The sequence below is a fragment of the Bacillus sp. UMB0893 genome, from assembly GCF_002858905.1.
GTDB lineage: Bacteria > Bacillota > Bacilli > Bacillales > Bacillaceae > Bacillus_P.
The window spans coordinates 57,276-114,250 of the sequence record NZ_PKLB01000006.1 but is presented as its reverse complement, the minus strand read 5'-3'; the positions used below and the strand labels follow the sequence as shown (position 1 = coordinate 114,250).

Here is a 56,975-nt window from a genome sequence, read left to right as displayed (position 1 = left end):
AGCACATGCCCATGTGTATATTTCTGGTGATAGCAGTCACATATTTGATTGTTTTTATTCACCCATAAGGCTATTACAACTGATGAAATTGGGGGCAATCGATGTAAAAGGTTCTTTTCGCAATATTTTAAGACTAGAATCAATCTTGCAGCTATGCAAATAAAAATCTAAAAATTCTAACTATTTATTGACTGGCAGATTTCTTAGGTGGTACAATTCTAGTAGATTCAGGATAATAGTTTTACCTTATCAAGAGCGGCGGAGGGATTTGGCCCAATGAAGCCCGGCAACCGGTTGTAACGACACGGTGCTAATTCCAGCAGAGTTAAATGATGACTCTGGCAGATAAGAAGAGTAATGGTGACGGCCTCTTCTTTGAAGGGGTTTTTTTATGCTTAAAATAAGGGGGATGTGCAAAATGGAACAACAAAAATACCGGTTGGAAACGATTAATGTTCATGGAGGTCTGCAAAAAGATCCATCAACAGGTGCAAGAGCTGTACCGATTTATCAATCAAATGCTTATGTTTTTAATGACACGGATCATGCTTCTAATTTATTCGCTCTAAAGGAACAGGGTTATATTTATACCAGGATACATAATCCAACAGCAACGGTGTTTGAGGAGAGGGTTGCGCAGTTAGAAGGTGGAATCGGCAGTTTGGCGGTTGCAAGCGGGATGGCTGCAATTACACTGGCTGTTTTAAATATTGCAGGAGCAGGGGATGAAATTGTCTCTGCATCAAGTCTGTATGGAGGTACTTATAACCTTTTCGAAACAACACTCCCTAGATATGGAATTCAAACGAAATTTGTTAATGCGGAAGATCCGGAGAATTTCCGTAATGCCATCACTCCTAAAACAAAAGCAATATTTGCAGAAACGATCGGAAATCCAAGTTTGCAGGTTCTTGATATAGAGGCTGTTGCGAAAATTGCCCATGAAGCAGGGATTCCATTGATTATTGATAATACATTTGCAACCCCTTATTTATGCAGGCCAATTGAACATGGAGCTGATATTGTCATCCATTCAGCAACGAAATGGCTGCTTGGAAATGGAACAACACTTGGCGGCATTATTGTAGATGGAGGGAAATTTGATTGGAATAGTAAGAAGTTTCCCGGCTTCATTTCACCAGATCCAAGCTACCACAATCTCGTTTATGCAGAGGCATTGCCAGAGGCTGCGTTTATCGTAAAGGCACGTGTTCAATTACTTCGTGATTTAGGTCCGGCAATCAGCCCTTTTAATGCTTTTCAATTTAATCTTGGCCTTGAAACCCTTCATGTAAGAATGAAGGAGCATATTTTTAATACAAGAAAGATCGTTCAATATTTAAAAGAACATCCTGCAGTTAAATGGGTTCTTTATCCTGAAGATGAGCAGCATCCTGATAAAGCACGTGCAGTTAAATACTTAGCTAAAGGAGCAGGGGCAGTTGTAGTTTTTGGGATTGAGGGTGGCCGTGCAGCGGGAGCTAAAGTCATTAATTCGGTCAACCTTTGGTCTCATGTGGCAAATGTTGGTGATGCGAAAAGCTTAATCATTCACCCGGCAAGTACGACTCATCAGCAGCTAAGCGAAGAAGGGCTGCAAAAATCGGGAGTTTCAGAGGATTTGATTCGTTTATCTGTTGGAATTGAGCATATCGATGACCTCAAAGAAGATCTTGATCAGGCAATTTTCAAGGCAACGGGAATGAAATCATTTAATAAATCATCCGTCTACTCTCAATGATAAAACAGCTTATTGATGTTAGGAATGACTTAAGAAAAGATAATAAGGTTATCCACATCCAGCTACAGTGTCCGGCTCATTGTGAAAAAGCCGCATTCCTTTGAATTTTCTATTTTTTCAGCAGGCTGATCAAGTCGCCTGCGCTTTTGTTCTTGACACTGGCTTTTGACACATGATAAAATCACTCTCGTACTACAAACTCACTAAATTTAATGAATATTAACTAAATATATTGTTTGACTCTTATCCAGAGAGGTGGAGGGAAGTGCCCTGCGAAGCCCGGCAACCGTCAATTTTATTGAAAAGGTGCCAATTCACTCAAAGCTTATAACAGCTTTGAAAGATGAGAGAAAGGTTCTTCTATAGATATGCCTTTCTGCTCATTTTTGCAGAAAGGCTTTTTTAGTTTAATAACATGAACCTCTTAAGTTTCGTACAAAATGATAGTGAGTGCAATTTGGGAAGAGGTGAAGGAATGATTACATTAAAGGATGTCCGGAAGGTATTTCAATCAAAAAATGGAAATGTAACAGCTGTTGATTCGGTTGCCTTAGATATAAAACAAGGTGAAATTTTTGGAATTATCGGTTATAGCGGAGCAGGAAAAAGCTCCCTTATCCGACTGCTGAACGGTCTTGAAAAACCTTCTGCTGGATCCATTCAGGTGGCAGGGCGGCAGATCGATAAAATCAGCGGTGCCGAGCTGAGAAAAGCAAGACATGAAATAAGCATGATATTTCAGCATTTTAATCTGTTATGGTCTAGAACGGTGCGGGAAAACATTTCGTTTCCATTGGAGATTGCAGGTGTCAAAAAAGAACAGAGACAAAAACGCGTAGATGAACTTATTAAGCTTGTCGGGCTCGAGGGAAGAGAAGATGCTTATCCATCTCAGCTGAGTGGAGGACAAAAGCAGCGTGTTGGGATTGCGAGGGCACTTGCAAATAACCCTAAAGTGCTGCTTTGCGATGAGGCGACATCTGCATTAGATCCTCAAACAACAGATTCAATTCTTGACCTGCTTGTTGATATTAATGAAAGACTTGGTTTAACAATCGTTTTAATTACACATGAAATGCATGTTATCCGTAAAATCTGCCATCGTGTTGCCGTCATGGAAAACGGCAAAATCGTGGAACAGGGTGAAGTGCTGGATGTATTCAGAAGACCGCAGCAGCCGATTACGAAACGCTTCGTTAAGCAAATAACAGAACCTGATGATACACAAGAAACGATGGAGCTCATTCTTGAAAAATATACAAAAGGTCCAGTCATTCAATTAACGTTTGTAGGTGATTCAACAGAGAGCCCGCTGATTACGAATCTCATTCGTCAGCACAGCATTGAAGTCAATATTCTGCAGGGTAAAATCTCGCAAACTCAAAGCGGATCATATGGAACATTGTTAATTCATATGGATGGCGAAATTGAAGAATTAAATAAAGCAATGGCTTTTATTCGCAGTCAGGAAGTTGAAGTGGAGGTGATTGCGAATGTTTGAAAATGTTAGATGGGAAAATGTATGGGAAGCTACAAGTGAAACGTTATTCATGACTGGCTTTTCAGTAGCAGCTACCTTTATCTTGGGAATATTACTTGGACTCTTATTATTCTTAACATCAAAAGGCGGAATTTGGGAAAACAAAGCAATAAATGTTGTGATCGCCGCTTTTGTAAATATTTTTCGCTCGATTCCATTTATCTTGCTGATTATCCTGCTTATTCCGTTTACAAAAGCAATTCTTGATACATTCCTTGGAGCGAAGGCTGCTTTGCCGGCATTAATAATAGGCGCTGCGCCATTTTACGGCCGGATGGTCGAAATTGCACTCCGTGAAATCGATAAAGGTGTCATTGAGGCTGCAAGATCAATGGGAGCAAAAACTTCGACGATTATCTGGAAAGTTCTTATACCTGAATCCTTGCCGGCTCTCATTTCCGGAATTACAGTTACTGCCATTGCACTCGTTGGATATACAGCCATGGCAGGGGTAGTAGGAGCAGGCGGCCTAGGCAACCTTGCATTTCTCGAAGGATTCCAAAGAAATAATAATGCAGTTACCATGATTGCAACAATCTTAATCTTAGTCATCGTATTTATCATCCAATTTATTGGAGATTTTATAACATCAAAAATGGATAAACGATAGGGAGGATTTATTATGAAAAAGTTATTATTAAGTGCTGTATTTGCAACATCTGCTTTCGCTCTTGCCGCTTGCGGTTCAGGAGGAGGAAATGGAGAAGGTGAAGAAACAAAAACGCTGAAAATTGGTGCTTCAAACGTTCCTCACGCAGAAATTTTAGAAGAAGCACAGCCATTGCTTGAAGAAAAAGGCATCGAATTGGATATCGTACCTTTCCAAGACTACATCTTACCTAATAAATCATTGGCAAGCAAAGAAATTGATGCAAACTATTTTCAGCATATTCCTTATTTAGAGTCTCAAATGGCTGAAAACAAAGACTATGATTTTGTTAATGCCGGCGGAATTCATATCGAACCAATCGGTGTTTACTCTAAAAAACATAAGTCACTGGATGATATTCCTGAAGGCGGCACAATTATCATGAGTAATTCTGTAGCTGACCATGGCCGTATGCTTTCATTGCTTGAAAGCGAAGGTTTAATCACAATTAAAGAAGGCGTAGATAAAACAACTGCAACTGTAGATGATATTGATGAAAACAAAAAAAATCTTAAGTTTAAAGCTGATGTAGAAGCGAGTATCCTTCCTCAGGCATATAACAACGATGAAGGCGATGCTGTCTTAATCAATACAAACTATGCAATCGGTGCCGGATTAAATCCGCAAAAGGATGCAATTGCACTTGAAGGATCAGAATCACCTTATGTAAACATCATAACCGTCCGCAAAGGTGACGAAAACAAAGAAGAAATCAAAGCGTTAGTAGAGGTTCTTCATTCAAAAGAAATTCAATCATTTATTGAAGAGAAATATGAAGGGGCAGTCGTGCCTGTTGATGGAGAATAAGAACCAAGAGAGCATCCTTTAAAGGATGCTCTTGTTTTATATGAAAAACTCTTCTATATAATATAGAAGAAATTAGGAATAAACTGCGATTCGAAGGATCTTTTACGCATACATCTCCATTCTTTTTTGCATACTAACGATGATTAATATTAGGAATGGAGCTGAAAAGATGCAGCAATTTGAAGCCGGAAATTCTAGTGAAGCAGCATTGCATAATTACAAAGAGGGTCTCGGTATATTTACGGAAAAAATGCCTGAGCTTGCAAGTCTCTATAATGATTTTACTCAAGAATGCTTTAAAGAAGGAACGCTCTCGCAAAAAGAAAAACAATTAATTGCTCTTGGCATCAGCATTTATTCGCAAGATGAATATTGCATCATTTACCATACAAAAGGATGTCTGGATCAAGGAGCAAGTGAACAAGAAATTCTGGAAACAGTTGGAGTGACAGCTGCATTCGGCGGGGGAGCGGCTATGAGCCAATCCGTCACATTAGTTCAAGAGTGCATAACAGAACTCAATCAGCTTAAGCAATAGCATTTTTGAGCATGCTTGAGCATTTAAATATAAATCCATTCTTAAATGCATAGGTGAAGGCTCAGGATACGTGATCCCTGTATATCAATTCATTTGAAGTTTGAGGCATAATTGCCCAGGTGGTAAAATTAATTTATATTGATTGAAGGGATTGATTCATTATCTACGCAAGTCAGCAAAAGCTTGATTTGAATTACACAGCAGAAATGGAAAAAGCGTTAATGCAATCTCATGGAATGGGATATGCGGTTTACAGCAGAAACCATGAAAAGCGTATGGAAGTAGAAAAGAATCGTGAAAAAGATTATCAAAAGAGCAAAATGATCTTTGCAGTTTTAGAACGCAAAATGAATTAAGATACAATTTGAAAGGAATCAGTCTTAGACTGATTCCTTTCTTTATTTATTATGAATGCCTCCGAAAAAGTTGTGTTCACATTTCATTTGTTATAAAATTAGAATGAGAATAAAATGAGAATGATTAAATTGAGATTATATAGATTATTGGAGGTATAGTTATTTATGGCAGGTTCTACTTTAGTTATTAAAGATTTACACGTTGCAATTGACGGGAAAGAAATTTTAAAAGGTGTAAACCTTGAAATAAAAGGCGGCGAGTTCCATGCGATCATGGGACCAAACGGTACTGGTAAATCTACATTATCATCTGCTATCATGGGGCATCCTAAGTATGAAGTCACACAAGGAAGCATTACTCTTGATGGTGAAGATGTTCTTGAAATGGAAGTAGATGAGCGCGCTCGTGCAGGTCTGTTTTTAGCTATGCAATACCCAAGTGAAATCAGCGGTGTTACAAATGCCGATTTCCTTCGTTCTTCTATTAATGCACGAAAAGAAGAAGGTGAAGAAATCTCATTAATGAAATTCATCCGCAAAATGGATGCTAATATGGAATTCCTTGAGATGGATCCTGATATGGCACAGCGCTATCTAAATGAAGGATTTTCAGGCGGAGAGAAAAAACGCAATGAAATTCTTCAATTAATGATGATCGAGCCTAAGATTGCCATTCTTGATGAAATCGATTCAGGTCTTGATATTGATGCACTGAAAGTCGTTTCAAAAGGCATAAATCAAATGCGCAATGAAGATTTCGGCTGCTTAATCATCACTCACTATCAGCGTCTATTGAATTACATCACACCTGATCATGTACACGTTATGATGCAAGGCCGCATCGTGAAATCAGGCGGTCCAGAGCTTTCTCAGCGTTTAGAATCAGAAGGCTATGATTGGATTAAACAAGAGCTTGGCATCGAAGACGAAACTGTTGGTCAAGAAGCGTAAGCGTTAGGGGGATTAAGATGACAGTAGAGACGAAATTCAATCACGACTATGTCACGAGTTTCTCAAGCGAACTCGGTGAACCGGAATGGCTTAAAGAACTGCGCTTACAAGCTCTTGCAAAAGCAGAAGACCTTTCAATGCCAAGACCGGATAAAACGAAAATTGATAAATGGAATTTCACACAATTCCAAACACATTCTGTTGATGGTAAAGCTTTAACATCGCTAAATGAATTAAGCGGCGAGGTCAAAGCCCTGATTAATTTAGAAGATGAGAACAAAAATTTATATATACAGATTGATACAACACCGGCTTATACTTCTTTATCGAAAGAATTAAAAGATCAAGGCGTTATTTTCACAGATATTCACACTGCTGCACGTGAACATTCTGAGCTGGTTCAGAAGTATTTTATGACAAATGGCGTGAAAGTTGACGAGCATCGTTTAACAGCTCTTCATGCAGCCTTTATGAACGGCGGAGTCTTTGTATACGTACCGAAAAACGTAGAGGTTAAAGTACCTTTACAAGCTGTTTACGTACATGAAAACCCTGAGACGACTCTTTTCAACCATGTAATCGTTGTAGCAGATGACAACAGTTCAGTCACATATGTTGAAAATTACATTTCAACAACTGAAACGGAAGAATCTATTTTCAACATTGTAACGGAAGTGTTTGCAAATTCAAACGCTAAAGTTACATACGGTGCTGTTGATCATTTGAATAAAGGTGTTACAACATATGTAAACCGCCGTGGTACAGCAGGACGAGATGCTCGCATTGAATGGGCGCTTGGTTTAATGAATGATGGAAATACGATTTCAGAAAATACAACAAACCTGATGGGTGACGGATCTTATGGAGACACTAAATCTGTTGTTGTAGGACGCGGAAATCAAATCCAAAACTTCACTACAAAAGTGATTCATTTCGGCAAGAATTCTGAAGGCTACATTTTAAAACATGGTGTTATGAAAGACAGTGCATCATCTGTTTTTAACGGCATTGGAAAAATCGAACATGGTGCGACTAAATCAAATGCTGAACAAGAATCACGTGTCCTTATGCTAAGTGAAAAAGCTCGCGGTGATGCAAATCCGATTCTTTTAATTGATGAGGACGATGTAACAGCTGGCCACGCTGCTTCAGTAGGACGCGTTGATCCGCTTCAATTGTATTACTTGATGAGCCGCGGTATTCCTAAAGTGGAAGCAGAACGCCTTGTCATTCATGGTTTCCTGGCACCAGTTGTTAGAGTTCTTCCTATTGAAGGCGTAAAAAAGCAGCTTGTTGAGGTTATTGAAAGGAAAGTTAAATAATGAATATCCAAGATATCCGTTCACTCTTCCCGATTTTGGATCAGCAAGTAAATGGACAGAATCTTGTTTACCTTGACAGCGCAGCGACTTCTCAAAAACCGCTGCCTGTCATTGAAGCATTAGACCGCTATTATAGAGAATATAATTCTAACGTGCATCGCGGAGTTCACACACTGGGCACGAAAGCTACAGATGGCTATGAAGGAGCCCGCGCAAAAGTTAGAAAATTCATAAATGCCAATACGACAGAAGAAATTATTTTCACACGCGGTGCTACAACTGCATTGAATACAGTAGCGGCAAGCTATGGACGTGCAAATCTTCAAGCTGGCGATGAAATTGTCATCACTCACATGGAGCATCATGCAAATGTGATACCATGGCAGCAGCTTGCAAAAGCAACTGGTGCCGTTCTAAAGTACATTCCGCTGCAGGAAGATGGAACAATCTCACTTGAGGATGCAAGAGAAACGATTACAGATTCTGCTAAAATTGTTTCTGTCATGCAAGTTTCGAACGTTTTGGGCACAATAAACCCGATTAAAGAAATTGCGGAAATTGCTCACAGCAAAGGCGCAATTATGGTTGTCGACGGTGCACAAAGTGCTCCTCATATGAGAATAGATGTGCAAGATTTAGATTGTGATTTCTTTGCATTTTCAGGCCACAAAATGTGCGGACCAACCGGCATTGGAGTGCTTTACGGCAAAAAAGCTTTGCTTGAAAACATGGAACCTGTTGAGTTCGGCGGAGAAATGATTGATTTTGTAGGACTCTATGAGTCAACATGGAAAGAGCTTCCCTGGAAGTTTGAAGCTGGAACTCCAATAATTGCTGGTGCAATTGGACTTGGTGCAGCTATTGATTTTCTTGAAGAAATCGGTCTTGAAAACATTGAGGCATACGAGCATAAGCTGGCTGACTACGCTCTTGAAAGGTTATCAAAAGTAGAAGGCATCACCATTTACGGTCCTAAAAAACGTGCTGGTCTTGTCACATTCAATATTGAAGATGTGCATCCGCATGATGTAGCAACAGTATTAGACGCTGAGGGCATTGCTGTCCGCGCCGGTCATCACTGTGCACAGCCTTTAATGAAATGGCTGAATGTTTCCTCGACAGCTCGTGCAAGTTTTTACCTGTACAACACGGAAGAAGAAGTTGATAAGCTTGTTACAGGAATCATAAAAACAAAGGAGTACTTCACGAATGTCTTTTAATAATCTGGATACCCTGTACCGCCAGGTCATTATGGATCACTATAAAAACCCGCGGAACAAAGGTGTTCTCGAAGATAGTTTAACAATTGATATGAATAATCCAACGTGCGGCGATCGTATTCGCTTAACGCTGAAAATAGAAGACGGCAATATTACCGATGCAAAGTTTGATGGTGAAGGCTGTTCGATTTCAATGTCATCAGCATCAATGATGACTCAAGCGATTAAAGGTCAATCGGTCGAAACAGCTTTAAAGCTTTCTAAAATCTTTTCCGACATGATGCTGGGAAAAGAATACGATGATGATGTTGAGCTTGAGGATATTGAAGCATTGCAAGGTGTTGCAAAATTCCCTGCACGAATCAAATGTGCAACACTGGCATGGAAGGCGATGGAAAAAGGGGTCCAAAACTAAAAGCGAAGCGCCTTGTTTAGCTCAGGCATGGCAGATCTGTACTGATCGAGGAGTTAGGCGCTGTAGCTGGATACAGATGCGGAAACTTTAACCTTCGTAGCTTTTTAAGATTAAGAATGAGGGCAGACCTCATTCTACTATGATTGGAGTGAAAACGGATGGCAAAAAAAATGCCAGAAATCGGCGATTATAAGTATGGATTTGCTGATAAAGACGTGTCGATTTTCCGTTCAAAGCGCGGATTAACTAAGGAAATTGTTGAAGAAATATCTCGTATGAAAAGCGAGCCACAGTGGATGCTTGATTTCCGTTTGAAATCATTGGAACATTTCTACAACATGCCAATGCCTCAATGGGGCGGCGATATGGCGGCACTTAACTTTGATGAGATTACGTACTACGTAAAACCATCTGAGAAATCAGAGCGCTCATGGGATGAAGTACCTGAGGAAATTAAACGCACGTTTGATAAATTAGGAATCCCTGAAGCAGAGCAAAAGTATTTGGCTGGTGTATCTGCACAGTATGAATCTGAGGTTGTATACCACAATATGAAAGAAGATCTTGAAGAACTGGGTATCGTTTTTAAAGATACAGATACAGCTCTTAAAGAAAATGAAGATATATTCCGTGAGCATTTTGGGAAAATTATCCCTCCTACGGATAATAAGTTCTCAGCTCTAAACTCAGCTGTCTGGTCTGGCGGATCATTTATTTATGTTCCAAAAGGCATAAAAGTGGATACGCCGCTTCAAGCGTACTTCCGTATTAACTCTGAAAACATGGGTCAGTTTGAACGGACACTGATTATTGTTGATGAGGGTGCACATGTACACTATGTAGAAGGCTGTACAGCACCAGTTTATACAACAAACTCTCTTCACAGTGCTGTTGTAGAAATTATCGTAAAAGATGGCGGCTACTGCCGCTATACAACAATCCAAAACTGGGCGAATAACGTATTTAATCTTGTTACGAAACGTGCAGTTTGTGAAAAAAATGCGACAATGGAATGGATTGATGGCAACATTGGTTCTAAATTAACAATGAAATACCCTGCTGTTATCCTTAAAGGAGAAGGCGCACGCGGTATGACATTATCTATTGCATTAGCAGGCAAAGGCCAGCATCAGGATGCTGGTGCGAAAATGATACATTTAGCACCTAATACGTCTTCAACAATTGTGTCCAAATCGATCTCTAAGCAAGGCGGTAAAGTAACATACCGAGGAATCGTTCACTTCGGCCGCAAAGCTGAAGGTGCACGTTCCAACATTGAGTGTGATACGTTAATCATGGATAATCAGTCTACATCTGATACGATTCCATATAACGAAATCTTCAATGATAACATCTCTTTAGAACACGAAGCGAAAGTTTCAAAAGTGTCTGAAGAACAATTATTCTACCTCATGAGCCGCGGAATTTCAGAAGAAGAAGCAACTGAAATGATCGTTATGGGATTCATTGAGCCATTTACAAAAGAACTTCCAATGGAATATGCGGTTGAAATGAACCGTTTAATCAAGTTCGAAATGGAAGGTAGTATTGGTTAAACCTTTACAAACCTTGACATGACAATGTTTGATAACCATTAAACAACCTAAGAAAAAGTTGTTGTGCCGATTTTGTGCCGATTCAGATTTTGCGTTTAGTATAGGAGGCGAACTTTTTAAGTTCGTCTTTTTCTATTTTCTCTGTAATATCCAGGTAGTAAGTGTCGGCTGTAGTTTTGATTGTTTTATGGCCCAATCGTTGTGAAACAAACTTAATACTGGCTCCTGATTCGAGCAGCAGGACTGCATGGGTATATTTTTGCTAATTATCTGTTTATAGAAAAAAACACCCTGGGACCACAAAGGGAATTATTCAAAAAAACATAAAAGCTTGTCAATTAGCGTTTTTTTAAGTCGAATTTCTTCCTATTATAAATAACGCGGAATGGGCGGCATGATGTAACTTGCTCCTCCAACCCTTGATATATAAGGGTTTATGAGTAAGGCGAGAATGGAATGCTCACATTTTGCTGAAATTTTAGGATAATTAACGAAGGCTTCTCATAAGTTGACCAAACTTGTGGGAAGCCTCTTTTTTCATTTCTTTGGTTACATGGAGGCTATGGCAAGCAAACGTGCCATCCTGTTTTGAACGGTTTTAATGACGATGGGATAACCGTATTGCCGTTCCATTTTTGCAAAAATAAAGTCATCGTTATATTAAGCATCCCTTAACCGCTCTATAACTAGATCTTGAACTTTTTTATGTTCTCTTAAAGCGTATATTCTTCTTATCCACAATGATTTTCGGCTTAATTTTCTCGTCTTTGGTGTGACTAGTCTATTTTAGAGGCTCTAAAATAGGATGAATGTTTGAAAATAACGGCTCCTATGATCCAGTCTTTTTCATAAATAGAATCTTGTGTTTGTAGAAGGTTTGTATTATTCTTCATCTTCCTCTTCAGTATTAATTGTGATTTTTTTACATCCAACATAAACACAAGAGAATACATCTATTCCGGGTTTTGCTTTAGATAAACCTTTAATATAAGGAGTTACTAAATCTTTAAAATCAGCTCCAACCCCTTCTTCTTCTAAGATTCCATAAACATACATCTTTTTTTCATCAAATAAAAAAGCTATATTCCCTACTGCTTTATCCTTAGCATCCACCACATTTAATATTTGAAAATATGGGGTTAAAACCTCTGGAGAAAAATAGATTGGCAAATTAATCTCTCCTTACGTAAATTGTAATTTATCAAATAGTGTATCCTTTTTCTTATTCTTTTCTTTAGAAGGTTCTTTCTTACCAACGTGAATAAAAACCAAACACAGTAGTCCAACTAACAGTGTTAAACCTGCCGTACTTAAAAACATACCTGTTCTGGACCAGTCCATTAATGTACTATATACGGGTGGTCCAATAGCAACCCCTAAAAATCTTACAGATCCGTATAAAGAAGTAACAAATCCTCTCTTATCTGTTGAGACGGAACCTGTTATAAAGCTGTTAATACATGGTAGTGCAAGCCCAGTTCCAATACTACTTATAACAAGTACAGCGAAAAATGGGATTAAGTTCGTAAAAAACACGAGACTTGCAAAAGAAATTGTCATAAGTAACATTCCAAATACAATTAAAGATTTCATTCGCTTCATTTTTTTTCCAATTTTACTACCTGTTAAATAAGAAGTTATTGTCATAAATAAGAGGGGGATGGCTAAAATAGCACCTTTTAGCACACCATCAATTCCATGATCCTTCTCAAGAATGTCAGAAATATAAAATAAAATCCCAAATAAGGTGAATAGACAAGTTGCACCTGCTAAATAAGCAACAAGAATCCAACGTCCTTCTGTTTTAAAAACCGAGACGAGTCCTTTTACATACTTTCCTATAGGAGTTGGTTCTTTGTTTGCTTTTTTTTCCTTAATAAAAAACATCGTTAATAGAATTGAAACTAAACAAAAAATAGGAAAGGCAAAAAAAACAGCATACCAGACAACAAGAGCAAGTAATGAACCGATAATAGGACTAACGACTTTTCCGAATCCATTTGAAGCTTCAACTAATCCTAAAACCTTACTTTGTTCTCCACCTTTAAATAAATCTCCCGTCAAAGCCATCGCCATGGATGTTGTTCCAGCTGCCCCAATTCCTTGTATAATACGTCCCGCAAGAATCCAAGTGTAGGCATTGGAAAACCATGCGGCTGCAGCTCCGGCTAATATACCTCCACAGCCATAGAGAATGAGAGCAGGAATGACGATTGCCTTTCGTGAAAAGCGATCAGAGAGATAACCTAATATCGGAATCATGATAGCGGCACTTATGGAAAAAACTGATATCAGTAAACTTGTTTGAAATTGTGAGATGTCTAATTCACTTTTCATTTTTGGCAAGATAGGTATTAACATTGAATTCCCTAGCACGAGAATAAGCGGAATAGATCCTATTGCAGTAATTGTCATGCCTTTATGTTTTTTCTTTGGCACTGATTCCACCTCTGATCCTTTAGAATCTAAAAACACAAACCACGTATTGGGGAGAATTCCCCATCGATGGAAGTATCATTTTATTGTTTGGAGTTGTAGGACCGTTTATTCATTGTTACCTTCAGTTCTTTTTATGGGTAAAAGCCCAAAATCTACACATTCACCCATTTTTTGAATAATCTATTCTGTGGTAAATAGAGGAGGCGCATGAGGATGGATTTTTTAGAATTGCCTAATAGAGCAGTTGGAAAAAGAAAATTTGGTCTTACATCGATTATTGATTTAGGAATTTCGATTGGAGAGTTAAAGAGTATATTACATGATTATCACTCTTTTATAGATATAGCAAAAATTGGCATTGGTTCTGCATATGTGACTCCAAACTTAAAGGGAAAAATTCAATTATACAGAGAATATGGTATTAAGACGTATTGTGGTGGGACGTTATTTGAAAAATCATACATGCAAAATAAAGTGGATGAATATTTGAAGAGTTTGAAGACTTTAGGAATACAATTGGTGGAAATTTCAAATGGGACTTTTCATATTTCATTACAAGAGCGATGTGAAATGATCTCAAAAATTAAAAATGATTTTCACGTTTTGGCTGAAGTTGGTTCAAAGGATACGGAATCAGATATGTCGATCTTAGAATGGAAGAATGAAATCAGACATTTATTAGAAGCCGGTAGTGATTATGTGATCACAGAAGGAAGGGATTCTGGAACATCTGGGATTTATCAAAAAAATGGAAATATTAAAACCAATCTAATATGTGAATTAGTCAAAGGGATTGATGTAAATCGAGTCATTTTTGAAGCACCAACAGCCAAACAACAAATGTATTTCATCAATGAAATTGGAACAAATGTTAACTTAGGGAATGTAAAAATTCATGATGTGCTGCAATTAGAAGCTCAGCGTTGTGGCTTAAGATGTGAAACCTTTTTCTTGGGGGAAGATAGATGCAAATTACCCTTATAAGACATCTCCCAACAGAATGGAATGTAAAAACCTGGCTACAAGGGAGACAAGATATTGATATATTGCCTATTACGGAGGATATTCAACATAAAATTGAAACCAATCAACAACATTTAAAAAAGCTTTCTCCTTTTGAATTCGTTTTAGCAAGTACGTTGAAAAGAACACATCAAACAGCTCAATTATATGGAATGGATGCTAAGACAGATGTCTTATTGGACGAATTGAATTTTGGACGGTTTGAAGGTCGTCCAAAAGGAAATATGATTAGTGAGCTTGGAGTGAGTTGGCTAGAAAATCCAAGAGAGTTAGTATTAGGTGAAAGAATAGTTAAATTGGAAGAACGGATCATAAATTTTTTAAAAAAGTATAAAGAAAGTAATAATATTCTTATATTTGGCCATGGTTCATGGATTAGAGCCTTTATTTCATTAGTACAATATGGACATATAAATCAAATGAATCAAATATCTGTCCATAATAATGAATGCAATACACTAACTTTTGATGAAAATAATATAATAGAACGATTTTCATAAAAAAGAAGATCCTTTTTGTTAGGATCTTCAATTATTTATTATTATAGATAAGCAAAAGAGTCTCAATTTAACATCTTCATTATCTATCAGGATCTTTAGGATTTAATATTCGAGGTCGCCTGTTTTTTAATGGGATTGGTGTGCGTACGAGTACATCACGGAAGGCCCGATAATTAAACGGAATAAACGGCCATAAATATGGAACACCTAAAGATTCCATTCTTGCTAGAAAAATTATAAATAAAGCAGTACCAACCATATAACCAGGGGTATGGAATATAGCAGTTAGTATTAAAAGTACAATTCTTACAAGTCGATTGGCAAGGCCGAGCTCATAACTTGGTGTGGCGAAAGTACCTATGGCAACAATAGAAAAGTACAAAATTACTTCATTGGTAAATAAACCCACTTCAACAGCGATTTGTCCAATCATTAATGCTGCAACGAGACCAAGTGCTGTTGCGAGTGATGTAGGGGTGTGAATGGCCGCCATACGCAGCATATCGAGACCTATTTCAATTAACATGAACTGCATTATCAAGGGGATATTTCCTTGTTTATTAGGACCAATAAAATCCAATCCTTCTGGTAAGAGATTCGGATCAATCGTGAATAAATACCACAAAGGTAATAGAAAAATGGATACAAAAACTGCTAAATAACGTACAAATCTTAGGTAAGCCCCTGAGATTGGATTATTTCTGTATTCTTCAGCATGCTGAAGGTGATGCCAATAGGTAACTGGTGTGATCATGGCAGAAGGTGAGCCATCAACAAAAATAATGACATGACCTTCAAAAAGATGAGTTGCTGCTGTATCAGGCCTTTCGGTAAAACGTACCACAGGAAAAGGATTCCAAAAACTACCGGAGATGTATTCTTCAATGGTTTTGTCAGCCATTGGAAGACCGTCCGTGTCAATTTGGGATATTGTATTTTTCAATTTTTTGACCATGTCAGTGTCAGCAATATCTTCTATATAACAAAGTACTACGTCCGTTTTGGAACGCCGGCCAACTTGCATAAATTCCATACGGAGTGAAGGATCCCTTACTCTTCTTCTCGTTAGGGCTGTGTTAAAAACAATAGTTTCAACATAACCATCCCTTGAACCTCGAACAACTCTCTCCGTATCAGGTTCTTCAGGTCCTCGAACAGGGTAGGTCCTTGCATCAATTAAAATAACTTCATCAATGCCGTCCACTACTAGAGCGGTCGGGCCTGATAAAACCCCACTAATGACTTCGTTTAAATCGTCAGTTGTATTTATCTCAATATAAGGAATATAAGTTCTTAAAAGTTTTTTGAGTACATCCTTTTCGAGATCTTCTTTTGTTACTTTTGCTAAAAATTTCATTAATAGATGTAGAAGATCGTCTTTAACCAAACCATCTACTAAAAACATAGCCATTTTGTGTTCCGCATACTCAACATCTAAATGGATAACATCAAAACTTTTGTCTACTCCCAGTTCATTACGCAAATAGGCTACATTTTCTTCAATATTTGTATTTACTAGCACTTTCTTATCTTTTTGCTGTTCCATAATTCACCCTTCATCATATATCAAATATTTCCTAATAGGCTATCCACATAATAGACATAAGGAGAAAAAATCATACCTTATTCATAAACGTTTTGATCTTTAATGAATTATAGAAAAAATAAAGGAAGTGAAAATATGGAGGAATTGAAAATGAGCTTGCAGAAAATAGATATGAAATAAGGAAAAGGCTGTCTGAGGTTTTATCCGATGCCTCCTAACAAGTAGGAGAATGAGAAAAAAACGTAACTGACAACCTTATCTATTTCGCCAACTTGGGGATAAAAAGTTAATTTTATGAAATCTAAATTTGTATATGAAATCAATGACATTCGTCGAAATCAACTGACAGATGATTGCGTAGGCTACAATTTTATAATCAATGACAATGGATGTAAGTAGGAATATTAATAGGTTGATCCCCATCATTACTTTACCAGGGCTCCATTTTCGAGAGGTGGAAATCATTAAGGCTGGAATAACCATCCCTCCGCTAGAAGAACCCTTTCGAATGAGTATACCGACACCTATTCCAAATATAAGTCCTCCGACTAAAATATCAAAGAGGATATGAACATGAAAATGAGGAATCTGAGTTGTTATCGTGCTGACAGTTGTTGAAGTAACTGCGACAGAAAACAATGTTCGTAAAGTCCATGTAAACCCAAAAAAGTTCAGAGCAAATATTAAAAAGGCGGCATTTGCTAACCATAGGGCGAAACCAAGTGGTAAGTGGAAGAAATGATTCATCAGGATAGCCAACCCAGCTCCTCCACCAGAAGGGATGGAGTGTGGGAATAAAAATAAAGACATTGACATTCCTTGTAAAAAAGCTCCACAAATTAAATAAAAATATGTTTCGAGTGTTTTCATATATATTTAGGATCCTTTTTGTTCCATAATATTATGTCCCATTTGCCATTTCCCCCTTAAAGGATTCCTACCCCTTGTCCATTGTATGAGGAATTGAAAAATATTATGATTGAGCTAAAAGCTTGACTTAGATTTCTTTGTTCCGATGATATTGAATAGGAAAAGGATTGTTGTATGAAAGGTATGGGAAATACTGAAGTAAATACATATGCAGGATTTGGAGTAATCCTCTTTAAAGGAATAAGATTTTAGGTATGTTAAGATAAATGAAGGCATGCCAAATATCCTACCTTTAAATATATGATTATGGAAGTATTTGGTATTTTGTAATTTGTTAATATAATTCATCACTTCCCTTAATAGATTTGCCAGTAGCCCCTATTCCTAACTTGTAGTTTCATAGCTTCGCTTGTTATACGAGATCTATGTCCCAACCAGCCTCAAACAAGTTTCTGCAAGTAGGGGGTGAACAGTATTGCGGACGGGATCGAGCCCCTAAAGGGCCTGATTGTTGAATAACGCCTATGAGGAAAAATTTGATATTCATGTTAAAATTAGAATGATTTTTTTAATATATACATAGGAAATTGAGGAATATAAAAATGGGGCTTAAAGAGAATATTTCTGAAAAACGAACTTATACAATAGGTGTAATTGCGCTATTGTTATCAGCTTTATTAACTGCAACTAGTCAAGTATTTTACGCAAGCCGTGTACAAAATTTGCATCCATTTGTATTTACGGGCATCAGTTTCTTTTTGACTGCTTGCTTTTTTTCCTTTTTTGCGAGAAATCAAAAAGTAGAATATAAATGGAAATCAACATGGCAATCGCTGCTTAAGTTAAATTTGGCCTCTGTAATAGCCTTTATGGGATTTTACTTCGCATTGAAATTCATTGAACCAGCAATCGTTAGTTCGCTTGAAATGGGGTTAGGACCATTATTTGTCATTTTCCTTGCATTAACACAGCGACAGATTGTCGCTAAAGAGCAGTGGGGAATTGCACTGGGTACTTTGTTAGCATGCTTCTTATTAATCATTTCTATCTTTAATGGTAATTCTGGTGTTCAAATGAATCAAAATATAAATACTATTTTAGGTGTAATAGCTAGTGTTTTTTGTGGTCTAGGAGCTGTACTCTGTACGAACTATTCAAAGCTATTAAGTTCGGCCGGGTGGACAAGTTCTATGATTTTAACACACCGTTTTTATGGTATCGTACTTTTATCTTTTATTTTCACCTACGATATTTTGGTTGACTATATTTTTACTAACGTACAGTGGATTTTGCTTGTAACAATTGCAGGTGTCTTAATCCCAATGTATTTATTACAGAAAGGTATTCAATATTGTGAGACGTTCTTAGTGATGATGTCGCTCTGCTTCATACCTGTGTTTACATTTTTCTTTCAACTTTTCGATCCAAGATTATCTTGGTCTACAACAACTTTACTCGGTGTTATTTTATTATTTGTCTTAGGTGTCTTTAGTATCTATGTAGAGAAAAAATAAGATCAATTATAGATCCTTTTAAAACAGAATTATATGTGCACTGAGTGATTTTAATAAGAAGACGCGTTTATTAATCCTTTATTAGTTGTTCAGCAATCGGGCGCAATTCACAAATAGTGGATCGTGTCCTTTATTTCACAATCGGGGGCTTTTCTGGAATATCCATGCAGCGTGGATGCTCTAGGAGGATCTTCAACAATCGGGTGCTTTAATTGAATAAGGTTCACAGAAATGATCAATCTTTTTTTCAAAACACGCTTTTTCTAATTTGTTCTTTTATCAAGGTTTATAGAGTTTTTTAATCAAACTTAATTTCAAGGCTACAAATACTGTTTTAATTTAAATTTTAACCCATACTCTATTGAGTGTTTTTTTGCAAACCATTTTGCAAACAGAATGGTCACTCGTTGACGGAAATAATAGAATGACCATTCAATAGAGGTAAGTTAAATATATAAATTTATGGAAAGGCAAATCTTGAACGGAGAGGGTAAAATGAGATTAATAGGTTTCCGGTACCTCGTCTGCTTGGGGTTGTGAATCCCATAGAGTTTCATAAAATCAGAAAAGATAAGGATTTGGGCAGGTTTGCCGTCCTTGTCTTTTTTAGTTGAGAAATCAAATTTCTAATCTTGTTAATGGACAAACTTATTTCTCCTCATATCCTCCCAAATTATCGACACGCATATTTAATATACGGGCAAGTATAAAAGAATGTTTCAAAATAAAAGACGTCTGGTTTGATGAAGCTGATAAAGATATAATTATCATGTTAGGAACGATTCTTTTTCTTGCGATTATGTTATTATAAGTAGAAACTGACCTCTTTAAAGATGATCAACGTGCCGATTTTGTGCCGACTTATACTAAAAAAGTTTGAAGAGGTTTGGATATACAAAATATAAAAATGTTGGTTTAATGCGATTTTTTTACTTGCAAAAAACAGTTAGAAAACTCTCGTTCGGTTAATAGAATGAAAAAAAGCTCGTCTTTTTAAGGCGAGCTTTTTTAGTGGTTTAAAAAGGGTATTTTTGTAAAAATGAAAATAAAACGTACAAATTCGATAATAAAAGCCTCATTTTTGCAAAAAAGAGATGCTTTATCGAAAATGAAAGCCCTATTTTTGAAAATAAGCAGCCGCCATCCTGGAATTCAAGCATCATCTCAAAGGCGTTTCAACTTAAATTTAGGTTCTTTTCATAAAGGCGGAAATCCACGGGTACAACTAATAACCAAAAACAATAATCAATGTGAAAAAACAGCCTAAATTAAAGATGAAAAGCTTAAATACCAAGTGTAACTAGAAAAACACCGTTAATATAGGAATATAGAATAATCTTTTTTTCCCCTTACGCTTAATACAACATATATTTTCTTTTTGTAAAATCATCTATAAATGAAAATAAAAATAGCTTGTAGTATTATGTAAGGATAAAGTGAAACTTTCATCAATAGGGATTGTAATGCCCGTTAAACGGAATAAAGGAGGCTGGATTGCCTTGATATACATAGGACTTACAGGCTGGGGAGATCATGATACGCTCTATCATAGGGGCATTGCTTCAGGTGATAAGCTAAAGGAGTATTCTGGACATTTTCCAATTGTTGAAGTGGATGCCAGCTTCTATGCTGTTCAGCCTGAGCGCAATGCCGAAAAATGGGTGAGGGATACTCCAGATTCCTTTAAATTTATTGTAAAAGCCTATCAGGGCATGACAGGACATCAGCGTGGAGATATCCCGTTCGATACGAAAGAAGAGATGTTCTTTGCGTTTAATCAATCAATCAAGCCATATCAAGCTGCAAATAAACTGGCAATGGTTTTATTTCAATTTCCGCCATGGTTTGACTGCAAAAAAGAAAATGTCAGTTATTTGCGATGGTGCCGTGAGAGAATGGGTACAATCCCAGTTGCTTTGGAATTCAGGCATCAATCATGGTTTGAACCAAATACATATGAGAAAACACTCTCTTTTATGGAAGAAGAGAAATGGATTCACAGCATCTGCGACGAGCCTCAGGCAGGAACCGGATCTATCCCGGCTGTACTGAGAGCAACAGATAAAGATAGAACCCTGATTCGGATGCATGGCCGGAATGTGCATGGATGGACAAAGCCTGCTAATGGGCAGGATTGGCGGGAAGTCAGATATCTCTATCGGTACAATCAGGAGGAACTGAAGGAGTGGGGAGAGCATTTAGCTGAATTAAAAAGAACCACAAAGGATATTTACCTGCTATTTAATAATAATTCTGGCGGAGATGCAGCGGATAATGCAAAACAAATGATTCAGCTTCTGAACATAGAATATAAGGGATTAGCCCCAAGGCAGCTTGATTTGTTCAGTGAGAATGAAGGGAAATGAGTTGCTTATGGAATGGGTATTTCTTGTCCTTATCGGATTTATTGCTGGAACAATAGGAAGTCTAGTTGGTTTGGGCGGAGGGATTATAGTAGTACCAGCTATGCTGTTTTCTTCAGCCTATTTTACAATATTTGAAAATGTTACCCCGCAGACAGCAGTAGGAACTTCTTTACTTGTTGTTATTTTTACGGGATTATCATCTACGTTGGCATACATGAAGGTAAAAAAAGTAGATTACAAAAGCGGATTCATCTTTTTTATTGGAAGCGGACCGGGCGGACTAATTGGAGCTTATGTGAATAAATTTTTAAATGTTGAATCTTTTTCCCTTTATTTTGGAATTTTTATGATCGCTGTTTCTATTTTATTAATGTTGAGAGACAGGTTGAAGCCAAAATACAGGGAACCAGGTGCAAATGATGTGATTCGTTCCTATCTGAATGATGATGGAGCAGAAGCCTCCTACTTCTATAGGCCTGTTCCAGCTGTTTTCATATCGTTTGCCGTCGGATTTATTTCAGGCTTATTTGGGATTGGAGGAGGATCCTTACTGGTTCCTGCTATGGTTCTGCTCTTTTTATTCCCGGCGCACATCGCCGTTGCAACATCTATGTTTATCATCTTTTTATCTGGAATATCAAGCTCAGTCATCCATATTGCTCTTGGAAACGTAAACTGGCTTTTTGCGCTTGCTTTAATACCAGGAGCGTGGGTAGGCGGCAAAGCCGGTGCTTATATTGCGACAAGGCTATCAGGCAAAACCTTAATCAATCTGCTGCGTCTTGTCTTGATTGTGGTTGGATTGAAATTGATTTATGAAGGTATTTTTAGATAAGGCTTTTCTAAAAGATTTGTTGCTTTTCAATCGTATTATCATACAAGCAATTTTAGAAATTGCTATGTAACCTGTGAAAACAGTTTTTAATAATGAGGAGAATGCAAATGGCAGAGACCATTCATCTATATCATACAAATGACTTGCACAGCTATTTTGATAACTGGCCGAAAGTAGCTCACTATATAAAAAGAATGAAAAAAAAGCATGCAGCAAATGGAGAAGATATGCTGTTAGTGGATGTAGGCGACCATCTCGATCGTGTTCATCCCATTACAGAGGCATCAGAAGGTAAAGTGAATGTGGATCTATTGAATGATCTGGAGTATGATGCAGCAACAATCGGCAACAATGAAGGGATTACACTTCCGCATGAAGCATTAAACACATTATATTCACATGCAAAGTTTCCAGTGATCCTTTCAAATTTATACACAGAATTTGGAGAACGGCCGGATTGGGTAAAGCCATTTGAAATCATAACTCTCTCTAATGGAACAAAAGCAGCATTGCTAGGAGTAAGCGTTTATTATGAAAAATTCTACAAATTACTGGGCTGGATCATTAAAGATCCTTTCCAAAGCTTGCTTGAAACGCTTGAACAGGTGAAAGAGGAGGCAGATATCATTATCCTGCTTTCACATTTAGGAATAAATGATGATGAAATTATCGCAAAAGAGTTTCCAGAAATAGATGTCATTTTAGGAGCTCACACTCATCATATTTTTGAAAAGGGAAAAATGCTTTACGGCACCTTATTAACAGGTGCAGGGAAAAATTGTGGATTAATTGGACATGTTGCTCTATCTGTGGATAATAACCACAGATTGCTGAACAAGTCAGCGGATGTTATCAACATAGAAGCTGAACAAGAATGTGGAGAAACAAAGCAATTTCTTTTGAAAGAAAAGCGTAAGAGTGATGTAATTCTTTCAGAAACTGTTGCCGTTTTAGAAGAAGATTTAGGATTGGATTGGTTTCAGCCATCAGAATTTCCGCAATTTTTGGCAACTGCAATAAAAGAGTGGTGCAACGCAGAAGTCAGTATGGTAAATGCAGGGATGCTGCTCGAGCCGCTTAAGAAAGGTCCTGTTACGAAAAAGGATCTGCATAGAATTTGTCCGCATCCCATCAATCCTTGCACCGTTTATTTAAAGGGCGATGTGTTAAAAGAAGTGATTATAGAAGCGAGAAGTAAGAGAATGGAGCAGCTCCAGCTAAAAGGCCTGGGATTTCGCGGGAAAGTCATGGGAACAATGGTTTTTGACGGGATCAAGGTCAGATCAGAACGATTAGCCGATGGCCTTCTTCATGTGAAGGAGATTACGATTCTTGGTGAACCTATTGATCCTGATCGGACCTATGCTGTTGCTACAGTAGATATGTTTACTCTTGGAGTTCTCTATCCTGAAATTGGGCACGCTGAGAAAAAGACTTATTTTATGCCAGAAATGCTTCGTGATTTGCTCGCCTGGAAGCTAAAACAGGTACAAACATACAAGAATGCCTAATTTCTACACTCCATGTCTTCATCCTTCATAAATTGTAGAAGGAAGGGAGTGTGAAAGAACGATGGTATCAATGACATCAATAATAATTGAAAATAATCAATTTACTGCTATCACGATCAAGTTGCCGAAAACAAACTTTATGGCTGTGACAAGTGAAAAAGGATATATTATGTGCGGAGCACTTGATGTTGCTTTGCTGAATGAAAAATTAAAAGACCGCGGAATTATTGCTGGGCGTGCCGTCGGCGTCCGTACCATTGAACAGCTTCTTGATGCACCTTTGGAATCCATAACATTTGAAGCGGAGAATCGCGGCATTCATGTAGGGATGAGCGGCAGAGAAGCACTTTTAAGAATGATCTGAATCTATTACGGAAGCATGACATCGGGTAAGATAGCATGTAATTCCGTCCCAATCATAAAAATAATGCGTACATCCCCCCTAGACTGCATACATATAGCATGAAGGGGGGATTTATTTTTGGCCAGATTCCGCAGTCGCCCATCCAGAAAAGGACCTCTTCCTTTTCGTTACGTATTCCTTTTAACACTCGTATTTTTCATTTTTTCAACAGCAGCTGGTCTCTGGATTATTAATAAAGGTATAGAACCGACGCTAATGACAGTTGCAGAAACGGAAACAAAGCGGATTGCAACGCTTGTTATCCAAAATGCAATCAATAAAGATGTGAAAAAAGATTTGAATGTAAATGAGCTTTTTGTAGTTGATACGAATGCAGATGGCACGGTCACGACCATTGATTTTAATGCTCAATATATCCAAACCGTTCTTGCGGAAACAACCGATAAAATACAAATGAATTTAAAGCAGGCTTCTGAAGGGAACGTAGATGCACTTGATCTTCCTGAAGGAGAAAAGATTGCTAAAAGCAAGCAAGGAGAAGGAATTGTCTATTCCATCCCCCTCGGTCAGGCAACCAATAATGCTCTAATAGGGAACTTAGGTCCAAGGGTTCCTGTTCGTTTCTATGTTGTAGGGGAAGTACAGACTGACGTAAAAGAAACCATCCAGCAATATGGCATTAACAATGCTTTAATTGAAATTGCAGTTGAAATCGTAGTAAATGTAGAAGTGGTAATCCCCTTTTCTACTAAAACGGCAACCGTCAAAAATACAATTCCAATTGCGATAAAAGCAGTACAAGGTCAGGTCCCAAGCTATTATAATGGAGGCGGGGCAGGTTCTCCGCCTGCGATCGATGTTCCAGAGGGATCATCAGGAAGATAAAATATTGAAGGTTTAAGACAGGGATCAAAATGACTCTGTCTTTTTTAATGGAAAAAAGCGATTTCAGTTCCGTTAGATTTAAGTTTGTGCTTGCTTTTTTATAAACATCTATCATACCACCTTATTAATTCACTTAATACAGGAACGCATTATCATTTTAATATAGTAAAATTTAAAAAAGTTTTTTGACATAGGAAAAATGTCGGATTATAATGAAATAAGTCATAATATATCAGAAAATAATAAAAATTTACACTCTTCAATTTTTTAAAAGCAATCAGGAGGAATGCATAATGGAGAATCGACCAGAATGGGGAACAAGGGCAGGTTTTATATTGGCAGCTGTCGGATCAGCAATTGGGTTAGGGAATATTTGGAGATTTCCTGGAGTTGCATATGAAAATGGAGGAGGATCCTTCTTCATTCCATATTTGTTCGCGTTATTAACAGCGGGTATTCCGCTTCTTGTTATGGAATTTACTCTTGGTCATAAATATCGTGGTTCTGCACCATTAACATATGCAAGACTGAGCAAAAAATTTGAATGGCTTGGCTGGTGGCAGGTCGCAATCGCATTTGTCATTTCAACTTATTATTCTGTTATTATCGCCTGGGCTATCTCTTATAGTGCATTTTCGTTTAATTTAAGCTGGGGAGACGACACTGAAGGCTTCTTATTTAAAGATTATTTGCAGGCTGCTGCTCCAGGTGAGTTAGGGGGATTTGCTCCTGGTGTGTTATTGCCTCTCTTGATTGTTTGGATTGTTACATTGGCTGTTTTATTTGCAGGTGTTAAAAAAGGAATCGAAAGAGCCAACAAAATTTTTATTCCTACTTTAGTCGTTTTATTTTTAATTATTGTCATTCGTGCGTTAACTTTAGAAGGTGCAGCACAAGGTTTAGAAGCATTTTTCAAACCGAATTGGGACACGATCTTCAGCGGTAAAGTCTGGATTGCAGCGTATGGACAGATTTTCTTCAGTTTGTCTATTGCATTTGCAATCATGGTTACGTATTCAAGCTACCTTCCGAAAAAATCAGATATTACCAATAACGCATTTATCACTGGGTTCGGGAACTCTGCATTCGAATTGCTTGCAGGTATCGGTGTATTCAGTGCATTAGGATTCATGGCCATGCAGCAAGGAGTTCCGGTGAATGAAGTGGTTACGAAAGGAATTGGACTTGCTTTCGTTGTATTCCCTCAAATTATTAATGAGTTTCCTGCATTTAATGGATTTTTTGGCTTCTTATTCTTTGCGTCCCTTACACTTGCAGGATTAACGTCACTCATTTCAATTGTTGAGACTTTTGTAGCAGGCGTTCAGGACAAGTTCAATATTTCTCGCACAAAGGCTGTTTTAGCCGGCGGAGGAGTTTCAGCTGTCATTTCCCTTTTATTTGCGACAAGAGGCGGAATTAATTTCCTGGACGTTGCAGATGAGTTCATTAACAGCTTCGGTGTAACACTTGCAGGATTTGTGGAGGTTATAGTTGTTGTGTGGGTGTTAAGACAATTAACAGATCTTCAAAAACACGCAAATCAAATTTCAGATATTCAGCTTGGTTCTTGGTGGAAAATATGCTTAGGGGTTGTTACGCCAATTGTATTGGGCTATATGATGTTTGATAAACTTAGAGCTGAGCCATATGGCGACGGAGCATACACTAGCGATTTCCTTTTATATTCAGGCTGGCTGGTTGCAGCAGGAGCGCTGCTTGCAGGAATCCTTTTCTCCTTCATCACTTGGAAAAAAGAAACGGCCCAGCTTCCAATTGACAAGGAGGTATCACGCTAATGAGCGGCGGAGCAATTACTATGATGGTTGTTGGAATGATTGTTATATGGGGCGGATTGGCCGCCAGCATAGCACATGCAGTAATACAAGCGAAAAAATCATAACAAAATGCGAGTCAGCCATTATTGAGCTGACTCTTTTTGTTATTACTTTTTTTTCCTATATTCAGCCCGTTCCCAAGCTTTTAATTGCGGATATGGGTCATAAGACCATTCTGTTCTGCCGTTATCCTTATACATTCCGTAGTGAAGGTGAGGCGGGAATTTTCCAGATGTTCCTGGCGGGCCATACCCCGAACTGCCGACAGAACCAATCAGCTGTCCCGGCTCAACAATTTGTCCAACCTGTAACCCTTCAGCAAATCCATTCAGATGGGCAAAGTAATGATAGGTATTGGAGCTGTCGCGTATTCCGAGCCGCCATCCTCCGAAACGGTTCCATCCCTTCATTTCAATGATGCCAAAACATGTAGAACGTACAGGGACACCATAGTTTGCAAAAATATCTGTTCCTTCATGAATTCTGAGGCCTCCCCAGCCTCTTGCATCTCCCCACGTATTTTTATAACTGTAGTTAAAGCGGAGTGGCACTGGGAAGGAATGCTGATCAAGGTCAAGTCTTCCGTATTTTTGAAAAAGCTTTAAATGTCCTGATATGAGTCCTATTGATTTGTCACGCTGATAATAATCCCAGAGACCAATTTTAATATTTTCAAGATCTGTTCCATAAGAAAGCAAATAGGATGCGAATGTAAATAATACATCTTCGTCATTATTCGGATCTGCTCTACCATCATCATTTCCATCGATGCCAATTCCTCCGAACAATGCAATACTCGCAGGATTTTGGTCAAGTTTATCTGGGTTTTGCATGCCTGTCCAAATCTCAGGCCTTACATATATTCCAATGACACCCTTTGCCTTAGGTATATCATTCCGGGTTCTTCTTACATTACGCTCATACTGATCAATAGATGCCAGTACGTACCAGGGAATTTGTGTTATGGTTTCAGCTTTTTTAAATAAGTTCATTCTTTCTTGATTGATTTGCTCTATACTTTTATCTGCTCCCAATACCCGATGCGGGATAGAAGTACAGAAAAGACAGAGAACTAACAGGATCCATATTTTTCTCACACTACCGGTCTCCTTTAAACCATTTTCATAATCTTAGTTTGGTGTAATAATGAAAAATCATATGTAGAAAATGTTAGAAATTGATGTAATCTCTTTCCCTTGTCCTACCTAACTTTGTTATGTTAAAGTGACTAATGTACATGCTTTATTGAAATTTTCCTTTTATGCTGTTAATTCGCAGAAAAAACAGAGGAATACTTATAAATACATACTGGAGATGATTCAGATGGCAAAAAAAGAGGAATACCTGAGAAAGCCGGATTGGCTAAAAATAAAATTGAACACAAATGAAAATTACACAGGCTTAAAAAAAATTATGCGTGAAAACAAACTTAACACTGTTTGCGAAGAAGCAAAATGTCCAAATATTCATGAATGCTGGGCTGTAAGACGTACCGCAACATTTATGATCTTGGGTGATGTTTGTACGCGTGCTTGCCGCTTTTGTGCTGTCAAAACAGGTTTGCCTAATGAACTTGATTTGAAAGAGCCGGAGCGTGTTGCAGATTCAGTAGCATTAATGAATTTAAAGCACGCTGTTATTACAGCTGTAGCAAGGGATGATTTACGTGATGGCGGTGCGAATGTATTCGCAGAAACAGTACGCGCAGTACGTCGTAAAAATCCGTTTACTTCCATTGAAGTTCTTCCATCGGATATGGGTGGAATTGAGGAAAACTTAAAAACGCTTATGGATGCAAAACCAGATATCCTGAATCATAATATTGAAACTGTAAAACGTTTGACTCCAAGAGTTCGTGCCCGTGCGAAATATGATCGATCCCTTGAATTTTTGAGACGGGCTAAAGAAATGCAGCCTGAAATTCCGACAAAATCAAGCTTAATGATCGGTCTTGGTGAAACAAAAGAAGAAATCATCGAAACAATGGATGATTTGCGTGCGAATAATGTGGATATCATGACAATTGGCCAATATCTGCAGCCTTCGAAAAAACATCTTAAAGTCATAAAGTATTATACACCTGAAGAATTCGCAGAACTTCGCGAAATCGCTATGAGCAAAGGTTTCAGCCATTGTGAAGCTGGTCCGCTTGTGCGTTCTTCATACCATGCTGATGAGCAGGTAAATGCAGCGACAAAGGCAAGACAAGCACAGGCGTAATAGGCTTAAATATTAAACAAAGTACCTGCATCCTTGATGCGGGTACTTTGTTTTAGTAAAGAGAGAATTCATTTAGCTGTTAATCAAGACCTCGTCTCCTGGCCCTCCCCCTCAAAACCGGACTTTTCGGGTGAATTCTTATCTGTCTGTCGGGTCTATTCAGTCGGTTCCGCTTTTCTTTGTCCAGCTCCACCTCCTAGCCCCTCGGCCAGAACAAATTCCCCCAAAAAGTCAAAACCGGACTTTTCGGGTGAATTCTTATCTGTCTGTCGGGTCTATTCAGTCGGTTCCGCTTTTCTGTTTATACCTAGTCTGTTCGTAATTATCCTTCATGTCCTGATCGAGGTTTTCGTTCGTTTCGCCGTACCCTTCACCATTTGCATTTTCTCCAGAATTTAATTTACGTCCCTGAGGTGATTTCAGCATTTCTTTTTTTGTTGTATTAATGATTTGATCAATGTCCCGGTTGTTTGGATCAAGACCTGAGTATCCTTCAATTTGCTTAATCATTTCAGGATTATCTGAGAGGTATACATGATAGTATCTGGGAACAACGGAAATCGCAGTTTTTTTGACCTGATCAGCTGTTTCATTTCGATTTTTAGAATCGGTCTGATACGCGATCAGCACTTCTTCATCGGTTACAAGCGTTGCAACATCCTGAATATTGGGAAGCTGAACAATTAAGCTTGAAATATCATTAGCAACTTGGTCGTGATCAACACCAGGTACTTTGTTGAAATCATCTTCTTCAGCCAGATTGTTTTTTACATGCCGGACATAACCAAAACCTGAATCATTGTTTTTTCCATTTTTCATACCGTTTTCGTTATTTACATTAACGGTATTTCCGCTATCTTCTAACAATTCATTTTCCCTTGCAGCATTTTGGCATCCTGTCATGATTAACATACATAATAACGACGCCGTGAACGCGATTTTCTTCATCGCAAACACCTCCTTACCCTTAGATTGGCCAAAACAGCCATAATCTTTCTTAGCAATTGATGGGGAAATCGATTATGATAGTAAATAAAGCATCTTTCATGTGAGGTGATAGTAGTGATAACGGTTCAAAATCATACATTTGAGCTCATTAAAGACGAAAAGAACGGGTTCAATGAAGAAGCCTTTAAAGCACGTTACTCAGAAATTTTAAATAAGTATGATTACATTGTTGGGGACTGGGGTTATAATCAGCTCAGGCTTAAAGGTTTTTTTGATGATCAAAACCAAAAAGCGTCCTATGATACGAAGATAAGCACGCTAGACGAATACATTTTTGAGTATTGTAATTTTGGCTGTGCACACTTTGTCTTAAAAAGAATAAAAAAATAAGCCGTGGAAAAATTCCGGCTTATTTTTAATTCGCTCTCATACGAAACTTCATTTTTATTTACCTGTATAGGGAGGTTCTTCATTTTTCTCAGGATCATCATGAGTGGGATGTGCCCCTGGATATTGGCGCGGCAGGTTCTGATGCAGCGATTTGAACTCATAGTTAAACGCACTGTAATAACGCTGTCCTTCTTTCCATTCAGAGCTTTTATTTTCCACAGGTTCATATTTGCCTCTTGGTGCACCGTAAGGCCCTTCCGGAAAAATTTCAGGCAGAATAAAATTTCTCATATCTTCTACATTTGAAAAATCAGTGTATTCCCGCTTTTCTTTATCATCCATTGTTTCACCTGCTTTTTTCTTAGGTTACTCTGGATGACATCACTCTATCCCTAGATCATCTCATACAAAAAATCCCTTAATTCTTCTGCATCCTCTTCATCAAGGTCAAAAGCATGCTCAATATAACCCGGCTCATTTAAATCATCTTCGCCGATTATGGCAAAACGGCTGCTTAATAAATTCAGCACGAGGTGCTTTCCGTAATAGCGATCTGATTTTACAATTGCCAAATCAAAGCGATTATTTTCTCCCATAAAGCTGACAAATCGTGTTTTTGTTTCCACGGTATCATCATATAAATAAAATCTTTCAGGCATTGTTCGTTTCCCCCTTCAAACAGTTCATTTTCCCTCTATGATAGCAAACACGGACCAATACTTAAACATGATGTGAATATTTTGTAAAGGGTAAGAAAATTTTCCAAGAAAAAAGTCGAAATAGCACAAATTGTGTTAAAATACATGTACGTAAAAGTGTAAGCCAGAAGGGTTTGAGAACATGACGATTGGTTTTTGGACAAAAACATCAAGAAGATGTAAGAAATGGAGCAAGTTATTCTTGCCAAAGAAGTTCTTGCGCTACTATCCTCCGAAATTCGTTCTTAGAAATCCGATTTTGGAAGGAGTATACTCCGCTGTTTCAAATGGCTTACAAGTATCTGCAATCGTTGCAAGCTTATCGAATATGAGAGATCTGTTAGAACAGCTTGAAACTTCACAGCGCAGCGAATTCAGATCGGATTTGAAGAAAGCGTTTCATGATGCAATTGAAGGATCTGCCTATCAAGCGGATCTCCTGGTTACGCACGACTATTACAGTGATGGCATTACGATGTTCGTGCAAATAAATGAAGACAAACAAAGTGTTGTATATATTGAAGAATTTATTCGCGGAATTATTCCGGAAGCAAAGAAGATTCTTCAGAAAAAGTATCCCTATTTTGACATCTTATTTGATATTGGCTATATGTTTATCGAGAAACAAGACGACTCTATTCAGGATGCTATTCATAAAGCTGAGCAGCAAGCTGCTGCCATGGCTGAAAAGCGAATACAGTCCCGCTACATTGAAACGTTATTGGAAGTTCGCAATGTGATACAAAAAAGAGATATCTCCCTGCTGGCACAGCCGATTATTGACCTGTCCACCAACCAAATAAAAGCATGGGAAATTTTAACGAGAGGACCTAATAACACGCCGCTTGAATCACCTCTTCACTTGTTTGCTGTAGCGAGACAGACCAATATGATTTTTGATTTGGAGCTTATCGTTCTTGAAAAGGCACTTGCCCTTGTAACGGACACGGGATGCAAAGACGAGGTATTTATCAACTTTACACCCATTACGCTTGGAAATAAACGTTTTATCCCTGCATTGGAAAGTCTGCTATTAAAATACAGTGAGATTCTTCCAGAGAAGATTATCTTTGAAATTACAGAACGTGACTCCATTGAAGGATTGAAATTTTTCCTTGAAAATATAAAGGCATTAAGGAAAAGAGGATTCAGAATAGCAGTTGATGATACAGGCGCAGGCTATGCCAGCTTACATACGATCAGTGAGATTTTACCCGATATTATAAAAATTGACCGGTCCGTTATTCAAGATATTGATACAAACAGTGTAAAGGAATCTATGTTAAAGGGACTTATTTTAATTGCGAAAGAAACGGGCTCCCTTGTTGTAGCAGAGGGGATTGAGAAAAAAGAAGAAGCTGACGTTCTATCCCGAAACCAAGTGGATCTTGCACAAGGTTATTTTTATGCGAAACCTGGTACACTTGAAAGAGAACGAGTTGTGATATAAAGTTGGGAGTGTCTTAAATGTATTTCGTAGATCGTGAAAAAATTGAAGAAACATTAATTTATTTTGAAAAAAACCTTGCTTTGTTCCTTGAGCAAGAGGGCTGGAAAACAAAAATTGAAAAAAACGCTCTTGAGCGCCTTGCCCATATGATGATAGAGTCTGTTTTGGATACCGGCAATGCTATTATTGATGGATTTATTATGAGGGACCCAGGCAGCTACGAGGATATCATCGATATTCTGCTCGATGAAAAAGTAGTGATTGAAACTGAGGCAGAAGCTTTAAAAGACGTTATTCGTTTTCGGAAAGTACTCGTGCAAGAATATCTGATCATCGATCATAAGAAACTGTCAGACAGCTTTGTTAAACAGTCAGATGCATTGAAGAATTTTCCGGATCGTGTAAGATCGTACCTCGAAAACGAACTTGGCCCAGTATCTGCTTTTAGACATTAACGAATAAAAGTAGTATCATTAGCAGACGCTTTCTCTTACAGAAGGCGTTTCATTTTTTACATAGCGGGAGTGAGATAATTGAAAAACTACAAAGGCTATTTAATTGATCTCGATGGAACGATGTATCGGGGCAAGGAACGAATTGAAGAAGCGAGCGACTTTGTTAGATTACTAATAGAAAAAGAAATTCCATACTTGTTTGTTACAAATAATTCCTCGAGAACCCCCCAGCAGGTAGCCGATAAATTAAATACATTTGATATTCCTGCAAGTGAGGACAAAGTGTTCACAACAAGCCAGGCAACCGCTAACTACATTTATGAGAAAAAAGCGGGTGCAGCAGTTTATGTCATCGGAGAAGAAGGCATACAGCAGGCACTCATTGAACGAGGTCTAAAGCTTGTTGATGAAAATCCTGATTTTGTTGTTACGGGCATTGATAGAGACATCAATTATGAAAAATTGGCGTTAGCCTGTATTGCTGTTCGAAATGGCGCAACATTCATTTCAACAAATGGAGATATTGCAATTCCGACTGAACGGGGTTTGCTTCCTGGAAATGGTTCATTAACGTCTGTAATCACTGTTTCGACTACTGTACAGCCAATCTTCATTGGCAAACCAGAAAGCATTATTATGGAACAGGCGCTAAAAGTACTTGGCACAAATCCTGAAGAAACGTTAATGGTTGGGGATAATTATGACACAGATATTAAAGCAGGCATGAATACAGGGTTAGATACACTTCTCGTTCATACCGGCGTTACCCTGCGCGAGCACCTGCTGAATTATGAGGAAAAGCCAACCTTTACCGTTGATTCATTATCAGAGTGGTTTGATAAAATATAACGTTGGATGCAAGCACACCACGATGGAAGGTGTGCTGTTTTTTTACAGTACCCGCCCTTAAATTAGGAGGGAATGGAAAAAAGAAAGTATCAGGCACAAAACGGAAAGTATTTATCTGAATTTCGCTAGTATCAGTGACAATCTGGAAAGTAAAAGTCCCAATTTGGCAAGTAACGTAAGGACGATTCCAATGAAAAGTCCAAATAGACAAATGCAAACCTCATTTCATACATAAGAAAACCGGCCAAAGCCGGTTTTCACCTTATTCCGTATTCCGGGCACGATGAGCCAAACGGCTTGATGCCGCAGCTGCAATGGCTCCTACGATATCATCCAGATAGGTGTGAACCATACCAGTCGATTTATCGTTTAAAAACTTTAATATTCCAGGCTTTTCTTTATCGATATAGCCGTAGTTTGTAAAGCCGATTGAACCATAGATGTTTACAATAGAAAAAGCAATAATCTCGTCAACTCCATAAAGGCTTTCATCAGTTTCAATAATTGTCTGAAGTGGTTCCTCGAGCAGCTTTTTCTCGGCTAAAACATCAAGCTGAATGCCGGTTAGCACGGCGTTTTGTACTTCTCTTTTGGACAAAACTCGATCTACATTTTCCAAACATTGATCGATTGTTAATGAAGGATGATATTTGACTTGCAGAAAGTAAACGAGTTCTGCGATATCTTCTACCTTTACTCCGCGATCTGAAATCCATTGTCTTGCTGTTTTTTCAACAATGTCCATCTTCTCTTTTTCTTTCATCCATTTCACCCAATCTTCTTTTTACTATTTTACGCAAGCGGCCTTTTGAATGTGTAATTAAAATATTAATTGGTTATTTGTAATGATTCATGATTTTTTTAGCTTGTCTGGAAAAGATCCATCTTTAAAAAGTGTGTAACTAAGCAACCAAAATATACATAAATCAGTAAACTTGCGATTACGATAGGATAAGGACTATGACTCATGGGGGGAAACGTGTGGAAAAATGGATAAGAGAACAATATGGGCTTAAAGTGACAGAGACATTCAGAGTTGGTAATTATGATGCTTTCTCATATCATCAATTTGTTTATTTAATTGTTCCTTTGTCTCAAATGGAAGATGAAGAGCTGTATGAGCTGTACCATATGAGCCAATTTTTGCTGGAACGGGGAGATCCGTTTGTGGCCGTGTTTTTGTTAACGAAGCAAGGGAATTTGTATTTCGAATGGGAAAAAAGAAAATATGGAATTTTAAAATGCTCATATGTAGAAGGTGAACGAGTATTACAGTTGGGAAGAGAGCTTGCCAGATTTCATCAAAAAGCGAGGAGCTTTCCATATCAAGTTTCAAAGACGAGCAGAATTGGTCAATGGAAGATGCTGTGGGAAAAGCGGACGGATCAGCTCGAAGGCTTTTGGCGGGGGAAAGTAAGCTCACAGCCGCTAGATCCATTTGAAAAAATGTTCGCAGAATCATTTCCATATTATATGGGTCTTGCTGAAAACGCCATTCAATATTTAGTCGATACTGAGCTTGACGATGAACCGCAGCCCATTGATTCAGCAACGGTCTGCCACCACAGGTTTAATTCTGATACATGGAGAACATCTGGTTTGATCAAAATTCCGACAGATTGGGTGTTTGATCATTGCAGCAGGGATATCGCCGAATACTTAAGAAACCAATTTTTCGAACAGCCTGATACACTGCGACAGGAAGGATTTTTATTTTTGGAGGATTACGACAGGACAACACCGCTGTCGCCTTTTTCATGGAGGCTTATATATAGCCGTTTGCTTTTGCCTATCCATTACTTTGAGTGCGTAGAAGATTACTATTTGTCATCTGAAAGCGATAAGCCCTATTATGAAGCAAAGCTGAGGGAAATGCTGAAGACGTCTTCTAAATATGAAGGATTTCTAAAATCATATGCTCAATTATTATCCATGCGGACGAAAAAAATCTATTTGCCGGCTATCCACTGGCTGTAATGTACATTCATTCCTCTCACTCTTGTTGTGATAAGATAAAAGAAAACGGAAAAGAGTGAGAGGATGAAAAAACCGCTTGTATTTGTTACGCGTAAATGTCCAGAAGAAAAACTGAAAGCGCTTAAGGAAGTGGCTGAGGTGGAGATGTGGAAGAAAGAGGATGTATCATGTCCCCGTAAATTGCTGCTTGAAAAAGCAAAAGAAGCAGATGCGCTTCTGACCATGCTTTCTGATCAAGTAGACGAGGAGCTGCTGGACATAGGCGAAAACTTGAGAGTGATTGCCAACCTTGCAGTTGGTTTCGACAATATCAATGTTGAATATGCAACCCGCAAAAATGTCATCATTACGAACACACCTGATGTCTTAACAGATACGACTGCTGATTTAACATTTGCTTTGATCCTTTCTTCAGCACGACGGGTCATTGAAGCGGCAGATTATGTAAAGGAAGGAAAATGGACCAGCTGGAGCCCTTTGCTGCTTGCAGGAGCGGATGTTCATCATAAAACAATCGGCATTGTCGGAATGGGAAAAATTGGGCAAGCTGTAGCAAAACGCGCAAAAGGTTTTGATATGAACATTCTTTACCATAATCGTTCAAGAGTCACAGATGCTGAAAACCAATTGCAGGCAACCTACACAAGCTTTGATGAATTGCTGAAGGAATCAGATTTTGTTGTATGCATGACACCCCTTACGAACGAAACAAAAAACATGTTTCATGCAGAAAGCTTTAATAAAATGAAGCCATCTGCTATTTTTATTAATACATCAAGAGGCGGAACGGTTGTTGAGGAGGACTTGGTCAAAGCACTAAAAGAAGGTGTTATTGCAGGAGCAGGCTTAGATGTTTTTGAAAAAGAACCGATTGATAGCAAACATCCTCTGCTGATGCTTCCAAATGCAGTAGCTCTTCCTCATATCGGCAGCGCTACGCTTGAAACAAGGCACGCTATGATTGACTGCTGTGTTCAAAACTTGATCTCAGTTTTAAGTGGAAAACCCCCGATTACCCCATTAAATAAGATTACTGCCTCATGATAGAGGGTATAGTGTCTTTAAAACGGGAGGTATAGAAATGAATAGTTTTCTAGTGCAATACACTGATAAAGAAACCTTGGAAAGGGTATTTGACGGCCCAATCTTTTCTACTGAAGAGGAAGCCTTGCTCGAAAAAGAAAAGCTTGAGCGCAAAGGCCAAATTGACGTAGTGATTGAAAGTGAGAATGATATCCAGCTTGATCGTGAATAGAGGGAAATGACGTGAGGATTCATCCGCACGTCATTTTTTTTATGTTTTCCAAAAAATATAAATCCAGCAAAACCAACAAAGAAAGCGATTACATTATAAATACAGAAAATTCGCTATTGATAAGAAATGGCACACTGTTTATAATGACAATAATAGAAAATGTCTATCATACATAAACAAATGTATTTACTGAAAAGACATCAAGGGAGTGGATCTAATCATGAAAGCAATTCAAGTCGGTTTGTTAGGGCTAGGGACAGTAGGAACCGGTGTAGTAAAAATTATTGAGGATCATCAGGATAAATTGATGCACCAGGTAGGCTGTCCAGTTAAAGTGAAAAAAGTGCTCGTACAGGATGTTGATAAAAAAAGACAAGTTGAATTTGGCAAAGAATTGCTGACGAGAAACGCTGAAGATGTTATTTACGATCCTGAAATTGATGTTGTTATAGAAGTAATGGGCGGTGTGGAACATACAAAAGAATATATTCTGCAGGCTCTGCAAGCTAAAAAGCATGTTGTTACGGCGAATAAGGATCTAATGGCTGTCTATGGCACCGAGCTATTGGACGCTGCAACAGAAAATGGATGTGATTTATTTTATGAAGCAAGCGTAGCAGGCGGGATTCCTATTTTAAGAAGTTTAGTAGATGGACTGGCCTCAGATCGCATTAACAAAATGATGGGGATTGTGAACGGAACAACAAACTTTATTTTAACAAAAATGAGCAAACAGGGGAGTCCGTATGAAGAAGTGCTGAAAGAAGCTCAGGAGCTTGGATATGCGGAATCTGACCCTACTGCAGATGTAGAAGGACTGGATGCAGCCCGGAAAATGGCAATTCTGGCACGGCTTGGCTTTTCAATGCATGTAGATTTAGAAGATGTCAGTGTAAAAGGGATCAGCGAAGTAACAGACGAAGATATTAGCTACAGCAAGAGGCTTGGCTATACGATGAAACTGATCGGCATCGCCAACCGCGATCATAATAAAGTGGAAGTCAGCGTACAGCCGACGCTGCTGCCGGATTATCACCCGCTGGCGTCTGTCAACAATGAATATAATGCCGTTTACGTATATGGAGAAGCTGTTGGCGAAACGATGTTTTATGGTCCGGGAGCGGGAAGCTTGCCGACTGCAACAGCTGTCGTTTCTGACTTAGTAGGTGTCATGAAAAATATGAGACTTGGGGTAAACGGACGAAGTGCTGTTCTGCCCCAATTTGAAAAATCATTAAAGCAAAGCGATGAAATCTATGCTCAGCATTTCCTTCGCATTCATGTGAAAGATCAAGTTGGGGCATTTTCAACCATTACTTCTTTATTTTCTGAAAGAGGAGTGAGCTTTGAAAAAATTCTGCAGCTGCCTCTGAAAAATAGCAATCTTGCAGAAATCGTGATTGTGACACACCAAGCTTCAAATAAGGACTTTGAGGAAATTCTGGCAAATCTGCTTGATCTTGAAGTCGTCCATGGAATAAAAAGCTCATATCGCGTAGAAGGGAACGGTTATTCATGATGTGGAAAGGGCTCTTAAACCAATATAAGAATTACTTGCCGATAACAGATAAAACACCTTTATTGACACTGAATGAAGGGAACACCCCTCTTGTTTTGCTGCCAACTCTGTCAGAGAAGTTAGGCATTGAATTATATGCTAAAACAGAAGGTGCCAATCCAACTGGCTCGTTTAAAGACAGAGGTATGGTGATGGCTGTTGCAAAAGCAAAAGAAGAGGGAAGCGATACTGTCATCTGCGCTTCTACCGGAAATACGTCAGCAGCAGCTGCAGCCTATGCAGCCAGAGCGAAAATGCGCTGCATCATCGTCATTCCTGACGGAAAAATAGCATTTGGAAAACTGGCACAGGCTGTAATGTACGGGGCTGAGATTATTGCAATTAATGGCAACTTCGATCAAGCGCTGACGATGGTCCGCAGCATGTCTGAGAAGCTTCCTATTACGCTAGTAAACTCTGTAAACCCTTATCGGCTGGAAGGGCAAAAAACAGCGGCATTTGAGCTCTGTGATGCACTGGGAGCAGCACCGGATATTTTAGCTATTCCAGTGGGAAATGCAGGAAATATTTCAGCTTATTGGAAAGGCTTTTTAGAATATGACAGCATTCATCAGACTGGTCTGCCCCAAATGCACGGCTTCGAAGCAGAGGGTGCAGCTGCCATCGTCCGAAATCAAGTCATTGAAAATCCGGAAACCATTGCAACAGCAATTCGAATTGGAAACCCGGCAAGCTGGGATAAAGCAGTAAACGCAGCTGAGCAATCAAATGGTTTTATTGATGAAGTAACGGATCAGGAAATAATTGAAGCATACCAGCTTCTCGCTAAGACAGAGGGTGTTTTTGCAGAGCCTGCTTCATGCGCTTCCATTGCCGGCTTAATAAAGAATGCCAAGAAAGGTGTCTATCAAAAAGGCGCCAAAGCAGTGGCCGTCTTAACAGGAAATGGATTGAAAGATCCAAACGTGGCTGTAGATGTTTCAGAAATCAAGCCAATTGTGCTTCCAAACGATGAACTTGCCGTTATGGAGCAGCTTAAGGGAGTGGGTGCATGGTGAAGGAAGGTGACATGTTAAAGATTAAAGTTCCCGGCAGTACGGCTAACCTGGGGCCTGGTTTTGACTCTGTCGGTCTTGCTGTAAATCGTTATTTGGAGCTTTCGGTTACGCCATCAAAAAAATGGACATTTGTTCCTTTGAGTCACGAAATGCGGGGTATTCCAAGAAATGAGGAAAATCTTATTTATCAAGTGGCTAAAAGAGTCGCATCTTCCTATGAATCTAGCTTGCCTGCCTGCACTGTCGAGGTCTGGAGTGACATTCCAATGGCAAGGGGCCTTGGCAGCAGTGCAGCTGCCATTGTTGCAGGTGTAGAACTTGCAAATGAACTATGCGGCTTACAGCTGAGCATGAAAGAAAAGCTGCATCTGGCAAGCATTATTGAGGGACATCCTGATAATGCAGGGGCTTCCCTTTATGGCGGATTAGTAGTTGGCCTGCATCAGGAGCAGGAAACGGAATTAGTCGCTGTTCATGAAGTGGATGTGGACCTCGTTGTCGTAGTTCCTCCATATGAACTTTATACAAAAGATGCCCGTGACGTGCTTCCCGGTTACCTGGAATACAGCGGGGCGGTGGAAGCAAGTGCAGTGAGCAATGTCCTCGTTGCAGCCGTTTTACAGAATAACTGGGCTCTTGCAGGGAAAATGATGCAAAAAGATTTATTTCATCAGCCATACCGCGGCACGCTGATCAAAGAGCTTTCGAAGGTGACGGAAGCGGCAATGGTTGCTGGCGCATATGGCGCAGCTCTCAGCGGTGCAGGACCTACTGTCATTGCATTTGCTGCCAGGGGCAAGGGAAAGACACTTGCTAAGCTTCTTAAATCACAATTTCCAAAATGTGAGGTTGAAGAGTTACTGCCAGTTTTAGAAGGCTCGAATGTTTATTATGAAGCTGGCGCGGGACAAGTTCAGGATTGGATTGGATAAGGCATTCTCTTATGAGGGTGCTTTTTTAACGTAAGGAAGAATTTCGGAATTTATTTAGCAGTCTCTTTTTCGAAATTAATTGGATTTTATTAGAATTATCAAACACCTGGGAAGGGAATTTATTTAGTCTGTCGAAATAAATAGAATGCTAGCAAAATCTAAAGAAAGCGTGGTGTTTATGAAATGGAAAGTGTACAGCAAAAAAGAGGAATGACAGCTGAGGATTTGTATAATCTGAAATCTGTCAATGATCCGCAGTTATCACCTTGCGGAAAAAAAACAGTGTACGTTCAAACGTCTATTCATGGTGAAAAGCATCAATACATAGCGAATCTATTTATTGCAGACTTAGAAAAGAATACGTCCATTCAATGGACATATGGTGAAGACAGAAATACATATCCAAGATGGTCACCTGATGGCAGCAAAATTGCTTTTCTATCAAATCGCAATGGGAAGAGTCAGCTATTTGTCATGTCAGCATCAGGCGGGGAAGCGAAAGCACTGACAAAGGACCATCTAGCTGTTTCTCGACCTGTGTGGAGTCCTGATGGAAATCAGCTGTTAGTATCTCTTTCTTTGGCACCTTCAGACACATTGGAAGAAAAAGAGAAAGATGAAAAGAAACAGCCAGAGCCTCTCGTGGTCGAGGATATGAGATATAAGTCCGATGCAGCAGGATTTGTAAAGAATTCCAAAAATCAGCTTGCGATTGTCGATGTGAAGACGGGGGATCTGGAGCTAATCGGTTCAAGGGAATTTGATTATAATGATGGCGCCTGGTCACCAGACGGGAAATCAATAGCATTTACTTCAAATATGACAGATGAACCAGATTTTACACTAATCTCCGATGTCTTTATTTTATCTTTAGAAAATCACGAACAAAAGAAGCTTACAAACAGCAATGGTTTTTTCGGAAACCTGTCCTGGTCTCCTGATGGAAAATTTCTTGCATTTCTAGGTCATGAAAAAGAATACCAGAGTGCAACCTTCTCAAAAATTTGGCTGTATAAGACTGAGGCTGAAGAGCTGGCTTGTTATTCGTCAGAATGGGATGTTCATATCAGTGATGCGGTAGTTGCCGATTTTATTTCTGGCAGTGTGTATCCTGGACTTATTTGGACTGAAGACAGCCAAGGATTTTACTTCATTCTAACGGATCAAGGAAATACAGGTGTGTATTATGGATCACTTGAGGGACAAACTCTCCCTGTAAGATTTGAAAACGAGCATGTGTATGGCTTAACCATTCATCCTGGCACCCATACAGCCATACTCGGAATCAGCCGTCCTGACCATCCGGGGGATTTATATTTCTTTGACTTCAGCACTGGAGGAAGCCGTCAGATTACAGATGTAAACAAAGAGTTTTTAAGGGAAATTGAACTTGCTGTACCAGAAACAATTGAATGGACAGCAGAAGATGGTTTAGCACTGCATGGATGGATCATGAAGCCTGTCGGATTTAAGAATGGAGAAAAATATCCGCTTGTTCTTGAGATTCATGGCGGTCCTCATGCGATGTATGCAAATACTTATTTTCATGAGTTTCAAATGCTTGCTGCAAGCGGCAAAGCCGTCCTTTATACAAACCCGCGCGGAAGCCATGGATATGGACAGCATTTTGTTGATCAGGTTCGAGGGGATTACGGAGGAAGTGACTATACGGATCTAATGAGTGCGGTTGATTATGCGCTTGAAACTTATAATTATATCGATAAAGAGAGATTAGGTGTAACAGGCGGCAGCTATGGCGGATTTATGACAAATTGGATTGTGGGGCATACAAATCGGTTTAAAGCCGCTGTGACACAGCGCTCAATCAGCAACTGGATCAGCTTTTACGGTGTGAGTGACATCGGCTATTATTTTACTGAGTGGGAAATCGGTGGCGATTTGAATAATGATTTTGACAAGCTGTGGCATCACTCCCCATTAAAATATGTCACAAACGTAGAGACACCGCTCCTCATTTTGCACGGAGAAAAAGATTACCGCTGCCCGGTAGAGCAGGCTGAGCAATTATATATTGCTTTAAAACGATTGAAAAAAGAAACAAAATTCGTCCGTTTTCCAAAAGCGAATCATGAATTATCGCGAAGCGGCCATCCAAAGCTTCGGATTGACCGTTTAAATCATATTAAAAATTGGTTTAATGAGTATCTGTAAATACAAATAAAGATGGTGAGCCTGCTCACCATCTTTTGCATTTCATTAAAATACTTGTTCTACTTCAACTACACCAGGAACTTCTTCAAGAAGGGCACGTTCAATCCCTGCTTTAAGTGTAATTGTTGAACTTGGGCAGCTTCCGCAAGCCCCTAAAAGACGCAATTTTACAATACCGTCTTCTACATCTACGAGTTCACAATCCCCGCCGTCGCGAAGCAAGAATGGGCGCAATTTATCTAATACTTCCTGTACTTGTTCTACCATTTGAGTTTCTGTTGTCAACCTGATCGACTCCTTCCTTATCCTTCTATTATATTCAAAAAACAGCCGGAAATCTATTCATATGATTGAAGTAATATCTGTTAATGCCATTATTTTAACATATTCCGCACTGAATAAAAATGGATACTTTCTACATTGAAATTTTCATGGAAAAAAAGCGTTTTCTCCCTTACAATTGAATATAAGAACAGGGGGGATACGATGATCAAACAAGTGGAAGTCCGTGTTTATGGAGCAGAGGTGCTGTGTCCAAGCTGTGTGAATCTCCCATCATCAAAAGAAACGTGTGAGTGGCTGGAAGCAGCGCTCAGAAGAAAATTCCCGCAGCAGCAGTTTAAAATAGAGTATGTGGATGTGTTTTTGCCGCAGCATGATTTGGAAAAGAAGGATTTTTCCGAAAAAGTTGTAAATGAAGAGTATTTTTATCCTTTGGTCGTAATTGAAGGAGTTGTAGTAGGCGAAGGGAATCCTAAATTAAAAACGATTTATGCGGAAATGGAGAAGCATGGCTACGTTTCTGCATCATAAAAACAGCGAGGTGCTAAGAGCTTCGCTGTTTTTTCTTGTTAATTACTAGGATAGCTTAGGGTTCCAAAAAGCTGTCAGTGAGGTACTAAAAAAATTCTTCCGGGGTGTTAAATAATATTTGGTCCACCAACCAATATTTTAAGAATCCCATCTGAATGGTACGTGCCCTGGAAATCGGAAAAAACGAAATCCAAGTCTCCAATCGAGAGGAATGGTGCCCTGGAAATCGGAAAAAGCGAAATCCATGTCCCCAATCGAGAGGAATGGTGCCCTGGAAATCGGAAAAAGCGAAATCCATGACCCCATTCAAGCGGAATGGTGCCCAAAAAACGGGGAAAAGCCACAGAGAAAACCACCCGTTATCACGGGTGGTCTTTCACCCATTATGATACTTATACATCCACAGAATCCCTGACTTAAGCAAACGAGGGACACGTCCAATTAACGGGCGGTCATTAACAAGGCCAAAGCCATGTTTCTTTCCTAAAGATCCAAGCACGCCTTTAAGCTTGAAGGCAGGGAAATCTTCAGGCAATTCTTCGCCATTCCACTTTTTGAGCAATACTTGAACGATTTGTTCAGCCTGTGCCTCTGCCAGCTGTGCACTAGGTGCATGAGGAAGACTTGCACAGTCTCCAACAACAAATGCGTCTTCATAATGAGGAAGGTGGTGCTGTTTCGTAAGTACAACACGTCCCTGAGGATCTTTATCGACAGGCAAATCTCTTACCACTTTATTTGGCTGAATTCCAGCTGTCCAAACGATTGCATCAAAAGTAACAGGCTCGTCATGGTTATAAAGAACATGCTGTTCCACTTTCGTCACATTGGCACTGTTAATAATTTTAACACCATGATCTTCAAACCAGCCTTGAACATATTTGCTTAAACGCTCAGGGAAGCTTGATAAAATGTTTTTGCCGCGATCATATAATGTGATTTTAAGGTCTTTTCGGCTTTCTCTCAGTTCACTTGCAAGCTCTACCCCGCTGAGTCCTGCGCCAACGATTGCAACAGAAGCGCCGCCGCTGAGATTATTCAAAAGCTGATACGTTTCCCTTGATTGATCAATGGTTTGAATGCTGTACGTATACTCATCTGCACCAGGAACATTATGATACTTGTCCTCGCAGCCTAATCCAATAATAAGATCATCATATGAAATCGGTTCCTGATTGCTAAGATGAACCTTTTTTTCTTCGAGATCGACGGAAGTGATTTCGCCATATGTCACGTTCAGACGCTCATGCTCTGGAAAATCAACGCGAATGTGATGGTCTGAAATCGTTCCCGCAGCCAGCGCGTAATACTCCGTTTTTAGACAATGGTAGGGATTTTTATCTATGAGTGTAATTTGCACATCTTCAGGCAGCTGACTTGGAAGAAGTCGATGAAGGACGCGCATGCCGCCGTATCCACCGCCAAGAATTACTAAGTTCTTCATTGCAGATTCCCCTTTTTTCTCCTCTTATAGTGAGTTATATTCTTATATATAGGTAAAATAATTCGTAAGAAAACCTTTGCAATATGCCATATAAAAGTATAACGAATTTGATGGTAAACCACAATATGTTATGAAAAAGTCATCCATTATTCTATTATGCTTCCCAATAGTAAATCACTTTGCGGATATTTATGAAAAAAGTATAACATAAAACGTTATTTATTGACGATAGGACATAGAAAGAGGTAGCATAGGAATGCAGGTGTGAGGTGATGAAGTTTGAAACCAATAATAGAATTTTGTATTAGCAATTTAGCAAACGGTTCACAAGCTGCTTTGGAAAAGTTAGAAAAGGATCCTAATCTGGACATTATTGAATACGGATGTCTCGGATATTGCGGAAAATGCTATGCTTCTCTTTACGCCCTTGTAAACGGTGAAATTGTAACTGGGGAATCATCTGAAGAGTTAGTTAAAAACATATATGATTATTTGGATGAGAATCCTATGTTCTAAAAAAACGCGCACAAATTTGTGCGCGTTTTTATTTAGAAAGTATAAAATTTTGAGCATTGATGGCGAGCGGAATCGCCCAACTCCGCAGGAAAAGTCAAAACAGGACTTTTCTGCCGGATTCTCATCTATCATGCCTGCGCTAAACGGCGCTTGCGCTATTCTAACGTTTTTATTTATCCGATTGAACAGCTCTGCTTCAGCTGTCTCATTTCATGCCAGCGGTCTTTAGCCATTTCACCGATGGCTTTTTCTTTCGTCTTCTGCTGCATTTCAATGACTTTGGAAAAATATCGAACGGCTTGGGATTCGAGATTTGTTCTTCTGCTAAGCTCTCCTATTAAGTAAAGAATTTTCGTTTCCGTAAGATGGGTTCCGTAAAAATCATCGTTTATATAAGAAGAGATATATTCTTCTAAAGCTAACTTAACGAAACGTTCTTCCTGCAATTCCATCTTATAAGTTCTGTAAATCCAGGCGAGTCTTAAATAAAGTCCTGCCATTGTTACATGCTTCTCTCTTTTAAGGACGCCTGAATAAATGGCGAGCTTGTATGTGTGAATGGCCTCTTTGACATTTCGTTTAGATCCGTAATGGAGGCTGCCCCAATTGGCTCTAATTTTTTCATTGATGACCTCAGCTGTCCGAGGAGGGAAAAGTGGGGAGAATTCATCTGACATGGAATAGCCGCATGATGGACATACACATACATAGTACAGAAGCGGATTATATTCGCTGTGACTATAATAAGAACAGAAGTCGCTGTCATGACTGATTGCACGGATGTAGCTGCTTTTAATTTTTTTAGTAGTATATGTATACTTGCAAATAGGACAGTTAATTTCTTTATCATATAAATAATCGATCTTAGTCATTGGAATAACTCCTTCCAAACGAACGGGTATATTGTATGATAATGATACTATAAATAGGTATAAAGTATTATATATTTCTGCTTGTATAACAGAAACTTATGCGAAGCAACCTAAGGGCATACAACTAGATCCACGAATAAAAGCTCCCTGCACAAAATCAGGGAGCTTTTATTATCTATAACAAACGGGGGATATTTCTATTGTGCTCCTGTTTCCAGCATTTTATACTTATAAAAAGAAAAAAAGAGGGAGACCATGATGAAACAATTTCAATTTACAAAAATGCATGCATTGGGAAACAATTATATATATGTAAATATGTTTAAAGAACAGATTGAAGAAGAGGAGCTTCCACAGCTTGCAAGAGAAGTATCCAATGTTTATACAGGTATCGGTTCTGATGGCCTTATTTTAATCTGTCCCTCTGATAACGCTCCTGTTAAAATGAGAATTTTCAACAGTGATGGCTCGGAAGGCAAAAACTGCGGAAATGGACTTCGTTGTGTGGCAAAATATGCATTTGAGAATAAACTGACAGATGAGAAAGAATTTGCAATTGAAACACTTTCCGGTCTTGTTCATGCAAAACTGACAGTTGCAGATGATAAAGTGAAAAGTGTGACCATTGATATGGGACAGCCAAAGCTTCATCGCAGTGAAATCCCAATGCAAGGCACTTCTGACGCAAAAGTAATAAATGAACAGCTAGAATTTGATGGCCAGGCTTATCGTGCAACAGCTGTCTCAATGGGAAATCCACATCTCATTTTCTACGTGGACAGCATTGAAGAAGCGCCAGTGCTAACGTTAGGTCCAAGAGTAGAGAAAGATCCTCTTTTTCCAGAAAGTATAAATGTTGAGTTTGTGGAAGTTACAGCCGAAAACGATATTCAATTTAGAGTATGGGAGAGAGGTTCAGGCGTCACACAAGCTTGCGGTACAGGAGCATGTGCAGCTGTAGTCTCATCTGTTCTGAATGGACATACGAAACGCGGAGTGGATACAACTGTCCATTTAGCAGGGGGCGACCTTCTCATTAATTGGACAGAACAGGGAAATGTCATGATGACAGGTCCGGCAGAAGTCATTTGTACAGGCACTTATTTTTATGATAAAGAGTAAGTGTGTTTATTTGAGTGTTCCTTTTAGAAAAGGTATACTTATTATATAGCCTTTGGACATTGGCAAAGGAGGAATCAGAAAATGAATGATTTTGTAATAATCACAGAAGCGGCAGCTTATCAGATAAAAGATATGATGAAGGAAAACGGTGAAGAGCAGTCTTTTTTACGTGTTGGCGTAAAGGGCGGCGGCTGCAGCGGCTTATCTTACGGAATGGGTTTTGAACAAGAACCAAATGATGATGACACTCAGTTTGAAGTTCACGGAATCAATGTGCTTGTTGATAAAGAAAGCTCTCTCATTCTAAAAGGAACAAAGATTGATTTTAAAGAATCCTTAATGGGCGGCGGATTTACCATTGATAACCCGAATGCAATTGCTTCGTGCGGCTGCGGTTCATCTTTTAGAACGGCAACGAATACAGGTACTCCTGAAGAGTGCTGATAAATAATTGTTAAGGGTTAGGCTAGCGGTTATGAATTACATGGTAATTTTGAGTGAACACAAGCCTCAAATGATGTAATAACAACTCTAAAAGCCTAAAATCAAGGTTGTGAATTACATGCCTTCTCGATAGTTAATGTTCTAAAACATAACTATTTGAGGAGGTTTTTTTATGTCATTAAACAAGAGAGTTAAATGGAAACCAGTAGGAAAAATGACTAATCAAAAGGACTATCCGAAATTAACAATGGAACAAGCGATTGACCTAGTTATTGCGGGGAAAAGTGCAGAGGGATTGAGAGAGAGGACATTAAAAGATTATCGGAAGGATTGGAAGTATTTTGTTACTTGGCTTCAAAAGACCTATGAAATTGAAACGGTAGATGAACTTTCGCCACTGATTTTTCGGGACTACATTAACTATTTGAAATATGATACACCAAAGTATGATGGTCATAAATTCATCAAGAGTGAACAAGGTATAGGCTTATCTGAAACAACCATAAATATTCGACTCAGGGTGTATCGTGCTATGTTTAATTTTCTGGAGCGGGAAGATTTAATTGAAGTTAATCCAATGTCAGGTGTGAGGTTATTAAAACAGGATATAGACCTAACAAACTGTTTCCCAGATGATGAGGTTAAAGAGGTACTGAGACAACCAAATCAAAGGGATTATGTGGGATATAGGGATTATGTAGCCATGATATTGTTATTAGACAGCGGAATTAGAGCCAATGAACTTTTAAGCTTACGCACAGGGGATGTTGATTTACAAACAAGGTTTATTACCCTTGGAGGGGAGAAAAATAAGAACCGAAAACCACGTATTGTCCCGATTTCAGCACATACAGTGAAATTACTGTTGCAACTGATTAATGAAAATAAAAAGCATTTTCAACAGATAGGATTTATCTTTCATCTTATGGAGAGCCGCTCAGACAGAATCACTTCAATAAACGTTTAAAATATTATGCAGAAAACGCTGGTATCAAGGATAAAAAAGTCACTGCTCATGTCTACAGACATACTTGGGCAAAGAATATGACTCTTAATGGTTGTGATGCGTTCACTTTTCAGAAAATGGGTGGATGGTCAGATATTAGGACAATGCGACGCTATATTCAGATGGATACGGATGACCTTAGAAGAAGCCATGATATGTTTTCACCTGTGATGAAGATGGTAACTAGGAAAAGGTAAAGTCAATGTTTAATAGCTTAAAGGAGCGGTCATTGTGGCTGCTCTTTTTGGTGTAGTTTAAACCAAGCATGCCAAAAGCATTAGTCGATAAAAATTACGATCGATATGATATTTCTTAATTACAATATCGGGCGTTCCATAAAATCACTGAGTTTGAATATGACCTATTGTGTTCTAGGCAAAGTATTATTGAATATGAAAAACATATTAACATGGTAATTGAGCATGGCATCATTGAAGAAGGTCAAACTAAGTTATTAGATGAGTTCACAGCACATTGCATAGAGATATATGGACAATTAGCTAAAACCTTAGAGCATATGAAAAAATGTGGTATCATTTTATTCTATGAGAACTGGAAGGGATATACCAAAGAGGGAAAGGTTAATATCAATCCTCAAATAATGAAAGAAATTCAAAGAATTATACGGGATTTGATGAACAAACATGATGTAGTTGAATTCAATCTAACAGCACATCGTAATGCTAAAAAGGTAAAAAACTTTAAGCGTGAATGGAAACAGGCATTAGCAGAAGTTAAGGACGAAAATGGTAATATCCTAGGCAACAAGTATTACTGGAAAGAATACGCTGTGATATTGAAGGCTACAAGTAAAGCAGTACAGCGATATCTTGAAACGTATTGTATTGGTGCATTAGAAATCTATCTGAATGATAAAGACCTATTTATTAGTAAAAATGAAGTTGACTATTTTCTTAAGCGTAAGCTAATATCATGAAAAAGGCAGAAAAACGCCACAAGCAAAAGCTTAAGGAATACAAGGAGCAGAAGATTGAATTTGGTACTAAGGAAGAGGAAGAACTGATTAGACTCTTCTACACACAGCAAGAACTTGAGGATATATTTGCATGTTATGACCTAGATGTTAAGAGGTTACATTTGCAGAATCTGTATATTGAGCGGATGAGTCAATTGCTAGATTTGTATAACATGAAAGGATATAACAAACACTTTGGAGTCTCTTGATTGAGGCTCTCTTTTTTATAATTGGTGAGGATAAATGAACATAGTTGTAATCTAAAACTTGGCTGCACAAAAACTAATAAAACTGTGATTTTATTAAGAATAAATATATAATCCCTTTCGCTCTTCCGATAATACAAAGTTAAATTGAAAATAGATATTAGTGCTAACAAGAAGGTAAGCAACTGGACAATGGCTTACCTTCTTTGTTCATCTGCAATTTATTCAAAAAAGTTTCTCTATTATTTATCTTTAGTTTCTTTTTTATCAGGATTTGTATTGTTTTCTTGTCTGTATCTTTCAAGGTTTTTAATCATTTGTCGATGCTTTTGATTCAATTGTAATTGCTTTAAATCAGTAATAATTCGTTTCCCACCGCCACAACCGCATCCCATGAACTTCATCCTCTTCATCAATTTTATCCATCTTTCTTGATAACATATGCCCCGTAATTTTAGTAGGGTATATATTAAACGCAAGATGGGAGAACAAAATTGCCAACCACAGAGAGTTGGGAATTTCCACAAGGTGACCCTGATTCAATGATTGCTGTAAAAACTACACCAATTGTATTGCAGAAGTCAGGACAAGGGTTTTCATTACATGTAAAACAGATAACATTGTTTACACAAAATGTTTCTTCATTATTTGCAACTCCGAATCCGCCACCGCAAGATGGTATGAATATAGGACTAAGGAAACCTCTGATACACCCAACAGCACGTACACGATTTACAGCAACCTCACATCCAGTGATTGGTGGCTCACCTAGACATGGATTTTCAACAATAGCATTTGGAAGTAAACAAGGTTCAATAACACATTGAACGCAGCTGGAATCGAATGCAAAAAAGAAACCACCAGCAGTAAGTCCACCTGGCAGATTCGGCCTGCTCGCTGTGATACAAAACGGAACAAGAGGATTACATATTTCAGGACCACATGAAGGGATAGTAACTTGTTCTGCTATAACGTCTCCATCAGTTGCTTCTTCAGCATTGAGATTTTTTAACGCTTCTAAAATTTGTGGACGCCTCTCTTCATCCACATTTATAAAATATGCATCGCCCTCTTTTAAATTTTGTATATCTTCGATTTTGATTAAATCCATTTATTTCACTCCTTTGTTAAAGTATTAAAGTTCAATGTAATGTATGAAAAAAGTAGAACTTAGCTTGGACTTCTTTACCAATTCGTTAAAAATAGGATAATAAATGGTGAAAAAATCTAATAACTCAACGACTTAGTTCTTTACAACATACTTTTTAGTGAATTTTAAATAACCTACTATAATTTTATAAAAATAGGGGAAAGTCCAAGATATTGTTGGATTTCTGACATATGTTTTAGTAATAAAATGGAAAGGTGATAACTATCATGGGGAATAAATCAGATTTTAGTTTTATCCGAGGTATTGTTATACAACAAAAAGAGCAAACGATAATCACAAAAAACCAAGTCAACCGATATAAGGAAGCATTAAAAAAAGCAAAAGAGAAATCAATGGAAACTGAGATAAATGGAATAAAAGAAGATAGTAAAACGATAGAAGAGCAATTTACTCAAGAATCTTATGTCAAACCAACATCGAATAATTTAGATAATAAGCATCAAAATCTACCAACACAAACTAAACCTTCAAATGAAAATCATCATAATACTGAATCACTTATAGACATTCTAAAGAGAAAATTTCGCGATTTTTTTTCCCATACAAATTGACCCTTTAGGATTGTATTTTCATTCTCTGTGGTGAGGTTCTAAATTTTGCGATTCATGGATAGCTAACAGGTGCGGTTCTGTAATATGAAGGAACGCTTTTTTGTATTATGGTCACGAACCAGGTTAGTGGAAGAATTGTAAATCCAATTAATAATGAGTTTAGTATTCTGCACACACCCATAGATGCTCAGAATGCCTCGTAGTGTCTTTTAAGAAGTCCCTTAGTTCCATTCTTCCCTCATTTTCATTTATATTAAATTATGCTTAAGATTGAATCTGACTTGGTATGATACAGAAACCACTTTCATCCACACACTCTCATTCGGTAATAGTTCGACACGATTAAAATAAAAGAAATGATTTAGTGCGGTAAAGTTAAACATCAATCAGATATATACTAATACAGTTCGAAAAGAATAATCGATAAAATGGTGTAACCTTTTAGTGTTATCTAAGAGAAGATATCGCTGCTTTTAAAAGGGTACACTTTTTGGAAAGCATATCATGATACTGTTGATAAGGATTTGGGTAGTCTCATATGGTATATAACTCATTTTTGAAACGTATCATATTTACCGTTGACCTTTTGAAACATATCCAATAAGATAAGAGTATCAAATAACAAGGTGGATTTAACCATGGATAACAAAGAATTCGGATACGTAGTAAGTAGTAAAGACCAAAACGAAGCACGACAACTGGATAGTATGTTTGCTCTTGGTATTGATGAGCGTGATATTCATATCGATAAGCAAAGCGGTAAAGACTTCAATAGACCACAATACCAAGCTTTGAAATTGCGTTTGCGTAAAGGAGATACATTATACATACATTCATTAGATCGACTTGGTCGTAACAAAGAGATGATTCTTGACGAGTGGAAAGATATCACACAGAATATCGAAGCGCATATTGTTGTAATTGACATGCCATTACTGGATACACGGAAATACAATGATTCGATCGGTTCTTTTGTAGCGGACTTAGTATTACAGGTATTATCATGGGTTGCTGAGGAGGAGAGAACAAAAATTAAGACTCGTCAAGCTGAAGGCATAGCTTCTGCAAAGGCACAAGGTAAACACCTTGGAAGACCTAAAACATCTATAACACTGGAATTTGAGCAGGCTTACAAGGAATGGAAAGAAGGAAATATCACTGCAGTTGAAGCAATGAAGAAATCAGATATGACAAAGGCTACTTTCTATCGAAAGGTAAAGGAATACGAAGCAAGCTAAGGAGACTCAGAACAGGGGTCTTCTTTTCTTTTAAGTTGAAGATAACAGGGGGGATTTTCCACATTTTCACGGGAGATATGAGTGGGAGATGGGGTAGGTTGGTTCATCCACACGTCATAGAAAAGTAAGTGTTGCTTAGGACGATTCTAAGTGAATTGAAAATTAGATTATGACCTAAAATCTATAACAAAATAAGTGTGTTTAATCCAAAAAATTACATATTGTTGTATAATAGTATGAGAAATGAATTTTTTTGGGGAAAAATATTGTCGTCGGTCAATAACTATTTATCAACATTATCGGGCAGGCTTGCAATTAACAATCATGATTGCAATTCATAATCAATCAAAACAATCATAAACCTTGATATATTAACATTTTTAAAGAATCCTTAATGGGCGGCAGATTTACCATTGATAACCCGAATGCAATTGCTTCGTGCGGCTGCGGTTCATCTTTTATAACGGCAACGAATACAGGTACTCCTGAAGAGTGCTGATAAATGAAAAGACATTTCAAGGCCTGGTTATTAAGCCTTGAGATGTCTTTTTTTAGGTTTTATTTAGATTTTTTTAGGCTTATTTCAATGCGCATAATAACAGCTAATACCGCACCAAATAATAGTATTCCTAAAAAATATAGAATGTAATTTGAATGGAATAGTAGCTGATGTTTCAAATTTACCTGCTTTTCAGGTTCTTTTCCAGACCCAAGAATGTTGAGGTCTTCTGTTGCATCAGAAAGGAAAGTTGTTCGTTCACATAACCCTGTTTCTAAATCATTCTTTTCTCCATAGGCGTATACAAGATAGTTTTCCCCCTCAATAAATTCCATCCCACATCCTGCTGAGTCAGTTGCAGTTTTGAGCATAATTTGAGATTGTGAAGGACCCTTCCAGATTTGAACGATTTCAATTAAGGCGGTTTTCCCTGTATCTGTTTCTTTCATTTTGATAACTTTTCCTGAAAAGATAGCTGCCTTGTTTTTTAATTCAGATTGAACGGAAGCAGGCTGTGCACAAGAACAAGCGTAACTTTTTTCTTCATTACTTATAAAAACTCCAATTAAAAGCATCAAGCATAATATATATTTTATTTTCAATTTAACGGACCCCCTTTTCAAATCATAGTCGCAATTATTTGTAAAAATGTTACTAAAAGGCAGCGAAAACAAAGGACAAACGCCTGGCATATAGTATGGGTGAATGAATTGAGAAGGGAGCCAGAAAATGAATTACTATGATAATCCATATCCATATCAAATGTATAATCAGTACCGACTGTCCTCAACAGATGAATTAAATGAAGGATTGTATAAATGGGTGAAAGTAACTTTTACAAATGGTACGGAAAAAGAAGTCTTTATTTTTTACTTAGATAAACCATCAGGTGCCGTTTTCATGTTATCTTTTCCGGCATTAACAACTAGTCAAGTGAATGTAAACGATATAAAAAGCTTGGAAGTCTTAAACGAACCTCCTAAATTTGAAGAGGAAGAAGCAGCAGCGCCTGAATCGGAAGGACAAAATGGAGACGGCGGGCAGGAAGAACAAGAACAGCCAGATCCTTTCGAGCAAGCGGGTCAAGGCAGCGGCGGAGAGCCAGGTTCAGGATCGGGAACTGCAGGCGGCCAGGGAAGTCCGTTTGGTCAAATGCCGGGAAGCGGTCAGAATGGCGGAATGCAGGGCGGCCAGGGAAGCACGTTCGGTCAAATGCCGGGAAGCGGTCAGAATGGCGGAATGCAGGGCGGCCAGGGAAGCACGTTCGGTCAAATGCCGGGCAGCGGTCAGAATGGCGGAATGCAGGGAGGCCAAGAAAGTCCGTTTGGTCAAATGCCGGGAAGCGGTCAGAATGGCGGAATGCAGGGCGGCCAAGGAAGTCCGTTTGGCCAGATGCCGGGCAGCGGTCAGAATGGCGGAATGCAGGGAGGCCAAGGAAGTCCGTTTGGTCAAATGCCGGGAAGCGGTCAGAATGGCGGAATGCAGGGAGGCCAGGAAAGTCCGTTCGGTCAAATGCCGGGAAGCGGTCAGAATGGCGGAATGCAGGGAGGCCAGGAAAGTCCGTTCGGCCAGATGCCGGGAAGCGGTCAGAATGGCGGAATGCAGGGAGGCCAGGGAAGTCCGTTCGGTCAAATGCCGGGAAGCGATCAAAGCGGCATGCCGTTTGGCGGTCAGAGATATCAGCATCCTAATCATCCGGTGTTTTACAATCCATATAGCTACTATTGGCAGCAGTAGTTTTGCGAATATAGCTTCAATTTAGGCGAATATACAAGGATATTAAGCGAATAAAAGAATAAGCTTATACGAAGGATTTCCGCACGGAATACCGTTATTAAGGATGGAGATTTTCCCATAAAAAAGAGGAAAAGCAAATGGCTTTTCCTCAAAAAGTGATTATTTTTCAAACAAGCTTGTGCTGTGAAGCGGCTGAACACGCGCTTTTGGATCCATGTAGGCCTTTGCATTGTTAACGGCTGTTGGAGCTTCGCCAAATCCGCTGGCAATCAGTTTTACTTTGCCCTCGTATGTGCAGATATCTCCTGCAGCGTAAATGCCTGGGATATTTGTTTCCATTTTGCTGTTTACGACAATTGAGTTTTTCTCAATTTCAAGACCCCAGTTTTTGATTGGGCCAAGAGATGAAACAAAGCCGAAGTTGACGATGACAGAATCAACTTCGATAACTTCCTTGTGATCGCCTTTTACTTCTTCTAAGACGACTTGCTCAATTTTACCTTCACCAGTTAATTCTTTTGGAATGTATGGGGTGAGCACTTGTACTTTTGAGTTGTTCAAGTTTTCAACACTGTGCTCATGAGCACGGAATTTATCTCTTCTGTGCACAAGTGTCACTTTTTCAGCAATTGGTTCAAGCATAAGTGACCAGTCAACAGCAGAATCTCCGCCGCCGCAAACAAGAACTCGTTGATCTGCAAATTGATTTAAGTCGTCAATGAAGTAATGAAGGTTGCTTTTTTCAAAAGAAGCAGCTTCTTCAAGTTCAATTTTGCGAGGCTGAAATGCTCCATTGCCTGCAGTGATAACAATCGTTTTAGAATAATGCACTTCTTGATCTGTCGTTAATTTGAAGATGCTGTCAGCTTGTTTTTCAACTGTATCTACGGCTTGTTCCAAACATATAGTAGGATCAAACTGCGCCATCTGTTCTTTAAGGTTATTCACTAACTCCTGAGCGCGAACTTTTGGAAATCCTGCAACATCGTATATGTATTTTTCAGGATATAAGGCAGAAAGCTGGCCGCCGAGCTGAGGTAAGCTTTCGATGATTTTTACTGAAGCCTGACGCATGCCGCCGTAAAAAGCTGTAAACAGCCCCACTGGTCCGCCGCCGATGATCGTTATATCGTATACTTTTGTGTCTTCCTTCACAAATATCCCCTCACTTGTAATTGATAATAGTTCTTAATTATAACATATCATATCTCTTTAATCTTTTCATCTGGTAATTGATTAAAGAAATGTGTGATTGTCAGATGAATATGATTATTATAGAGAATGTTTTTATTTTTGTAAAATTCTTAACGTTTTTAATCCTTTAATTTAGTCTTGAAAAAAATATAGCAAATGCTATTATGGAATATAGGCATTATTTATATTCTACTTAATTACAAGCAGTGCATTATTTTGAAAAGTTAAGTGAAGATTTTCACATACTTTTTTATGCAAAACAAAATAAAATGCGGTGAAGTAGCGGAAGATAAGCAAAATAGAACTTATCTGATACTTTACAGCAAAATTCAGAAAAAAAGGTGGATGTGATTCGGTTGAGAAAGCCCAAAATAGTAGTTTTAGGTGCAGGTTACGGCGGATTAATGGCAGTTACTCGTCTTCAAAAAGCGATTGGTGTAAACGAAGCAGATCTTACATTAGTTAACAAAAATGATT

Annotated in this window: 61 protein-coding genes, 2 pseudogenes and 2 riboswitches (2 of these 65 cut by a window edge); of the genes and pseudogenes, 47 read left to right on the top strand and 16 right to left on the bottom strand. The window is 38.6% G+C overall.

The window, feature by feature from the left end:
- From CYJ36_RS14175 to sufB, 12 genes are all read left to right on the top strand, one after another.
- Positions 1 to 163, top strand: partial view of a hypothetical protein gene (locus CYJ36_RS14175; protein ID WP_101567916.1) — the 3' portion only. Its footprint begins 161 nt before the window's first position; 163 of the gene's 324 nt are visible here — the last part of the coding sequence; its start codon lies beyond the left edge, outside the window; its stop codon occupies positions 161 to 163.
- An 80-nt stretch (positions 164 to 243) separates the two neighbouring features.
- A riboswitch (SAM riboswitch) is annotated at positions 244 to 352 on the top strand.
- Between the two features lie 66 nt (positions 353 to 418).
- Positions 419 to 1,741 (top strand): O-acetylhomoserine aminocarboxypropyltransferase/cysteine synthase family protein, encoded by a 1,323-nt coding sequence (locus CYJ36_RS14170; protein ID WP_101567915.1) that lies wholly within the window; start codon positions 419 to 421, stop codon positions 1,739 to 1,741.
- A 240-nt stretch (positions 1,742 to 1,981) separates the two neighbouring features.
- Positions 1,982 to 2,091, top strand: a riboswitch (SAM riboswitch).
- A 125-nt stretch (positions 2,092 to 2,216) separates the two neighbouring features.
- Complete coding sequence (locus CYJ36_RS14165; RefSeq protein WP_101567914.1) at positions 2,217 to 3,242, top strand: methionine ABC transporter ATP-binding protein; 1,026 nt, start codon at positions 2,217 to 2,219, stop codon at positions 3,240 to 3,242.
- Positions 3,235 to 3,891, top strand: coding sequence for a methionine ABC transporter permease (locus tag CYJ36_RS14160; RefSeq protein WP_101567913.1), 657 nt, complete (start codon positions 3,235 to 3,237; stop codon positions 3,889 to 3,891). The genes CYJ36_RS14165 and CYJ36_RS14160 overlap by 8 nt, the downstream gene beginning before the upstream one ends.
- A gap of 12 nt (positions 3,892 to 3,903) precedes the next feature.
- On the top strand, positions 3,904 to 4,737 hold the full coding sequence (locus tag CYJ36_RS14155; RefSeq protein ID WP_101567912.1) for a MetQ/NlpA family ABC transporter substrate-binding protein: 834 nt from the start codon (positions 3,904 to 3,906) through the stop codon (positions 4,735 to 4,737).
- 169 nt (positions 4,738 to 4,906) lie between these two features.
- Positions 4,907 to 5,275 (top strand): carboxymuconolactone decarboxylase family protein, encoded by a 369-nt coding sequence (locus CYJ36_RS14150; protein ID WP_101567911.1) that lies wholly within the window; start codon positions 4,907 to 4,909, stop codon positions 5,273 to 5,275.
- A 206-nt stretch (positions 5,276 to 5,481) separates the two neighbouring features.
- Positions 5,482 to 5,631: a hypothetical protein gene (locus CYJ36_RS23705; RefSeq protein WP_219621106.1), complete on the top strand. Its 150-nt coding sequence runs from the start codon at positions 5,482 to 5,484 to the stop codon at positions 5,629 to 5,631.
- 165 nt (positions 5,632 to 5,796) lie between these two features.
- On the top strand, positions 5,797 to 6,582 hold the full coding sequence (gene sufC, locus CYJ36_RS14145) for a Fe-S cluster assembly ATPase SufC (protein ID WP_101567910.1): 786 nt from the start codon (positions 5,797 to 5,799) through the stop codon (positions 6,580 to 6,582).
- A 17-nt stretch (positions 6,583 to 6,599) separates the two neighbouring features.
- Positions 6,600 to 7,904, top strand: coding sequence for a Fe-S cluster assembly protein SufD (gene sufD / locus CYJ36_RS14140; RefSeq protein ID WP_101567909.1), 1,305 nt, complete (start codon positions 6,600 to 6,602; stop codon positions 7,902 to 7,904).
- Positions 7,904 to 9,124, top strand: a complete 1,221-nt coding sequence (locus tag CYJ36_RS14135; protein ID WP_101567908.1) for a cysteine desulfurase — start codon at positions 7,904 to 7,906, stop codon at positions 9,122 to 9,124. The genes sufD and CYJ36_RS14135 overlap by 1 nt, the downstream gene beginning before the upstream one ends.
- Positions 9,114 to 9,539 carry a Fe-S cluster assembly sulfur transfer protein SufU gene (gene sufU / locus CYJ36_RS14130; protein WP_101567907.1) on the top strand — a complete coding sequence of 142 codons (426 nt, stop codon included), beginning with the start codon at positions 9,114 to 9,116 and terminating at the stop codon, positions 9,537 to 9,539. Before CYJ36_RS14135 ends, sufU begins: the two co-directional genes overlap by 11 nt.
- 158 nt (positions 9,540 to 9,697) lie before the next feature.
- Complete coding sequence (gene sufB, locus CYJ36_RS14125; protein ID WP_101567906.1) at positions 9,698 to 11,095, top strand: Fe-S cluster assembly protein SufB; 1,398 nt, start codon at positions 9,698 to 9,700, stop codon at positions 11,093 to 11,095.
- A gap of 882 nt (positions 11,096 to 11,977) precedes the next feature.
- Here the strand turns inward: sufB and CYJ36_RS14110 are convergent.
- The gene (locus CYJ36_RS14110) at positions 11,978 to 12,265 is read right to left on the bottom strand and encodes a hypothetical protein (protein WP_101567904.1); all 288 of its coding nucleotides are present in this window, start codon (positions 12,263 to 12,265) and stop codon (positions 11,978 to 11,980) included.
- A 12-nt stretch (positions 12,266 to 12,277) separates the two neighbouring features.
- On the bottom strand, positions 12,278 to 13,510 hold the full coding sequence (locus CYJ36_RS14105) for an MFS transporter (RefSeq protein WP_374702816.1): 1,233 nt from the start codon (positions 13,508 to 13,510) through the stop codon (positions 12,278 to 12,280).
- 237 nt (positions 13,511 to 13,747) lie between these two features.
- Here CYJ36_RS14105 and CYJ36_RS14100 point away from each other — a divergent pair, with 237 nt between their 5' ends.
- Positions 13,748 to 14,518 carry a phosphosulfolactate synthase gene (locus CYJ36_RS14100; protein ID WP_101567902.1) on the top strand — a complete coding sequence of 257 codons (771 nt, stop codon included), beginning with the start codon at positions 13,748 to 13,750 and terminating at the stop codon, positions 14,516 to 14,518.
- Positions 14,500 to 15,057 carry a histidine phosphatase family protein gene (locus CYJ36_RS14095; RefSeq protein ID WP_101567901.1) on the top strand — a complete coding sequence of 186 codons (558 nt, stop codon included), beginning with the start codon at positions 14,500 to 14,502 and terminating at the stop codon, positions 15,055 to 15,057. The genes CYJ36_RS14100 and CYJ36_RS14095 overlap by 19 nt, the downstream gene beginning before the upstream one ends.
- A 79-nt stretch (positions 15,058 to 15,136) precedes the next feature.
- Here CYJ36_RS14095 and CYJ36_RS14090 read toward each other — a convergent pair whose 3' ends face one another.
- Positions 15,137 to 16,603, bottom strand: coding sequence for a spore germination protein (locus CYJ36_RS14090; protein ID WP_101567900.1), 1,467 nt, complete (start codon positions 16,601 to 16,603; stop codon positions 15,137 to 15,139).
- A gap of 255 nt (positions 16,604 to 16,858) precedes the next feature.
- The gene (locus tag CYJ36_RS14085) at positions 16,859 to 17,473 is read right to left on the bottom strand and encodes a YitT family protein (RefSeq protein WP_101567899.1); all 615 of its coding nucleotides are present in this window, start codon (positions 17,471 to 17,473) and stop codon (positions 16,859 to 16,861) included.
- 602 nt (positions 17,474 to 18,075) lie between these two features.
- Here CYJ36_RS14085 and CYJ36_RS14080 point away from each other — a divergent pair.
- From CYJ36_RS14080 to CYJ36_RS23405, 9 genes are all read left to right on the top strand, one after another.
- Entirely contained in the window at positions 18,076 to 18,987 is a 912-nt protein-coding gene (locus CYJ36_RS14080) for a DMT family transporter (protein ID WP_101567898.1), read from the top strand.
- A gap of 1,039 nt (positions 18,988 to 20,026) precedes the next feature.
- Complete coding sequence (locus tag CYJ36_RS14075; RefSeq protein ID WP_101567897.1) at positions 20,027 to 20,254, top strand: hypothetical protein; 228 nt, start codon at positions 20,027 to 20,029, stop codon at positions 20,252 to 20,254.
- A gap of 232 nt (positions 20,255 to 20,486) precedes the next feature.
- Positions 20,487 to 21,353 carry a DUF72 domain-containing protein gene (locus CYJ36_RS14070; protein ID WP_101567896.1) on the top strand — a complete coding sequence of 289 codons (867 nt, stop codon included), beginning with the start codon at positions 20,487 to 20,489 and terminating at the stop codon, positions 21,351 to 21,353.
- Between the two features lie 7 nt (positions 21,354 to 21,360).
- The gene (locus tag CYJ36_RS14065) at positions 21,361 to 22,188 is read left to right on the top strand and encodes a sulfite exporter TauE/SafE family protein (RefSeq protein ID WP_101568142.1); all 828 of its coding nucleotides are present in this window, start codon (positions 21,361 to 21,363) and stop codon (positions 22,186 to 22,188) included.
- Positions 22,189 to 22,295: 107 nt separating this feature from the next.
- Entirely contained in the window at positions 22,296 to 23,699 is a 1,404-nt protein-coding gene (locus CYJ36_RS14060) for a bifunctional metallophosphatase/5'-nucleotidase (protein ID WP_101567895.1), read from the top strand.
- A gap of 61 nt (positions 23,700 to 23,760) precedes the next feature.
- The gene (locus CYJ36_RS14055; protein ID WP_101567894.1) at positions 23,761 to 24,063 is read left to right on the top strand and encodes a YunC family protein; all 303 of its coding nucleotides are present in this window, start codon (positions 23,761 to 23,763) and stop codon (positions 24,061 to 24,063) included.
- Between the two features lie 117 nt (positions 24,064 to 24,180).
- A complete protein-coding gene (gene yunB / locus CYJ36_RS14050; protein ID WP_101567893.1) occupies positions 24,181 to 24,948 on the top strand; it encodes a sporulation protein YunB in 768 nt (255 codons plus the stop codon).
- Between the two features lie 293 nt (positions 24,949 to 25,241).
- Positions 25,242 to 26,747, top strand: coding sequence for a sodium-dependent transporter (locus CYJ36_RS14045; protein ID WP_101567892.1), 1,506 nt, complete (start codon positions 25,242 to 25,244; stop codon positions 26,745 to 26,747).
- Positions 26,747 to 26,851: a methionine/alanine import family NSS transporter small subunit gene (locus CYJ36_RS23405; protein ID WP_142382712.1), complete on the top strand. Its 105-nt coding sequence runs from the start codon at positions 26,747 to 26,749 to the stop codon at positions 26,849 to 26,851. Before CYJ36_RS14045 ends, CYJ36_RS23405 begins: the two co-directional genes overlap by 1 nt.
- A gap of 42 nt (positions 26,852 to 26,893) precedes the next feature.
- Here CYJ36_RS23405 and CYJ36_RS14040 read toward each other — a convergent pair whose 3' ends face one another.
- Entirely contained in the window at positions 26,894 to 27,874 is a 981-nt protein-coding gene (locus tag CYJ36_RS14040) for a M23 family metallopeptidase (RefSeq protein WP_374702815.1), read from the bottom strand.
- 136 nt (positions 27,875 to 28,010) lie between these two features.
- Between CYJ36_RS14040 and lipA the strand changes: the two genes are divergently transcribed.
- The gene (gene lipA / locus CYJ36_RS14035; protein ID WP_224768183.1) at positions 28,011 to 29,006 is read left to right on the top strand and encodes a lipoyl synthase; all 996 of its coding nucleotides are present in this window, start codon (positions 28,011 to 28,013) and stop codon (positions 29,004 to 29,006) included.
- 279 nt (positions 29,007 to 29,285) lie between these two features.
- Here lipA and CYJ36_RS14030 read toward each other — a convergent pair whose 3' ends face one another.
- On the bottom strand, positions 29,286 to 29,954 hold the full coding sequence (locus tag CYJ36_RS14030; protein WP_101567891.1) for a YhcN/YlaJ family sporulation lipoprotein: 669 nt from the start codon (positions 29,952 to 29,954) through the stop codon (positions 29,286 to 29,288).
- Between the two features lie 114 nt (positions 29,955 to 30,068).
- Between CYJ36_RS14030 and CYJ36_RS14025 the strand changes: the two genes are divergently transcribed.
- Positions 30,069 to 30,344 carry a YutD family protein gene (locus CYJ36_RS14025; protein ID WP_101567890.1) on the top strand — a complete coding sequence of 92 codons (276 nt, stop codon included), beginning with the start codon at positions 30,069 to 30,071 and terminating at the stop codon, positions 30,342 to 30,344.
- Between the two features lie 54 nt (positions 30,345 to 30,398).
- On the opposite strand, the gene CYJ36_RS14020 is transcribed toward CYJ36_RS14025, so the two are convergent.
- Together CYJ36_RS14020 and CYJ36_RS14015 are read right to left on the bottom strand one after the other, a co-directional pair.
- Positions 30,399 to 30,686 carry a cytosolic protein gene (locus CYJ36_RS14020; protein ID WP_101567889.1) on the bottom strand — a complete coding sequence of 96 codons (288 nt, stop codon included), beginning with the start codon at positions 30,684 to 30,686 and terminating at the stop codon, positions 30,399 to 30,401.
- Positions 30,687 to 30,736: 50 nt separating this feature from the next.
- On the bottom strand, positions 30,737 to 31,003 hold the full coding sequence (locus tag CYJ36_RS14015) for a DUF3055 domain-containing protein (RefSeq protein ID WP_101567888.1): 267 nt from the start codon (positions 31,001 to 31,003) through the stop codon (positions 30,737 to 30,739).
- 181 nt (positions 31,004 to 31,184) lie between these two features.
- On the opposite strand from CYJ36_RS14015, the gene CYJ36_RS14010 reads away from it, so the two are divergent.
- From CYJ36_RS14010 to CYJ36_RS14000, 3 genes are all read left to right on the top strand, one after another.
- Positions 31,185 to 32,492: an EAL domain-containing protein gene (locus tag CYJ36_RS14010; RefSeq protein ID WP_101567887.1), complete on the top strand. Its 1,308-nt coding sequence runs from the start codon at positions 31,185 to 31,187 to the stop codon at positions 32,490 to 32,492.
- A gap of 17 nt (positions 32,493 to 32,509) precedes the next feature.
- Positions 32,510 to 32,947, top strand: a complete 438-nt coding sequence (locus tag CYJ36_RS14005; protein ID WP_101567886.1) for a DUF86 domain-containing protein — start codon at positions 32,510 to 32,512, stop codon at positions 32,945 to 32,947.
- A 78-nt stretch (positions 32,948 to 33,025) separates the two neighbouring features.
- Positions 33,026 to 33,796, top strand: coding sequence for a TIGR01457 family HAD-type hydrolase (locus tag CYJ36_RS14000; RefSeq protein WP_101567885.1), 771 nt, complete (start codon positions 33,026 to 33,028; stop codon positions 33,794 to 33,796).
- Positions 33,797 to 34,058: 262 nt separating this feature from the next.
- Here CYJ36_RS14000 and CYJ36_RS13995 read toward each other — a convergent pair whose 3' ends face one another.
- Positions 34,059 to 34,559, bottom strand: coding sequence for a phosphatidylglycerophosphatase A family protein (locus CYJ36_RS13995; RefSeq protein WP_101567884.1), 501 nt, complete (start codon positions 34,557 to 34,559; stop codon positions 34,059 to 34,061).
- A gap of 197 nt (positions 34,560 to 34,756) precedes the next feature.
- Between CYJ36_RS13995 and yutH the strand changes: the two genes are divergently transcribed.
- The 7 genes from yutH (at position 34,757) to CYJ36_RS13965 (ending at position 42,709) form a co-directional block, all read left to right on the top strand.
- Complete coding sequence (gene yutH / locus CYJ36_RS13990; protein ID WP_101567883.1) at positions 34,757 to 35,773, top strand: spore coat putative kinase YutH; 1,017 nt, start codon at positions 34,757 to 34,759, stop codon at positions 35,771 to 35,773.
- 63 nt (positions 35,774 to 35,836) lie between these two features.
- Positions 35,837 to 36,817, top strand: coding sequence for a 2-hydroxyacid dehydrogenase (locus tag CYJ36_RS13985; RefSeq protein ID WP_101567882.1), 981 nt, complete (start codon positions 35,837 to 35,839; stop codon positions 36,815 to 36,817).
- 37 nt (positions 36,818 to 36,854) lie between these two features.
- Positions 36,855 to 37,028, top strand: a complete 174-nt coding sequence (locus CYJ36_RS23700) for a hypothetical protein (protein ID WP_180850331.1) — start codon at positions 36,855 to 36,857, stop codon at positions 37,026 to 37,028.
- 220 nt (positions 37,029 to 37,248) lie between these two features.
- Entirely contained in the window at positions 37,249 to 38,547 is a 1,299-nt protein-coding gene (locus CYJ36_RS13980) for a homoserine dehydrogenase (RefSeq protein ID WP_101567881.1), read from the top strand.
- Complete coding sequence (thrC, locus tag CYJ36_RS13975; RefSeq protein WP_101568139.1) at positions 38,547 to 39,605, top strand: threonine synthase; 1,059 nt, start codon at positions 38,547 to 38,549, stop codon at positions 39,603 to 39,605. Before CYJ36_RS13980 ends, thrC begins: the two co-directional genes overlap by 1 nt.
- Entirely contained in the window at positions 39,602 to 40,537 is a 936-nt protein-coding gene (gene thrB, locus CYJ36_RS13970; protein WP_101568138.1) for a homoserine kinase, read from the top strand. Before thrC ends, thrB begins: the two co-directional genes overlap by 4 nt.
- Before the next feature lie 183 nt (positions 40,538 to 40,720).
- The gene (locus CYJ36_RS13965) at positions 40,721 to 42,709 is read left to right on the top strand and encodes a S9 family peptidase (RefSeq protein ID WP_101567880.1); all 1,989 of its coding nucleotides are present in this window, start codon (positions 40,721 to 40,723) and stop codon (positions 42,707 to 42,709) included.
- Between the two features lie 45 nt (positions 42,710 to 42,754).
- On the opposite strand, the gene CYJ36_RS13960 is transcribed toward CYJ36_RS13965, so the two are convergent.
- Positions 42,755 to 42,976: a NifU family protein gene (locus CYJ36_RS13960; RefSeq protein WP_101568137.1), complete on the bottom strand. Its 222-nt coding sequence runs from the start codon at positions 42,974 to 42,976 to the stop codon at positions 42,755 to 42,757.
- Positions 42,977 to 43,195: 219 nt separating this feature from the next.
- Here CYJ36_RS13960 and CYJ36_RS13955 point away from each other — a divergent pair, with 219 nt between their 5' ends.
- Positions 43,196 to 43,522: a DUF1462 family protein gene (locus tag CYJ36_RS13955; protein ID WP_101567879.1), complete on the top strand. Its 327-nt coding sequence runs from the start codon at positions 43,196 to 43,198 to the stop codon at positions 43,520 to 43,522.
- A 376-nt stretch (positions 43,523 to 43,898) separates the two neighbouring features.
- On the opposite strand, the gene CYJ36_RS13945 is transcribed toward CYJ36_RS13955, so the two are convergent.
- Positions 43,899 to 44,966, bottom strand: a complete 1,068-nt coding sequence (locus tag CYJ36_RS13945; RefSeq protein WP_101567877.1) for an NAD(P)/FAD-dependent oxidoreductase — start codon at positions 44,964 to 44,966, stop codon at positions 43,899 to 43,901.
- Between the two features lie 279 nt (positions 44,967 to 45,245).
- On the opposite strand from CYJ36_RS13945, the gene CYJ36_RS13940 reads away from it, so the two are divergent.
- Positions 45,246 to 45,482, top strand: a complete 237-nt coding sequence (locus CYJ36_RS13940) for a YuzB family protein (protein ID WP_101567876.1) — start codon at positions 45,246 to 45,248, stop codon at positions 45,480 to 45,482.
- Between the two features lie 173 nt (positions 45,483 to 45,655).
- Here the strand turns inward: CYJ36_RS13940 and CYJ36_RS13935 are convergent, their stop codons facing one another.
- Positions 45,656 to 46,354, bottom strand: coding sequence for a DUF2225 domain-containing protein (locus CYJ36_RS13935; RefSeq protein ID WP_101567875.1), 699 nt, complete (start codon positions 46,352 to 46,354; stop codon positions 45,656 to 45,658).
- A gap of 258 nt (positions 46,355 to 46,612) precedes the next feature.
- Here CYJ36_RS13935 and dapF point away from each other — a divergent pair, with 258 nt between their 5' ends.
- The 5 genes and pseudogenes from dapF to CYJ36_RS24450 all read left to right on the top strand — a co-directional run bounded on the left by dapF (position 46,613) and on the right by CYJ36_RS24450 (position 50,111).
- On the top strand, positions 46,613 to 47,476 hold the full coding sequence (dapF, locus tag CYJ36_RS13930) for a diaminopimelate epimerase (protein WP_101568136.1): 864 nt from the start codon (positions 46,613 to 46,615) through the stop codon (positions 47,474 to 47,476).
- Between the two features lie 81 nt (positions 47,477 to 47,557).
- The gene (locus tag CYJ36_RS13925) at positions 47,558 to 47,920 is read left to right on the top strand and encodes a HesB/IscA family protein (protein ID WP_101567874.1); all 363 of its coding nucleotides are present in this window, start codon (positions 47,558 to 47,560) and stop codon (positions 47,918 to 47,920) included.
- A gap of 172 nt (positions 47,921 to 48,092) precedes the next feature.
- Positions 48,093 to 49,123: pseudogene (locus CYJ36_RS13920) on the top strand (tyrosine-type recombinase/integrase).
- A 212-nt stretch (positions 49,124 to 49,335) separates the two neighbouring features.
- Positions 49,336 to 49,863, top strand: a complete 528-nt coding sequence (locus CYJ36_RS24455; RefSeq protein WP_257962484.1) for a hypothetical protein — start codon at positions 49,336 to 49,338, stop codon at positions 49,861 to 49,863.
- The gene (locus CYJ36_RS24450) at positions 49,860 to 50,111 is read left to right on the top strand and encodes a hypothetical protein (protein WP_257962483.1); all 252 of its coding nucleotides are present in this window, start codon (positions 49,860 to 49,862) and stop codon (positions 50,109 to 50,111) included. The genes CYJ36_RS24455 and CYJ36_RS24450 overlap by 4 nt, the downstream gene beginning before the upstream one ends.
- Before the next feature lie 239 nt (positions 50,112 to 50,350).
- Here the strand turns inward: CYJ36_RS24450 and CYJ36_RS23695 are convergent, their stop codons facing one another.
- Positions 50,351 to 50,503: a hypothetical protein gene (locus CYJ36_RS23695; protein WP_180850330.1), complete on the bottom strand. Its 153-nt coding sequence runs from the start codon at positions 50,501 to 50,503 to the stop codon at positions 50,351 to 50,353.
- A 74-nt stretch (positions 50,504 to 50,577) separates the two neighbouring features.
- Positions 50,578 to 51,219 carry a hypothetical protein gene (locus CYJ36_RS13910; RefSeq protein ID WP_101567873.1) on the bottom strand — a complete coding sequence of 214 codons (642 nt, stop codon included), beginning with the start codon at positions 51,217 to 51,219 and terminating at the stop codon, positions 50,578 to 50,580.
- Positions 51,220 to 51,485: 266 nt separating this feature from the next.
- Between CYJ36_RS13910 and CYJ36_RS13905 the strand changes: the two genes are divergently transcribed.
- From CYJ36_RS13905 to CYJ36_RS13895, 3 genes and pseudogenes are all read left to right on the top strand, one after another.
- Positions 51,486 to 51,830, top strand: coding sequence for a hypothetical protein (locus CYJ36_RS13905; RefSeq protein WP_101567872.1), 345 nt, complete (start codon positions 51,486 to 51,488; stop codon positions 51,828 to 51,830).
- 638 nt (positions 51,831 to 52,468) lie between these two features.
- Positions 52,469 to 53,068, top strand: coding sequence for a recombinase family protein (locus CYJ36_RS13900; RefSeq protein WP_101567871.1), 600 nt, complete (start codon positions 52,469 to 52,471; stop codon positions 53,066 to 53,068).
- A 379-nt stretch (positions 53,069 to 53,447) separates the two neighbouring features.
- A pseudogene (locus tag CYJ36_RS13895) lies at positions 53,448 to 53,567 on the top strand (iron-sulfur cluster assembly accessory protein); the annotation flags it as partial.
- A gap of 59 nt (positions 53,568 to 53,626) precedes the next feature.
- Here the strand turns inward: CYJ36_RS13895 and CYJ36_RS13890 are convergent.
- A complete protein-coding gene (locus CYJ36_RS13890; protein ID WP_101567870.1) occupies positions 53,627 to 54,169 on the bottom strand; it encodes a hypothetical protein in 543 nt (180 codons plus the stop codon).
- Between the two features lie 127 nt (positions 54,170 to 54,296).
- Here CYJ36_RS13890 and CYJ36_RS13885 point away from each other — a divergent pair, with 127 nt between their 5' ends.
- Positions 54,297 to 55,304, top strand: a complete 1,008-nt coding sequence (locus CYJ36_RS13885; RefSeq protein ID WP_101567869.1) for a hypothetical protein — start codon at positions 54,297 to 54,299, stop codon at positions 55,302 to 55,304.
- A gap of 159 nt (positions 55,305 to 55,463) precedes the next feature.
- Here CYJ36_RS13885 and yumC read toward each other — a convergent pair whose 3' ends face one another.
- Complete coding sequence (gene yumC, locus CYJ36_RS13880; RefSeq protein WP_101567868.1) at positions 55,464 to 56,459, bottom strand: ferredoxin--NADP reductase 2; 996 nt, start codon at positions 56,457 to 56,459, stop codon at positions 55,464 to 55,466.
- A gap of 386 nt (positions 56,460 to 56,845) precedes the next feature.
- Between yumC and CYJ36_RS13875 the strand changes: the two genes are divergently transcribed.
- Positions 56,846 to 56,975, top strand: the start of a protein-coding gene (locus CYJ36_RS13875) for an NAD(P)/FAD-dependent oxidoreductase (RefSeq protein WP_180850328.1). It continues 1,094 nt past the right edge of the window; the window shows 130 of its 1,224 coding nt (coding positions 1-130); it begins with the start codon at positions 56,846 to 56,848; its stop codon lies beyond the right edge, outside the window.

Bases quoted from the DNA above. Each gene is read 5' to 3' on its own strand.
- CYJ36_RS13945 (WP_101567877.1), bottom strand. From the start codon at position 44,966: ATGAAGAACTTAGTAATTCTTGGCGGTGGATACGGCGGCATGCGCGTC.
- CYJ36_RS14160 (WP_101567913.1), top strand. From the start codon at position 3,235: ATGTTTGAAAATGTTAGATGGGAAAATGTATGGGAAGCTACAAGTGAA.
- CYJ36_RS14135 (WP_101567908.1), top strand. From the start codon at position 7,904: ATGAATATCCAAGATATCCGTTCACTCTTCCCGATTTTGGATCAGCAA.
- CYJ36_RS23405 (WP_142382712.1), top strand. From the start codon at position 26,747: ATGAGCGGCGGAGCAATTACTATGATGGTTGTTGGAATGATTGTTATA.
- CYJ36_RS13905 (WP_101567872.1), top strand. From the start codon at position 51,486: ATGGGGAATAAATCAGATTTTAGTTTTATCCGAGGTATTGTTATACAA.
- CYJ36_RS13995 (WP_101567884.1), bottom strand. From the start codon at position 34,559: ATGAAAGAAAAAGAGAAGATGGACATTGTTGAAAAAACAGCAAGACAA.
- CYJ36_RS13980 (WP_101567881.1), top strand. From the start codon at position 37,249: ATGAAAGCAATTCAAGTCGGTTTGTTAGGGCTAGGGACAGTAGGAACC.
- CYJ36_RS14055 (WP_101567894.1), top strand. From the start codon at position 23,761: ATGGTATCAATGACATCAATAATAATTGAAAATAATCAATTTACTGCT.
- CYJ36_RS13955 (WP_101567879.1), top strand. From the start codon at position 43,196: ATGATCAAACAAGTGGAAGTCCGTGTTTATGGAGCAGAGGTGCTGTGT.
- sufU (WP_101567907.1), top strand. From the start codon at position 9,114: ATGTCTTTTAATAATCTGGATACCCTGTACCGCCAGGTCATTATGGAT.
- CYJ36_RS23700 (WP_180850331.1), top strand. From the start codon at position 36,855: ATGAATAGTTTTCTAGTGCAATACACTGATAAAGAAACCTTGGAAAGG.
- CYJ36_RS14085 (WP_101567899.1), bottom strand. From the start codon at position 17,473: ATGAAAACACTCGAAACATATTTTTATTTAATTTGTGGAGCTTTTTTA.
- CYJ36_RS13885 (WP_101567869.1), top strand. From the start codon at position 54,297: ATGAATTACTATGATAATCCATATCCATATCAAATGTATAATCAGTAC.
- yutH (WP_101567883.1), top strand. From the start codon at position 34,757: ATGACTCATGGGGGGAAACGTGTGGAAAAATGGATAAGAGAACAATAT.
- CYJ36_RS14100 (WP_101567902.1), top strand. From the start codon at position 13,748: ATGGATTTTTTAGAATTGCCTAATAGAGCAGTTGGAAAAAGAAAATTT.
- CYJ36_RS14170 (WP_101567915.1), top strand. From the start codon at position 419: ATGGAACAACAAAAATACCGGTTGGAAACGATTAATGTTCATGGAGGT.
- CYJ36_RS14065 (WP_101568142.1), top strand. From the start codon at position 21,361: ATGGAATGGGTATTTCTTGTCCTTATCGGATTTATTGCTGGAACAATA.
- CYJ36_RS23705 (WP_219621106.1), top strand. From the start codon at position 5,482: ATGGAAAAAGCGTTAATGCAATCTCATGGAATGGGATATGCGGTTTAC.
- CYJ36_RS14010 (WP_101567887.1), top strand. From the start codon at position 31,185: ATGACGATTGGTTTTTGGACAAAAACATCAAGAAGATGTAAGAAATGG.
- CYJ36_RS13960 (WP_101568137.1), bottom strand. From the start codon at position 42,976: ATGGTAGAACAAGTACAGGAAGTATTAGATAAATTGCGCCCATTCTTG.
- CYJ36_RS24455 (WP_257962484.1), top strand. From the start codon at position 49,336: ATGGTAATTGAGCATGGCATCATTGAAGAAGGTCAAACTAAGTTATTA.
- CYJ36_RS14075 (WP_101567897.1), top strand. From the start codon at position 20,027: ATGAAAATAAAACGTACAAATTCGATAATAAAAGCCTCATTTTTGCAA.
- CYJ36_RS13965 (WP_101567880.1), top strand. From the start codon at position 40,721: ATGGAAAGTGTACAGCAAAAAAGAGGAATGACAGCTGAGGATTTGTAT.
- CYJ36_RS24450 (WP_257962483.1), top strand. From the start codon at position 49,860: ATGAAAAAGGCAGAAAAACGCCACAAGCAAAAGCTTAAGGAATACAAG.
- dapF (WP_101568136.1), top strand. From the start codon at position 46,613: ATGAAACAATTTCAATTTACAAAAATGCATGCATTGGGAAACAATTAT.
- CYJ36_RS13900 (WP_101567871.1), top strand. From the start codon at position 52,469: ATGGATAACAAAGAATTCGGATACGTAGTAAGTAGTAAAGACCAAAAC.
- CYJ36_RS14080 (WP_101567898.1), top strand. From the start codon at position 18,076: ATGGGGCTTAAAGAGAATATTTCTGAAAAACGAACTTATACAATAGGT.
- CYJ36_RS14005 (WP_101567886.1), top strand. From the start codon at position 32,510: ATGTATTTCGTAGATCGTGAAAAAATTGAAGAAACATTAATTTATTTT.
- sufB (WP_101567906.1), top strand. From the start codon at position 9,698: ATGGCAAAAAAAATGCCAGAAATCGGCGATTATAAGTATGGATTTGCT.
- CYJ36_RS14045 (WP_101567892.1), top strand. From the start codon at position 25,242: ATGGAGAATCGACCAGAATGGGGAACAAGGGCAGGTTTTATATTGGCA.
- sufC (WP_101567910.1), top strand. From the start codon at position 5,797: ATGGCAGGTTCTACTTTAGTTATTAAAGATTTACACGTTGCAATTGAC.
- CYJ36_RS23695 (WP_180850330.1), bottom strand. From the start codon at position 50,503: ATGGGATGCGGTTGTGGCGGTGGGAAACGAATTATTACTGATTTAAAG.
- CYJ36_RS13910 (WP_101567873.1), bottom strand. From the start codon at position 51,219: ATGGATTTAATCAAAATCGAAGATATACAAAATTTAAAAGAGGGCGAT.
- CYJ36_RS14015 (WP_101567888.1), bottom strand. From the start codon at position 31,003: ATGCCTGAAAGATTTTATTTATATGATGATACCGTGGAAACAAAAACA.
- CYJ36_RS14165 (WP_101567914.1), top strand. From the start codon at position 2,217: ATGATTACATTAAAGGATGTCCGGAAGGTATTTCAATCAAAAAATGGA.
- CYJ36_RS13935 (WP_101567875.1), bottom strand. From the start codon at position 46,354: ATGACTAAGATCGATTATTTATATGATAAAGAAATTAACTGTCCTATT.
- CYJ36_RS14090 (WP_101567900.1), bottom strand. From the start codon at position 16,603: ATGGAACAGCAAAAAGATAAGAAAGTGCTAGTAAATACAAATATTGAA.
- CYJ36_RS13985 (WP_101567882.1), top strand. From the start codon at position 35,837: ATGAAAAAACCGCTTGTATTTGTTACGCGTAAATGTCCAGAAGAAAAA.
- thrC (WP_101568139.1), top strand. From the start codon at position 38,547: ATGTGGAAAGGGCTCTTAAACCAATATAAGAATTACTTGCCGATAACA.
- CYJ36_RS14060 (WP_101567895.1), top strand. From the start codon at position 22,296: ATGGCAGAGACCATTCATCTATATCATACAAATGACTTGCACAGCTAT.
- CYJ36_RS14105 (WP_374702816.1), bottom strand. From the start codon at position 13,510: ATGACAATTACTGCAATAGGATCTATTCCGCTTATTCTCGTGCTAGGG.
- CYJ36_RS13925 (WP_101567874.1), top strand. From the start codon at position 47,558: ATGAATGATTTTGTAATAATCACAGAAGCGGCAGCTTATCAGATAAAA.
- CYJ36_RS14030 (WP_101567891.1), bottom strand. From the start codon at position 29,954: ATGAAGAAAATCGCGTTCACGGCGTCGTTATTATGTATGTTAATCATG.
- CYJ36_RS14095 (WP_101567901.1), top strand. From the start codon at position 14,500: ATGCAAATTACCCTTATAAGACATCTCCCAACAGAATGGAATGTAAAA.
- CYJ36_RS14155 (WP_101567912.1), top strand. From the start codon at position 3,904: ATGAAAAAGTTATTATTAAGTGCTGTATTTGCAACATCTGCTTTCGCT.
- CYJ36_RS14150 (WP_101567911.1), top strand. From the start codon at position 4,907: ATGCAGCAATTTGAAGCCGGAAATTCTAGTGAAGCAGCATTGCATAAT.
- CYJ36_RS14020 (WP_101567889.1), bottom strand. From the start codon at position 30,686: ATGGATGATAAAGAAAAGCGGGAATACACTGATTTTTCAAATGTAGAA.
- sufD (WP_101567909.1), top strand. From the start codon at position 6,600: ATGACAGTAGAGACGAAATTCAATCACGACTATGTCACGAGTTTCTCA.